This is a genomic window from Bradyrhizobium retamae (assembly GCF_001440415.1).
GTDB classification, from domain to species: domain Bacteria; phylum Pseudomonadota; class Alphaproteobacteria; order Rhizobiales; family Xanthobacteraceae; genus Bradyrhizobium; species Bradyrhizobium retamae.
The window spans coordinates 167,455-224,185 of record NZ_LLYA01000214.1 but is presented as its reverse complement, the minus strand read 5'-3'; the positions used below and the strand labels follow the sequence as shown (position 1 = coordinate 224,185).

Below are 56,731 nucleotides of genomic sequence, written 5' to 3'. Positions count from 1 at the left end.
GCAGGAAATTGAATGAGGCGGCGAAGATGGTGAAACAGAAGATCTTCATCAGGTAGATGGGATAAAGCAGCATCGGCAGTGCCAAGAGCGCGGCGACGGCGGTGAGTACCGGCACCATGCCGGTCAGGCGTTTGGCGGCGGTTTCCTTATCCGCAGGCTCAATCCACGGAAGCCGGGCCGCCAGGAATTCGTGGGATCGGACCACCGAAATGCCGAACAGCCCCTGCGGCCGAAGCAGAAGCACAACGCACATGAAGGCGAAGACGATGAAGCTTGCCGCCTGCGGAACCAGCGCCTGTGTAAGGCTCTCGATCAGCGCGAGGGCATAGCTCGAGACGATGGTTCCCCCGATCGACCCCATGCCGCCGATAACGATGATCGCAAATACAACAAGCAGGATGTCCGAACCCATCAGCGGTGAGACCTGGTAGATCGGCGCGGCCAGCGCGCCCGCCAGTCCCGCCAAGGCGGCGCCCAGAGCGAAAGTGGCGGCGAAGACACGAGGCACGCCGACGCCGAGCGCTTCGGCAGTAGCTGCATTTTCGGACGACGCGCGCAGAATCGAGCCAAGACGCGTGTGCGCAATGGCGATCCAAACGATCACACATATGACAAGCGCCACGGCGACGACCCAAAGTCGGTATGCAGGGAAATACAGAAAACCGAGATCAAGCCCGCCGGATAACCAATCCGGTGCGGCGTAGGGGAGTCCGGTTGAACCGAAATAGGCCTGGAAGCCGCCCTGAACGACCATCGCTGCGCCAAACGTCAGCATGAATCCGTAGAGCGGATCGAGACCGTAGGTTCGACGCAGCAACAAACGTTCGAAGATGGTGCCGAAAACAGCTACGCAGATCGGCGCGAAAACCAGCCCCCCGAAATAGCCCAATCCGAGATATCGAGAACCGGCCCATGCAGCAAAAGCGCCCATCATGTAGAGCACGCCATGCGTCATGTTGAGAATGTTGAGAAGGCCGAAGATAAGCGCCAGCCCGAGACTAAGCAGCGCATAGAACGAGCCGTTGACGAGGCCGATCGTGAGGTAGCCGAGGATGAGGTCCATCATGTTGGAATCACAGCGCAAGACGTTCGAGGAGCCGAGCCTTGACGTGCTCGCCACCTCGGGTTTCGAGGTCGTCCACAACCGCACCGTTTTCGATCGCCACCACCCGATCGGCGAGATGCAGGACGAAGTCGAGGTTCTGTTCTACAAGCAGGATCGTGTAGCCGCGGCGTTTGAGTTCAATCAGCGCATCCTCGATCTGCCTCACGATGAGCGGAGCCAGTCCCTCGGTAGGTTCGTCGAGAAGAAGGGTCTGCGCGCCTGTGCGCAAAATCCGGGCGATGGCGAGCATTTGCTGCTCGCCGCCGCTGAGCTGGTCGCCATAGTGGCGTCCCCTCGTGCGAAGATTCGGAAACAGCACGAAGATATCGGCGTTGGCCATGCCCGCGGCGCAGACCGCTGGAGGAAGGGCAAGATTTTCCTCGACGGTGAGGCTGGAGAAGATCGCCCGCTCCTCGGGGCAATAGCCGATGCCGAACCGAGTACGTTCATATGGGCGCATTCCGCTTGCTTCGCGCCCTGACAAGATAATGCTGCCGGTTTGTCGCGGCAGTAAACCCATGATGGCGCGAAGGATGGTTGTCTTGCCCGCGCCGTTGCGGCCGACCAGACAGGTCACCTCACCTGGCCGAACCGCGAACCCGACGCCGAACAGCGCCTGAGAATCGCCATACCATGCTTGCACATTCGAGAGTCGCATCGAAGCCGCCTCAGGCACGACGCTCGGCCCCGATGTAGGCGTTGATCACGCGAGGGTCGCGAGCGACCTCGTCGTAGCTGCCTTCACAGAGGACCGCGCCCTCCGCGAGCACCGTAACCTTCGCTGCCAGACTTTTCACGACCTGCAGATTGTGCTCGACCAGAAGGACGCCACAGGTGGCGGCGACCGTCTTGATCAGGGCTGCGACTGGCGCGATGTCTTCCCGAGCCAGACCGGCAGTCGGCTCGTCGAGCAGCAGAAATTTCGGCGCAATCGCGATCGTCGTGACGATCTCAAGCAGTCGCCGGCGACCATAGGGCAGATCAGCGGCCCGGCGTTCGCTTTCGTCCGTCAGCCCACCTTGATCGAGAAGATGCCGGATTCTTGCTCCGTTTTCGTCCCGTCTCGAACGGCCGCGCAGGAGCTGCGGGCCCCGCTCGTTCAGCGCGAGTGCCGTGCGGATGTTGTCGGCGACGGAGAGATTTGGAAAAATCGAGCATATCTGAAACGATCGGGCGAGCCCGAGCCGCGCAAGACGGTTCGGCGATACCGCAGTCACATCCGCACCGTTGAGACGAACCTGGCCGGCGGTTGGCTTCGTAAAGCCGCTGATCACGTTGAACAGTGTGGTCTTGCCCGCCCCGTTGGGCCCGATCACCGCATGGATCGACCTTGTGTCGAGATCGATCGAGACACCGCGAAGCGCCTCGAAATCGCCGAAGCGAACCGTCAGGCCGCGGGCGGTCAGCAGCGATGCGGCAGCGCGTTGTCGAACGGCCGAAGCAATCGGCGCCGCTGCCCGCTGCGGATGATCAAGAAGGATGGTTGTCATCGAACGCTCGGAGCGGCGCAGCCCGCGTTATCGATCGAGCGAAAAGCAGTGTCGGCCGGGACCGTGGCGATGCGCTCATAGTAGTCCCACGGAACCTTACTTTCGGTCGCGGTCTTCACACGATAAACGCCGAGATCGTAGATGACGCGACCGTTTTCCTGAATGTGGACCTGCTGGCCGAACTTATCGACGGGCAGCTTTCGCATTTCCGTGTTCACGATAGCGGCGTCGTCAGTCTTTGCCTTGCTGGCGGCCTTGAGATAGTGCAGCACGCTCGTATAGACGCCGGCCTGCTCACGGGTCGGCATCCGTCCATGAGCCTTGAAAAATCGCTCCGAGAAGGCGCGAGTCCCATCGGTGTCATTCCAGTAAAAACCGGTGGTGATGATCAGGCCCTGGGCCGCTTCGAGACCGACACTGTTGATGTCGGTGACGAACGCATGGAGAGCCGCGACACGCTGGCCGCCGCGCATAATGCCAAATTGGCCAGCCTGCTTGATGGCGTTGACGGTGTCGGCGCCGGCGCTCGCCAGAGCTACTACCTGCGCTTGCGAGGATTTCGCGCGCAGCAGAAGCGCGGAGAAATCGGCCGTGCTCAGGGGGTGGCGAGCGCTTCCGTTCACCTTGCCTCCACGTTCCTCAACGACGCGCGCGGCATCCTTTTCGAGATCGTGGCCAAATGCGTAATCCGCGGTGAGAAAGTACCAGGATTTCAGTTCCTGCTGCATCAGGGCTGCGGCGGTGCCGCGCGCCAGCGAGTAGGTGTCGTCAGTCCAGTGCGTGGCAAAGGGAGAGCAACGCCCTCCGGTTATCTCCACGCTGGCGGCGCCAGATATCATGAGGGAACGCTTTTTCTCGGTGGCGATCGCCATCAACCCGAAGACCACGCCGGAATGCGGCAGGTCGACCATGACATCGACACCGCGCCGGTCGAACCATTCACGGGCAATCGCAGACGCGACGTCGGGCTTGTTCTGATGATCGGCAGTAATGATCTCGATGGGGACACCACCGGCGTTTCCGCCCGAGTCCTCGACCGCCATGCGGGCCGCCAGGATCGATCCAGGGCCGCCGACATCAGCGACAACTCCGCTTTGATCACCCATCACACCGATGACGATCTTGTTATCAGAAAATTGCGCGAGGGCGGACGTTGCCCCGCCGCACAACAGTAATGATGCGATGATCAGCCGACGCATGGATTTTCTCCCGTTTCCAAGCCCGGCGAACAGATAGATGGCCCCCGTAACACATTTGTGACGGAGAAGGAACAATTGTGCACAACCACATAAGTTGTGGAGAAGTATGAAGGAGTTGCCTCCCAACCCCGGAAGCAGGCAAACAGCGGGTTCCTGAAGCTGATCGGAGTACGCGTTGATTCGAGGCTCGCAAGTCGCAGCAAACGAAGGCGAAGCCGGCGATGGTCGCGCCGACGCCGCGTTGGTTGCCAAAATCTGCTGGTACTATTTCCGCGAAGGCCAAACCCAGGACGCGATCGCGCAGCGGCTGAAGATGACGCGCAAGCGCGTCAACCGGATCCTCGGCGAGGCACGGGAAAGCGGCTTCGTTCAAATCACGATCGCCGACCCGGCGGGTCAGCGCACCGAATTCGAAGAAGAGCTCATCCGCAAATTCAATCTGCGTCATGCGATCGTGGTCCCCGTCCCCCTGGGCGGCACAGACGTGCGTTCTTTCATCGGAGCCGCCGCCGCGCGATACGTCGCCGCGTGTCTTCCGCCATCGGGTTCGCTGGGAATCACCTGGGGAGGCACCATCAATGCCGCAGCCCAAAACCTGCCGCACCGATCTGGAGACGGCACCCGCGTGGTGCTGATGTCCGGCGGGTTGGCCGAAAGCGCGCCGATCAATCCGTATGACAATGCAACCATGATTGCCCGGGCGCTCGGCGCGCGATGCTATTATCTGACCGCGCCGATGTTCGCCGAGACTGCGGAGCTAAGGGACATCCTCGCCGCGAGTGAGCCTGTTCGCTCAGTGCTCGCCATGGTACCCTCCCTCGATGTGGCCCTGTTAAGTGCGATCGATCTCTCCGAGCAATCAAAGGCGCTCGAATACGAGGTCATTTCTCGCGAAACCTGGGCTTCATTGCTTGAGGCCGGTGCGGTTGGGGACATTTGCGGTCACTACCTCGACTCAGCCGGGAAGCCGCTTCGCCACCCCCTGGTGCAGCGGACTATACGTCCGCCGATCAACCACGTGCTTCAGATCAGACATCGGATTCTCGCCGCCGGAGGCGAGCACAAGGTCCCCATCATTCGCGCCGGCCTGCTGGCTGGCTTCTGCCAGGTCCTGGTCACCGATGAAGCGGCCGCGTCCAAACTCCTGGATTGAGGTTGCCTCACCACGGTAGCGAGTAGGTTTTTATATTCGTGAAGCTCTTCATGGCCTCCAGCACGCCCTCCTTATGGCCGAGGCCGGAATCCTTGACGCCACCGAACGGCGTTAGCTCTGTCCGGTATCCCGGAACTTCCCACACGTTGACGCAGCCCACGTCGAGGGCATCGACAAAGCGGGTGACGTAGTCGAGCCTGTTTGTGCACAACCCAGCCGAAAGACCGAAGGCCGTTGAGTTTGCGATGGAGATGATGTGCTCGACGTCATCCGGGCAGCGAATGATGGGGAGGACAGGACCAAAGGTCTCTTCGCGCACCAACTCGCAATCGTACGGGACATGGTCCAACAGTGTCGGCGGGTAAAGCGCGCTTTTTGGAGTATTGCCGAGCAGCAGGCGGGCGCCGTCCTGAATTGCGGCTTCGACGCGTCCGGCAATAATCGACGCCGCCCTCGCGTTGATGACCGTCCCCACGTCCGTGTTGGGATCCATGGGATCTCCTGCCGCGAGGCGCTTCATCAGAGAGAGGGTCGCTTCGGCAAAGCGATCGGCCGCGCTCTCGACGACCAAGGCCCGCTTGACGGCGGTGCAGCGTTGCCCGGAATTTCTGGTCGCACCCTGCACCGCCAACCGGGCTGCGCGGTCGAGATCGGCGTCACCCATTACGATCAGAGGATCATTCCCGCCGAGCTCGAGCACCAGCCTTCTGTATCCCACCCGTTCGGCGATTTTCTTTCCGGCGCTCACCGATCCCGTAAACGTCACCAGGTCGATATCGGGGTCATTGATCATCGCGTCTCCCAGCGAACGCGGATCGCCGGTGACTATCGACAGCATTTCCGGCGGTAGTCCCGCCTCATAGAGCAGTTCGGCAAGAGCAAGCGCGGTCAAAGGGGTCGCCTCCGCCGGCTTCAGCACGACCCTGTTGTTGGTCGCGATCGCCGGAGCGAGCTTATGGCTCACGAGATTCAGCGGGTGGTTGAAGGGGGTAATCGCTGAGATTACACCAAGGAGCGGTGTCCTGGTCGCGAATATGCGTCTGCTCTGCGCATTCCCTCCGATATCGCCCGCGTAAATCGCTCCATCGTCCTGAAGCACTGCGTGCGCAGCGAATGACCAGACATCCTTGGCGCGCGCGGTTTCATGTAGCGAGTCTCTCAAGCATAGGCCGCTTTCCGATGTAATGAGATGCGCAAGCCGGTCCCGGTTTGCGTCGATCGCTTCCGCCGTGGCCAGGAGGATCCGCGCCCGCTCCTGCCGCGTGAGCCTGGAACGGAATGCCCGCGCAATCGCGAAGGCGCGGCGAGCATGCTCGGGGCGCGCTTGCGGAACTGCAGCTATGACTTGGTTAGTAAAGGGGTTCCGTACGTCGATCGTCGAATCCGCAAGGACATCCTCCCCCGCGATCTTCATTGGATGATAGAGACGTGTCGAATCTAACATCGCTCGACTCCATGTGATGTTCCGTGCCGATCGCAGGCTTCTGAGCGCGTGGGATCGCCCTCACAGGGATCTCCTTTGGCCGCCAGCATGCCAAATCGCGATGGTGACACCGACGATTATGAGGCCACAGGCGAGCACGACGCGTGTCGTGGGAGTCTCCTGTTGCAAGACGGCGGCCGCAACCAGCGCAACGACAGGGATGAGCACGAGGCTTTGGGATGCGATCTGCGTGGAAATGGAGCTGAGCGCGCGATACCAGGCGACGAACGCCAAGCCGGTCGCCATGATGCAGTTGAATGCGATAGGCCAGGCGAGAATCGGCAATTGAGTCCAGTCGAGCCGACGCTCCAGCAGGAGCGACGCAATGATGACCGCTATGCCTGAGGTCGCCAATTGAAAGATGGTACGGCTCCATACGTCGATGTCGCCTGGGGTGCGTTTATGGATCCATGTTCCCAGCGCCCAGCTAAAAGCTGCCATCGAAAGCAACGCGATGCCCAGGATGCCATGAGATGTCGCCACCGGCGTCGCACCCGACGCCAGCAGCCCGAGACCAAGCATGCCGCAGGTCAGTGCGATGACATCAAGGAGAGATTGCTTTTGGCGATCGATCGTCCATTCGATCGCGACAAGCCACAAGGGCATCGTATAGAAAATCAAAGCGCTGGTGCCGACATCGAGATACTGCAAGCCGACCAGGCTCAGCCCGAGGCCTCCAGCCATTTGAAGGAAACCCACCGCGACAAGCCTGCCCTTCCCTTCACATCCGAGCTGGAGTGGGTATCCAAGGCACAGACGGACAGCTCCGATCGCGATTGCCCCGCCGAGCAAACGGATGCCGGTAAAAAGCAGCGGCGGCGAAGACTGCAAGGCATCCTTGATCACGAGCCAATTTGTGCCCCAGATAATGACGACGAACGAGAGGCAAAGGAAACCGATCAGCATATCGACCGCCTGATGTTTTCACCGAACCGCCGCGACCGGCGCGGCTTGCAGATGGAAAGTCGGCGGCTGGTTTAGTGCGATCTGGAACGCTTGTTTGTTCTCCTCCGGGGTGTGGCGGGACGTAACCCGAGGTAGTGAGCGCGAATGTGATTGATTGACCTTGCACAGCAGGAAGTGCGGCCCTTCGGTCGACAAGCTTCGCGCAACCGCGTCGTTCAATTCGGCGCTGGTTACGCACCGTCTGACCGCGCGGTACCGGCAGGCTGCGGCCACGGCTTCCAGCGAGGAAGTCACCGAGGTGGATTCCTGCCCCCCGGTTGAAACGTAGCCTTCGTTATCAAGCACGATGTGCAGGAAATTTCGGGGAGATGCGTATCCGATCGTGGACAAGACTCCCATATGCATCAGCACGGCGCCATCGCCATCCAGCGCGACCACGCGATGCGATGGACGCGCGAGCGCGACCCCGGCAGCTACAGCGCTGCAATGGCCCAACGATCCCTGCATGTAGAAATTCCCTGGACGATCGCTCAAGCGAAATAGCTCCCGGGAGATGAACCCGGTCGTTGAGACAACGAGATCGGACGGTCGCAGGGCTTCGCTGATGATTTCCAGAGCGCATCCGACGCTGAGTGGATAAGCGCTCACTTGTTGCTCGTCGTTGACAACGACGCCGAGGCCCGCCGACAACTGACCTTTCCGGACCAAAACAGCAAACGAGACCGATCGCTGGAATGCCTCTTCGGCCTTCACGAGGCACGCCATGAATCCCTGTGGCGTCCCGTCGAACTCGCTCCATGGGATTGCCAACTGATCGAGCAATGCGTGGGTATTGGCACCCATTACGCGGTGCTGCGGCTCGTCCTCGGGTTCGTCGGTATGTCCCCGCACGGAGATCAGAAGCAACGTCGGGATACAGTTAATCTGGACTAGCGATGTCAGCGGATTGATGATGTTTCCCAGTCCGGAATTCTGGAGGGCAACGACGCTTCGTCGCCCCGCCAGTGCCGCGCCGACGGCAAATGACAACGCGCTGCCTTCGCTCGCCGCCGGGACTGACGTAATATCGTTGTCCAAGGATACCTGCTGGAACAGATCAGCGAAGTTCGAGCAAGGTACCCCGGAAAAAAACCGATACTTCTGCTGCTTCAGCAAAGCCAAGAGTGTCGTTGTCGACAAAGTCATTAGTTTCCTCCCGATAGGCGGCATTTTTTCTCCCGCGCCAGACACGGCGCAGCGTTTGGTGCCGTCAGCATCGACGACACCAGGGGTCAAGCAAAACGCTCAGACAGCGATCTTGTTTAGACAGAGTTCTTGTTCACGCAGACCTGTTCGCGAGCTTCCGCGCCGTGATGAGACTTCGGTTGCAAATCGACTTGCGATAGTCGACATGCTGAAAGCCGACGCCTTCCATGAGGGAACGCATGTCCTCGAAACTGTAGCAGCAGCCCTCATAGCCGGTGGTCAGCAGGACCGAATATTCTGCCTCCGCGACCGGCGCAGGCCCGCCGCGATCGTCCGGGTGGCAACTGTAAACGGCCACCCGACCGCCAGGCAGCAAGCTCTGGTACGATTTATCCAGCAACAGCCGCACCTTCTCCGGCCCCCAATTGTGCAGGACATGCGAATAGAGATGGAGAGAAGCGGTCTCCGGAAATGGATCGACAAACATATCTCCGGCGATGACACGCGCCCTTGCTGCCGTTAGCTTACGCTCGGCAAGACATCGCGTGGCGAGTTGGTCGACTGGGGGACGCTCAAATATCGTCGCCGACAGATTGGGATAGCGGTTGAGCAGGTGCGCCGAGTAGACCCCGGATCCACCTCCCACATCCAGAACGGCCGTGTCCTGTGTACAATCGAGCAGGCGCGCGAGATCGGGAGCAAAAATCCGCCCACGCTCCTCCATTCCGCGCGTATTCAGATCGGCGAAATCGTCCGTTTGCATCAGCGCGTCCCAGTTGGTCGTGTCGCCACGCTCAACATGCCAGGTGTCAGGTGCACCCTGGCGCAATACGTCGTAGATCTCCCGGACGGACGATTTGTACTTCATGGTGGCAATGTAGGAGGAAATGTTCTCGTTTGAGCCGCGGCTCAGGTACCGCCGCGCAGATGCCGTCACGAGAAGTTTGCCATCGATGTTGACGAGCAGCCCCCAGGACTCAAAGAGCCTGATCATCGTTCGCGTCGGCCGCTCCTTGATCTGAAAATGCCTGCGCAACTCTGCTTCAGTCGCGGGGCTTTGGTCGAGATAGGTGAAGAGATCGAGCCACGAGACCGCCGCAATATAGAGGTCAGCCGCATAGGAACTATCGCGCCATCGGATCACCTGCGCGATATCCGGTTCAGAGATCTGGATTGGCAGTGGCGTCGCTAGTGTTGAATGAAGCATGGCACGATCTCCGTGTTAGGAAGGTTTCTATGCTGTGGGATGGAGGGCCGGAGAATCACGCTTTCGCGTGACCGTTTCCGCCGTACATCGGCAAGTATCGCTCCTCGGCGGCAGCGAGTTCGCCGTAGCGCATTAGACCAAAGACCTCGTCGAGCGTGGCGACTTCGCCTTCGATGCCGGCAATGCTCTCCTCGGCGATAATGCGGCCGCAAATGTCTCTCATCCCAGCGATCGCCGCTCGCATCGAGTGGTTGGCCCAGATCACTGTCGAGATGCCGGCTTCGCGATAGGCGGAGACCGGCGTCCGATAGTATTTGGTGGGGACGATCACAACGGGAAGCCGATTCTGCCAGGCGCCCGCGAAAGCGAGGATCTCGTCCGCCACGCTCTTGCGCGAATGAATAAGGATGGCGTCTGCTCCGGCCTCGGCATAGGCATGGGCGCGCGTGAGGGCCTCGTCCATTCCGTGGCCAGCGATCAGTGCCTCGATCCGTGCGACGAGGACCAAATCGTCGCCTACCGTATCCCTCACAGCGCGCAGCCGGCCCGAGAATTCGCTGGTGTCGGCGAGCGGATGCCGATCGCCGACGAACGAATTCATCTTGGGAAAGTTCTTGTCCTCCAGTGCGACGCCGGCAGCGCCACGCTGCTGCAGCTTGCGCGCCAGAAGGCGCGCATTGTTGAAATTGCCAAAACCGCTATCGCCGTCGACAAGCACTGGAAGATCGGTCGAGTCCACCATTCGCTCGACGACATCAACGAGCTGGGTCCAGGAGGCTTCGTTGGCGTCGCGGTAGCCGAGCGAGCACGAAATCGACAGGCCGGACGCCCAGAGTCCCTTGAAACCTGCACGCTCGGCGATGGCGCCTGACAGACCGTCGTGAGCCTCCATCAGGAAGGAGAGGTCGCGATTGCAGCAGATCTGGCTGCGAAGCTTATCCGCTGCTCCCGCTGCAGCGTGGTGGCGACGGCCGTTTGCGACGACGGACTGGTTTTGCGGTTGCATGTCGAACTCCTTGAGCGTCCCATCTGCATCATGACGCCTGACTAACAATAGTTGTGACATGTTTATTCGCGGCGTCAATATCTAATTCTAGTTGATGGACGGAATTTCTAATTCTCGTTGATATGGAGTCAAGCTGGAGCGCACGCAGCCGGATGCCGGTGCCACCTCAATAGTTCATTGCAACCGAGAAGTGGTTCAGCCCTGACTTCGCGCAGTCAGATCAGCACGCCGACTGAGGCGAAGCGGAAGCGGAGGAGAAACGCCGTCACGAAAGCGTGAAGCCAATTACTCATCGAATTTTGATGTCTAGCCAAGCGAGTATCACTAAGATGCCGCAACTGCGCCAAATAACGAGCGCTGGATGGACGACTTTGCTCCTCGGTTGGGTGGGGGTCGCATGCAAACAATCATTCTGGACGACCATGGCCGCGCATGGGACGCTCGATCCCCGGCCTTAAGAAGCTTCCTGCACTGCTCACTTCCTGACTTCGATTTTCTGACCTACCTCATCGAAAATCTGGGATTTGTGGCTGTCACTAAAATCGCTCCCGATGCGGCGCGTATCCGGTTTCGGCCCGAAACCGTGTCCCAGACGAGCATCGCCGCAGCTCTATACTGCCTCGCTGATATGGGGATCGAGCGCACCATCATTTCCCACCCGGGCCAGTTCGTCGAGAAGCTGGTCCCGAGCCTCGCGCAGACGATCGCCTACATTGCCGAGCAGATTGCTGCGAGCCATCAGCAACCTTCTTCCGCATTCACGAGCAGAGAGCTGCCGCTCGAAACACTTGCAAACACGGACGAAGCACTTTCATCCCTTTTCGCGCAATGGATCGATTCGAAGCAGGCTTACGATTCAGCGACGCTGGCCGACGTGTTGCCCGAATCGCTTCGTGCGCGCTTCATGCTTGTCGAGCCCGTGGATGGCCGCCTGACCATCACCGATGTCGGATCTGGCTTTGAGATTTACGGCGAGACCTGGCGGAAGAACGCGCGGGGCCTGCCGATGGAAGAACAACCGGATTACGTTTACGGCCAGTGGGTGCAAGGCATTTACCGCGGTGTCCAGGAGACGCTAATGCCGCGCCTGGACGAGGTGGACGCCACGATCAGACGGCCAGACATGAACGACAGCATTCACTGCCATTATCACCGTCTCATCTTGCCGTTCACCTGCCAGGGGAACGGTCGAACATGCCTTCTCGGCGCATCGGTCTTTGACCTCAGGGAGCAACAATCCGCCCTAGATCGCCGGGCTGTCGAAGAATGTCCGGCGTAGATCAATCCGCCCTTCCCTGATGCGGTAGACATCTGCAAAACGCATGCTGAGATTACGCCCATTCTTGGCAACGCCGGAAAAGCTGCCCCAGCACGCAATGTTTGCGCCGTCGCTCAGCACCCTCTCGACGCAGTGCTGGCCGAGCGAAATAATCCGTTTCGTCAGGTAGAAGTCCAGGATAGCCGGCTTTCCGACGAACGGTTCATAACCCGGTCGTTCGTAGATCGCCTCGTCGTGGAGAAATTCGGAAAGCCCTGCCCAGTCCCGGCCGTCGATGCAACCGAACAGCCTTTTGACAAGCCCTTCTGAATGCTCGGGACGAAAGCTCTGGATATTCATACCGCCTCGCCTTGCGACATCAGTGATTTGCGTCCTCGGCAATGCGAGACCCCATGACAGGGGCACGCACCCGATCCAGGATTGCTGCGAGATCGGCGAGGAGTTCGTCGGACTGCATCCAGCTTAACCCGCAACGCATCTCGCCAAGCGGCGATGCCACAAGTTCGATGCAGTTGCGCTCGACCTTCGTGTATCCGGCACGCTCTGCCAGACCGCCCGCAATGACGGCATCGGCATACATGCCGATCGTGAAATCGCTATTCCAGCGCGTGAAGGCGTATGCCCGCGAAATGCGCGGCAGGATGGTTCCAAGGTCCTTGCCTCTGAAATCACGCCTATACCAGATGCCACCGGAAAAGACGACGCGCCCGGTGATTTTCTCGGCGATCGGCGTGGTGATCTTGCAGCGATTTTCGCGCGCGAAAGCGGCATCAGGATCGGCATAGAACATTCGCAGCGAAGCTGCTTCGTCCTTGAGAGACGTTTCCGGCCAATCATAGAGGCGCGCCGCTTGTGTTGCGACGACCTCCCCATCCTTGTTCCGCCCGATCAGGACAAACGCTGTCTCCGGCGTAACGCCGCCCAAAGCCTCGTCAAAAACCGGCACAAGCGGGCGCCAGCTATCGGAGTTGCCCCTGTTGGCTTCAAGGAGATCCTGCAGGCTGCCAAAGGACAGTGTTACGCCGCGCTCCCTTGCAGCGGTGTCTGCCCAGAGGAAGAACCGCCCGAGCAGGTCCACGGGGCCGTATTTAACCTTGAGTTGAGTGGGTAAGCGCCCAGACGTCGGAAGAGGCTCTTTCATGGACTATACGTTCCCCCATTCTCACATCGTGTGGTTGAGGGTTAATAATCCGTGCATTTGTAACCCGCATGACATAATTCTAGTTGATAGTATCGCCTAGGAGTTGATATGCCATTTCCACCATTCCAGTTGATTGTACCGAGCAAGAATTCAACCGCGGTGCTTGATGCCTTCTGAACCTTTTGAGAAGAAATCGAAATCGCGCACGCCGAACAGGCGCGGCGGCAAAATGCGGGTCTCGTCGAAGAAGCCGACGCATGTCGACGAACACGTCGGGAAACGGTTGCGTCTCAGGCGCAATCTCCTCGGCTTGAGTCAGGACGAACTGGCAAGGCGTATTGGCCTGACATCTCAGCTCATCCAAAAATATGAGGCCGGGGAAACCCGGATCAGCGCGTCAAGACTCTACGGCATTGCCATGCAACTCGCCGTCCCGATCACATGGTTCTTCGACGAGTTGGAAAGCAAGAAACGACAGTCCATCGAGTCGAAGCAAACCACCGAAGCGCAGAATTGGAGTGAACTCGTTACGAAGCGAGAGTCACGTCAGCTCCTCGAGCTCTATTTCGGCATTACTGATGAGCGCCTACGTCGAAAATTGATGGAAGTCGCGCAACTTCTGAAGACAACTGACGCGGAATAGAGGCCAGCGAGAGCAGGAAACGGCTGCAACAGGGATCGCCTGTTGCGATACACGGGCCGGCATAGATCGTCAGGAACAACAAGCTAGGCGCGTTTTCGTGTAGCGGCCGGAGAATAGAGCGCCTCCTGCTCCCGTCGGATACGCACTGCGGGCAGCGTCTCGTCGATCGCTACATCGGCCCAGGTGATGCAGGAGTCTTTGGCCACTGGCCGGATCAGTCGCACATTGTGAGCAAGGCCCAGCGGCAGATATCCCTTCGCCAGCGACGTGCTGGCGGGCGCCAACTTTCCGAAGACGGTGTAACCTCCTTCCCCATCGAGTACATCTCCCGGACGCAAATCCTTCTTTGCGGTAGCGGCAACGTCGGCGTTGAAGGCCGTTGCGACACCTGTTGGTTCGCCGCGAAGCGCGATGGCTGCAACCGATATTCCGAGTTCCAGACCGATCAGGTGCCATTTTTTGTACGAACTCATGTAACGGCCGCTCGGATCCGTGACGACCTTGTACTCCTCGAAACAGTTGCGGATGTACTCGCTATCGCCCTCGAAGCAAACCCAGACGCCCTTTCGAATATCGTTGGGGATCTGAACGCCGTCGGCTGTGAGGCAGGACACGACCTCGACTTGACCCTTGGCCTCCAACACTCCTCCTTCCGAGCGGGGGCGCATCAGCGTAGGAATGTCGTCGACTGATCCCGGAGGGAACGCAAGCCCCTGCGAGGGCGCCTTTAGGCCGGTCGCGTTCGCTATCGCAGCGGATTCGATCGCCGGCTTCGATCCGTCAAGGAAAGCGTTGAACATCTTCGGGTTCATGCCACCGCGTGCAGCTTGCTCGGCGGTTAGCCCCCAGTGATCCCACACCGTTTCAGGCGTCGATTCCCGATATTGCGGCAGCCATTTGTGGCCGCGACCAGCCGCGACCACTGGGAAGCCGCATGCCCTCGCCCAGTCAACGAGATCACAAGCCAAAGCCGGTTGATCGCCATAGGCAAGGCTGTAAATCACACCTGCCTGCCTGGCTTTGTGCGCCAGGATCGGTCCGCAGAACGCATCAGCTTCGACCGTTACGTTGATGATCGGCTTGCCGGCCGAAAATGCCGCTAGACAGTGTTCGACGGCAGCCACCGGATTACCAGTGCATTCGGCAACCACGTCAATGCCGTGGTATTTGACAAGCGCTTCCCAGTTGTCGGTCAGGAAGGTCGTGCCATTCTCAAGGGCATCATCAAGAGAGACTGCGCCATACCGCTCCTCGGTCCACCCGACGCGCTTCAGGTTTTCGATCGCACGAGATGGCGATAGATCGGCGATGCCGACGAGATGCACACCGGGCGTACGCAGAACCTGATGAAGGTACATCGCCCCGAACTTTCCTGCACCGATCAACCCGATCTTGATCGGGCGTCGCTCTGCTTCGCGTTCGAGGAGTTTTGCGTAGAGGTTCACGATGTCTCTCCAGTCATGAAGTAGCGCTGCCTCGTTTCAGATCTTGGGCAGAGGCAGGTTCAACTCCCGCGTCAGCCAGTGCGTGAACATCCGGACCGATCGGCGGGCCTTGGCCACACGTGGAAAGACGAGGTAGTGCCCGACATAGCCCACGTCCTTCGCCCGGCCAGCGAGCGGCGCGACGAGCTGGCCGGTCGCAATCTCCCGCTCAGCCAGCCGTGTCGATTCCAGGGCGACGCCGAGTCCGTCGACGGCTGCGGCGATGGCCATGAAGGACCGGTCGAAGCGCGAGCCACGGGGAGCCGGAGGAGCTATCTCGTTCGCATGGAACCAGCTATTCCACCGCACGCGCTTGTTGTCGCTTTCGATGAGCTTCGCGTCGAGGAGATCCTTCGCTGAGGTGATCTGAGCGGCAAGATCCGGCGCGCAGAGGGGAGTGACGGTCTCCTCGCCGAGCGGGATGACGATCAATCCCTCCTGCCGCGGCGGCCCGTAGCAGATGTCGGCGTCGAACTCGTCGTGCTCAAACCTCGGGTAGTCGACCCCGGCCGCAAGCCGCACCTCGAGCCCGGGTTGCTTGGCCAGAAGATCTCGCAGGCGCGGCATGAGCCATTGCGCGGCTATGGACGGCGCGCAGTGCAGCCGCAGCAGGTTGCCGGAGCGCGAGCCGACGGTCTCGATGCCTTGCCGCATCTCGTCAAAGCCAGACGCGACGTGGCGCATCAGCGCTTCGCCGGCCGTGTTGAGATGGACGGCACGGCCCTGCCTGTCGAACAGCACCGCACCCATCAGGCTTTCGAGTTTGCGAACCGAGTGGCTGACCGCGCTCGGCGAAATGCCGAGTTCCTCCCCGGCTGCCCGAAAGGAGCCCGTCCGGGCTGCGGCCTCGAAGGCCTGGAGCGCGGAAAGCGGCAAGCGCCTCATCTCTTCCTCAGGAGCCCGACTCCGCGATGTTTAATGATTGCGGACACCGGCCGACCATCGCGTGGAGGCCGGCAGGATGAATTCAGTTCATCAAATAGCGCAATTTTTGCGTTTCTCCCATGGAAAAAGGCGAGTCAGTATCACGCAACAAAAATCACACCAGTTCGAGGGATGAAATGCTGCTTCAGAACAAGACCGCCGCGATTTCCGGCGCCGCCAGCGCTCGCGGCATCGGCTTGGCCACGGCGAAGCTTTTCGCCAGTCATGGCGCGCGCATTGCCATCCTCGATATCGACGAGGCGGCCGCGCAAAAGGCTGCCGCCGAGCTCGGCCCGCAGCATATCGGCCTTGGCTGCGATGTCGCGAACAAGGCGTCCTGTCAGGCCGCCGCGGACAAGGTCATCAAGGCCTTCGGTCAGCTCGATGTCCTGATCAACAATGCGGGCGTCACCCAGCCGGTGAAGACACTGGAGATCGACGAGGCGAGCTGGGATCGGATCCAGGACATCAACTGCAAGGGTGTCCTGTTCCTGAGCCAGGTCTTCATCCCGCATATGCAGGCGCGCAAGCAGGGTTCGATCGCCTGCATGTCCTCCGTCTCGGCGCAACGCGGCGGCGGCATCTTCGGCGGGCCGCACTATTCCTCGGCGAAGGCGGGCGTGCTCGGACTCGCCAAGGCGATGGCGCGCGAATTCGGGCCGGACGGCATCCGCGTGAACTGCGTGACGCCAGGCCTGATCCAGACCGACATCACCGGCGGCAAACTAGCCGACGAGATGCGCAGGGAGATCATCAAGGGGATCCCGCTCAACCGGCTCGGCGACGCGAGCGACGTGGCGGGCATCTACCTGTTCCTCGCCTCCGACCTCTCGGCCTACGTCACGGGCGCCGTGATCGACGTCAATGGGGGCATGCTGATCCACGGCTGAGCGCCAGCCACCCGCTCCAGCCAACAATCCTCGTCACTGTCGCTAGTGCTTAAGAAGGCTCAGTACTCATGAGAACCGCTCCACTCGGCCACAACGTTTCGCTTGAACGCCGTGCCTGGAATATCCGGCGCCATGCCATCCTGATGGGCGAGGTCCAGGGGCAAGGGTACATCGCGCAGGCGCTGGATGTCGCCGACATCCTGGCTACCGCCTACTTCCACGCCATGCGCTACCGGCCCGACGATCCCGCCTGGGAAGGACGCGACCGCTTCCTGCTGTCGAACGGCCACTATGCGATCGCGCTCTACGCGGCGCTGATCGAGGCCGGGATCATTCCGGAGGAAGAGCTGGAGACTTACGGCTCGGACGAAAGCCGCCTGCCGATGTCCGGCATGGCGAGCTACACGCCCGGCATGGAGATGTCGGGCGGCTCGCTCGGACTCGGGCTGTCCATCGCGGTCGGCAAATGCCTCGGCCTCAAGCGGAAGGGTTCCGACAGCCGGGTTTACACGCTGTTCTCGGATGGCGAACTGGACGAAGGCTCCGTCTGGGAGGCGATCATGTCCGCCGCGCACTACAAGCTCGACAATCTCATTGCCATCGTCGACGTCAATAACCAGCAGGCCGACGGTCCCTCGACCACGGTGATGGGCTTCGAGCCGCTGACGGAGAAGCTCGAGTCCTTCGGCTGGTTCGTCCAGCGCATCGACGGCAACGATCTCGCGGCGGTGCGCGCCGCCTTCGATGCGGCCAAGGCGCAGCACGGCCAGGGCAAGCCCAGCATGATCATCGCCGACACGCTGATGGGCAAGGGCGTCCCCTTCCTGGAGGCGCGCGAGAAGAACCATTTCATCCGCGTGGAAGCCCATGAATGGCGGCTTGCGCTCGATGCACTCGACGAGAGGAAGCCTTCATGAAGCCCGCAGCTCCGAGGACCGACACCCGCAAGCCGCGCCTCACCACCTCCGCGATGATCGCCTCGATCGCAGGCGAAGGGCAGCGAACGAAGCCAGCTCCATTCGGCCACACGCTCGTCGAGTTGGCGAAAGAGGACGGCTCGATCCTCGGCATGACCGCGGATCTCGGCAAGTACACCGACTTGCACATCTTCGCGCAGGCCTTTCCTGATCGCTACTACCAGATGGGGATGGCGGAGCAGTTACTGTTCGGTGCCGCGTCCGGACTGGCCGCGGAAGGCTTCACGCCCATCGCGACGACCTATGCCGTGTTCGCCTCGCGCCGCGCCTACGACTTCATCCACCAGACGATCGCAGAGGAAGACCGCAATGTGAAGATCGCCTGCGCACTGCCGGGACTCACCTCAGGTTACGGTCCTTCCCATCAGGCGACCGAAGACCTCGCCCTGTTCCGCGCCATGCCGAATATGGTGGTGATCGATCCTTGCGATGCACACGAGATCGAGCAGGTCGTGCCGGCAATGGTGCGCCACAAGGGGCCGGTCTACATGCGCCTCCTGCGTGGGCAGGTTCCGCTCGTGCTCGACGAATACGGCTACAGCTTCGAGCTCGGCAAGGCCAAGCTGCTGCGGGACGGGTACGAGGTCCTCTTCATCTCCTCGGGCATCATGACGATGCGTGCGCTGGAAGCCGCGAAGGCGCTGGTGAGCGACCGGATCGATGCCGGTGTCCTGCACGTGCCGACAATCAAGCCGCTCGATGCCGCAACGATCCTGGCCTGCTGCGCAAAGCCAGGCCGACTCGTCGTGGTTGCCGAGAACCACACGGTCATTGGCGGCCTGGGCGAGGCCGTCGCCGGCCTGCTGATGCGCGAGGGCGTGCATCCGGCCTTTCACATGGTCGGTCTGCCGGACGAGTTCCTCGCGGCCGGCGCGCTGCCAACGCTGCACGACCGCTACGGCATATCGACGGAAGCGCTCCGCGCCAGGGTCAAAGGGTGGCTGACATAGCCTCAGAACGCTGCAGTCCCTCGGCCAGTGGAGTGCAGGATCGGGAGGGGCGGCCCGCTTTCGACGACCGTCGTACTCGCTCAACTTGGAAGCCAAACAGCAGTACGCTGTCACTGACTATTATGCACGTTGGCCCGCGCGCCAGCCCATTTCCCAGAAGTCCGATTCGAGTCGCGTAGCTTCCTTGAAGATCGTGATCAGCTCGGTCTCGCGGGCGGGCGTGGCGTAGAGATCAGCGAGATTCTCCAAATGAGCCCGCGCCTTCGCTGCGACGTCCTGGTATGGCGCACCGGCATACTCGGCGATCCAAACGCGATATGGATTCGTTGCAGCGAGCGCATCGGGGCGCGACGCAAGCCGGGTCGCAATCTCCGCGTAGCCGATCACGCAGGGAGCAAGCGCCACCTTGAGTGCCAACAGATCGCCGCGCATTCCGGCGTCAAGTACGTAGCGTGTATAGGCCAGCATCTCGACGGCAGGCGGGGCCTGTTCGAGATCGCCGGGCGACAGGCCCCAGCCGGCGCAGAGCTTCACATGCAGGTTCATCTCGACGTCGAGAATGGCCGAGAGGCCGGCGGCCGCCTCACGCATATCGGCAAGCTTGGGCGACTTGTAGACGGCGAGCGCGTAGGCGCGGGCAAACTCGATAAGGAAAAGGTAGTCCTGGACGAGGTAGTGACGAAACGCCGTCTCAGTGAGCGAACCGTCCGCCAACCCGTTCGTGAAGGGATGCTCGGTGTAGGCCTGCCACTCGGCGGATGCTGCCGTCTTTAGGCGCTCGAAGAAACTCATGATCGTTCGCTGGTTTTGCTTTTCATGAAATATGTTTGGCTCGCTACCACCTGGCACGTGGCGAACCAGGCGGAGTTGAGCTTGATCCCTGCCAATCCAAGCTTCGGTTGCGAACACACTGCACCAGTTTCGCACTAGAAGCGACCCGGCGCGATCTCATCTTCGGCCCTTTGCGCCCAAAACCCTCGCGGTGGCCGACGACGTCCGGCAATCGAGCCTGCTGCTGGGCCGAGAAGGTTCCCTTACCAAGCCTCCCCAAGGCGGGTCCGAGATACTAGGTTATGGTCATGAAGAATCACGGCCGTCCCCAAGCCATCGGGCCAATAGCCACACCAGACCCCTTCGTGCGGCAAAGCTTCGACGACGCGCGCAAGGCGGTCGCGGCTTTGCGATCACTTTATGCCCGAAATACCGAGTTCCTGCGCGATTCCTTCGCCGCGCTCGCGGCTGGCAGCGACAGTAACCGGCGATACCGGGCGTTCTACCCGGAAATCAGCGTCACCACGAGTTCATACACCCAGGTCGATTCTCGTCAGTCCTATGGCCACATGCCGACGCCCGGACACTACTCGACCACGATCACCCAGCCCGACCTGTTCGCTACCTATCTCATCGAGCAGCTCGATTTGATCATGCGCAACCATGGCGTTCCGGTCGTCGTATCGGAATCGGAAACCCCCATCCCGCTGCATTTTGCTTTTCAGGAAGGCACCTATGTTGACGGCGCCGCTGCCGGGAACATCAAGCGACCGATCCGAGACCTGTTCGACGTTCCAGATCTTGATGGAACCGACGATCAGATCGCCAATGGCACATACGAAGCACCGGTCGGCCGGCCGAGGCCGCTGGCGCAATTCACCGCGCAGCGCGTCGACTATTCACTGCATCGCCTGCAGCACTACACGGCCACCAGCCCAAATCACTTTCAGAACTTCGTGTTGTTCACCAACTACCAATTCTATATCGATGAATTCTGTGCTCGCGCCAGGGACCTGATAGCGAATGGCGATACCGGCTATGCCGAATTCGTCGAGCCCGGCAACATCATCATCAGGCGCGGCGAACAGCGACCGGCCGCCGGCGTCACAACGGCGCGTCTGCCGCAGATGCCGGCATATCATCTGAAGAGGCCGGACTACGCAGGCATCACCATGGTCAATATCGGTGTCGGACCTGCGAACGCCAAGACGATCACCGACCATATCGCCGTGCTCAGACCACACGCGTGGCTCATGCTCGGGCACTGTGCCGGATTGCGCGACACCCAGGCGCTAGGCGACTACGTGCTGGCGCATGCGTACATGCGGGAGGATCATGTTCTCGACGACGACCTCCCGCTATGGGTGCCCCTTCCCGCGCTGGCCGAAATCCAGGTCGCGCTCGAGGAGGCCGTGGCGGAAGTGACCGGGCTATCCGGATATGACTTGAAGCGCGTCATGCGCACCGGCACCGTTGCTTCCATCGACAATCGCAATTGGGAATTGCGGGACCGCCGTGGTCCGATCCAGCGGCTCTCGCAGTCGCGCGCCATTGCGCTCGACATGGAATCGGCGACGATCGCCGCCAACGGATTCCGCTTCCGCGTACCCTACGGCACCTTGCTGTGCGTGTCCGACAAGCCGTTGCACGGAGAACTGAAGCTGCCGGGCATGGCCACCGAATTCTACAAGCGGCAGGTTGCCCAGCATCTGACCATCGGCATTCGCACGATGGAGAAGTTGGCGGACATGCCGTTGGAACGGCTGCACTCGCGCAAGCTCAGAACCTTCTCGGAAACGGCGTTCCAGTAAGGCGCGCGGAGAACTGCCGGAGCCATTGAACGGTTCGCAAATTGGCAGCTATCGCGTCCCGTAGGCGCGATCCCCGGCATCACCGAGACCAGGCAGGATAAAGGCGTTTGCATCCAGCCCCTCGTCGATACCGGCCGTCCACAATCGCACGTCGGGATGCAGGCCGCGGAAGCGCTCCACACCTTCCGGCGCGGCGAGCAGGCATACCAGCCGAATATCCTTCGCGCCGCGTTCCTTCAGCCGGTCCACCGCCGCCACCGCCGTGTTCGCCGTCGCAAGAACCGGCGACACCACGATTGCAAGCCGCTCGTAAAGATCGGACGGCGATTTGAAAAAATATTCGACCGCCACAAATGTCTGCGGTTCGCGGTAGAGCCCGATATGCGCGACGCGGGCGGTCGGAACGAGGTCCAGCATTCCGTCGACAAAGGTCACCCCTGCCCGCAGCACCGGCACGAAAACCAGTTTCTTACCCGCGATCTTGGCGGAGTGCATTCGCGCAAGCGGGGTCTCGACCTCTACATCGGTTAGCGGCAGGTCGCGCGTCACCTCGTAACAAAGCAGCATTCCGATCTCCTTGAGGAGCTCGCGAAAGGACTTGGTCGAGATCGTCTTGTCGCGGATCAGCGTAAGCTTGTGCTGGACCAACGGGTGATCCACGATCGTAACGCCTTCCATGCTTTTGCTCCCTGCGAGTAATCGAACCGCGTTCCACAGCATTTTTTGAGCGAACCGCATACCCTGTTCGCATGAAGAAAACGCGTCAAACGGATACTAGAAAACCGTACCGTCGCTACTGACCTTGACGGGCGGCGAACCATCGGGCCGGCGCGCGAACGCCAGCGCCCTGCCCGCCGCCCAGGTGCCGCCTTCCAGAATCTTCGCCAGTGGAAGAGAGACCGCGTCAAGACCAACGCGTTGCCGCAGCAGATCCGCCAGCCGGTCCAGCAGCGCGACGGTCAGCGCCCTCCACTCGACCACGAGCAGAGACGCGACATCATGTTCGCGTTGCGCGTCCACGCGGTCGCGCAGCACCAGTACCCCGGCGTCGACGAACAATCCGCCGTTGCGGTATTCCGCGAGGCCCGTCAGGCCGTCGATATCCGTCACCTGTAGCCCCGCCCGCTGTATCGGCTCGATCAGCGAATACGATAGCCACTGCGACAATTTGTGCAGCGGCACCAGCTCGCTGGTCGCATCCTCGGTCTTGAGCGCCGGATGACGCCAACAGTCCCCCAAGGAAATTCCGCCGAGCGTTATGCGCGACGGCCAGATCGGCCCCAGTTGGCGCAAAAGTTCTGACAAAATCGTCGAGGCGGCGATCGCCCCCGCGTCGGCCGCCCCTGCGAGATGATCGAACAATCCACCGGGCCGAGCCGTGTCGTGACGAGCAAAAATCTGCGGTGACGCCGACGCTACTTGACCGAGCCGGCGAAGAAGGCTGATGCGGCCCTCGAGGCCAACCAGCGGATTGTCGTCCGCAATCTGAAAACCAGTCTGCAGATCGGCAACTGTCAGTCGTTCAAGCCTGGCGGCATCGACCCGCAGCGGCTCGTCAGCCTTCGCTGAGAACACGCCGCGCGCAAACATATCCAGACTGGCAAGCGCCAGCCCCTCCGAACGGCCGATACTTGCGCCCGTCAAGGGATCGCGATAGCGCCACGACGGACCTGCTCCGGCGTCGAGCAGCACGCTGATCATGGCAAGGTCAAATTCCGCGCGGGCGCGCTCTTTCCTGTCGCGCCAATTCTTGGCGTCGGCAAGCGCTGCCCAGCGATCGATGCCGCCGACGACAAAATGGCGCCAGCGCGAATGAAAGGGAACATTGAACGTCGGATAGGCCTTGCGCGTTGTCGCAAGCACGAGATCAACCGCCTCGTCGAGCCGGTCAAGATCGACTTGGAAATGCTGAAGTTGGTCGCTCAAGCCGATTTCCAGCATCCGGTGCGCGCGACTGCGCACCGCTTCCGCACTTAAGAGAGATAAGCCGTCTGCCGTCGCGTCTGCTGTCACGATCAATGGCCCTGGCTCGCCCTAGTATTTTTCGAGCGGCCGACCGGAGGCGATCAGGTCCTCAGGCTTCGTGTCAGGTGAAAAATATCCCGCAGCTTTCTTGGCGGCGATTTCCACATGGGCGTCGGCGGGAATCATGTAATCGGGAATGGCGATGCGCTCGACAATCTCGATACCCTGCCCCGTCAGCGCATCATACTTCATGTCGCTCATCGAGATGAAGCGATCGATGCGCTTCAATCCCAGCCAGTGAATCACATCCGGCATCAGTTGCTGGAAACGCGCATCCTGTACCCCGGCAACGCATTCCGTTCGTTCGAAATAGGCGGATGCATCGTCGCCATCTTCCTGGCGCTTGCGCGCATTGTAGACCAGAAACTTCGTGACCTCGCCGAGCGCCCGGCCTTCCTTGCGGTTGTAGACGATAACGCCCAGGCCACCCGATTGTCCGGCGCGCGCGCATTCCTCGATGCCCTGAATGAGATATGGACGGCAGGTGCAAATGTCCGAGCCGAAAACATCCGAACCGTTGCACTCATCATGGACGCGACAGGTGATTTTGGTCCGATGGTCCGGAAGCTTCGTGACATCGCCGAACAGATAGACGGTCGTTCCGCCGATCGGCGGAAGAAAGACTTGCAGATCGGGGCGCGTGACAAGCTCGGGAAACATGCCCGCGGTCTGTTCGAACAGCGCACGCCGCAGATTGGTCACGCTCGTGCCGAAGCGCTGCGCGATCCCGGGCAAGTGCCAGACCGGATCAATCGCTATCTTGACAACGGAGACGGAGCCGCTGGCGTGAACGAACTCGCCGTCGGGCACCAACCGCTTGGCAGCCAGAGCCGCCTGAATTTCCGGCAGGTCGAGCCGGGCCCGCGTGATCGCGATGCTCGGCCGGATATCGATGCCTTCCATGATTTCGGCACGAAAGTTTTCCGCGACGAGATGTCCCCACGGATCGAGCGCAACAATACGTTCCGGATCTATCCATTGCGAGAACGGCCCAACGGTCGCGGCCGGGTGTGTGTTGGTCAGGTCGGGCCGACGGATCGGATCCAGCGCACCCGAAGAAACGGCAAGCGCGCGGTAGACCGCATAGGAGCCCCCGTGAGTGCCAATCACGTTGCGATCCTGCGGACGCGATACCGTCCCGATGATCGGGCCACGTTCACGCGCGGTGGGCGCTCCCCACAGGATCGGGAATTCATGCGTCGCACCAGGCACCGGATGCGATGTCAGGCGAATATGGTCGATACGATTGGAATGGCTCATCGTTCGGTAGTCCCAAAACGGCAACGGCCCGCCTGAATGACGGGCCTGACCGGAGAACCAAATGAATTATGCGGGTCAGCGACCCTTGTAGTACTATATAGGTAAACTGTCTGTATTTACAACAAGGAAGGAAATCCTCCCCTCTGGAAATACCGGGCGCAAGAAAGTCCGGAGCGCTACAACGTCAGACCGGGCAGATCGAGCCCGTTGGCGCGGGCACATGCAATCGCGTTTTCATAGCCGGCGTCGGCATGACGCATGACGCCCGATGCCGGATCATTCCACAACACGCGTTCAAGTCGACGCGCCGCCTCGGGCGTTCCGTCGGCGACAATAACCATGCCGGCGTGTTGCGAATAGCCGATCCCGACGCCGCCGCCATGATGTATCGAGACCCAGGTGGCCCCGCTGGCACAATTGAGCAGCGCATTGAGCAGCGGCCAGTCCGACACTGCATCCGAGCCATCGCGCATCGCTTCGGTTTCGCGGTTCGGGCTCGCAACCGAGCCGCTGTCGAGATGATCGCGGCCGATGACGATCGGCGCCTTCAGTTCGCCGCGCGCTACCATGTCATTGAACGCCATGCCGAGCCGGTGGCGATCGCCCAGACCGACCCAGCAGATTCGTGCCGGCAGCCCCTGGAACTTGATCCGTGCTTTCGCCATGTCGAGCCAGTTGTGCAGATGCTTGTCATCAGGCATCAGCTCCTTGACCTTGGCGTCGGTCCGGAAAATGTCTTCGGGATCGCCCGAGAGCGCCGCCCACCGGAACGGGCCGACGCCGCGGCAGAACAGCGGACGGATGTAGGCCGGTACGAAGCCGGGGAAATCGAACGCGTTCTTCAATCCCATGTCCTTCGCCATCTGGCGGATGTTGTTGCCATAGTCGAGCGTGGGAATGCTTTGTGCGTGGAAATCCAGCATGGCCTGGACATGGCCGACCATGGAGGTCTTGGCCGCGACTTCAACCGCTTTCGGATCGGCCTCGCGTTTCGATTCCCACTCGGCAAGCGTCCATCCTTTCGGCAAATAGCCGTTGATCGGATCGTGCGCGCTGGTCTGGTCGGTAACGATGTCCGGCCTGACGCCGCGGCGCACCAGCTCGGGAAAGAGTTCGGCGGCATTGCCAAGCAGGCCGACGGAGACCGGCTTCTTGTTCTGCTTCGCCTCCGTCATGATCGCGAGCGCCTCGTCAAGCGAGCTTGCCTGCCGGTCGAGGTAACCCGTGCGCAACCGCATCTCGATGCGGCTCGGCTGGCATTCGATCGCAAGCATCGACGCCTCGGCCATGGTCGCGGCCAGCGGCTGCGCGCCGCCCATCCCGCCTAGACCCGCCGTCAAGATCCACTTGCCCGCGAGGTCGCCGCCGTAATGACGTCGCCCCACTTCGACAAACGTTTCGTACGTCCCCTGCACGATGCCCTGGCTGCCGATGTAGATCCACGATCCGGCTGTCATCTGGCCGAACATCATCAGCCCCTGCTTGTCGAGTTCATTGAAGTGATCGAGCGTCGCCCAGTGAGGCACCAGATTCGAGTTCGCGATCAGCACGCGCGGTGCATCGGCATGGGTGCGGAAAATTCCGACCGGCTTGCCCGACTGCACCACCAGCGTCTGGTCGCCTTCGAGCTTGCGCAGCGATGCGACGATCCGGTCAAAGCTGTCCCAGTCACGGGCGGCACGGCCGATTCCGCCATAGACAACGAGTTCGCTCGGCCGTTCGGCAACGTCGGGATCAAGATTGTTCATCAGCATTCGGAGCGGCGCTTCCGTCAGCCAGCTCTTGGCGCTGATCTCTGACCCGTGGGGCGCCCGGATTATGCGATCGTTGTCCAGTCGGCGGTTCATGACAAAGAGCCTCTCTCGGCAAGGATTGGAAACGGGTTACTCTCAAGTACCGACATAGCGGCCGTCGGCAGCGCGCCGGCTTCAACCAGCGCCGTTGCCTTCGCGAGGTCATCGGCCATGTAGCGATCGCTGCCCAGCGCCGGCACCTGCTCGCGCAGGGCTACAATGACGGCCGCAAGCGCGGGACTGGTCGAATGCGGAGCTCGCAGCCCGATACCTTGCGCCGCAACCAATAGCTCAATGCCGAGGATGATGGCGAGATTGTCCGCCATGTCAGACAAGCGGCGCGCCGCGTGTGCGGCCATCGACACGTGATCTTCCTGGTTGGCGCTGGTCGGCGTCGAGTCGATCGAGCAGGCCGTGGCGCGCTGTTTATTCTCCGCATAGAGCGCGGCTGCCGTCACTTCGGCGATCATGAAGCCGGAGTTGAGGCCGGGATCGGGAGTCAGGAACGGCGGCAGGCCGAAGTTGAGCGTGGGATCGACGAGAGTCGCGATGCGTCGTTCGCTGATCGCCCCGATCTCGGACAGCGCCAGCGCAATCTGGTCGGCAGCAAAAGCGACCGGCTCCGCGTGGAAATTGCCACCCGAGACGATCTCTCCCGTCTCGACCAGGACCAGCGGGTTATCGGTGACGGCGTTCGCTTCGATCGTCAGCGTGCGGGCGGCTTGCGTCAGCAAATCGAGCGCGGCGCCGGCGACCTGGGGCTGGCAGCGCAGGCAATAAGGATCCTGCACGCGCTCATCGCCTTCGAGATGCGACATGCGGATATCGCTACCATCGAGCAACGCCGTCAGTGTCGCGCCGGAGGCGATTTGCCCGGCATGTCCGCGCAATTGCTGGATCTCAGGACGAAACGGCGCCGTCGACGCCATCGCCGCATCGACCGACAAGGCGCCGGTCACCAACGCCGCGTTGACGAGGCTATGGGCACGCAACAAACCGGAAACGGCATAGGCCGTCGAAAACTGCGTGCCATTGATCAGAGCAAGGCCTTCCTTTGGACCGAGCGCCACCGGCGCAAGACCGGCGGCGGCCAGTGCATCGCGGGCCGGCACAGCGCTTCCGCCGACCAGCGCCTGCCCCTCGCCGATCATGACCGCCGTCATATGCGCGAGCGGCGCCAGATCGCCGGAGGCTCCGACCGATCCCTGCTGTGGCACCAGCGGACAGATGCCCTTCGCCAGCATGGCCTGGAGCTGCTCGATGATTTCGCGGCGCACGCCCGATGCGCCTCGCCCGAGCGAGACGATTTTCAGCGCCATCATCAGACGAACGATCGGCTCCGGCGTCGGCGGCCCTACCCCGCAGCAATGCGACACAATGAGATTGTGCTGCAGCAGCGCCGTCTGGTCGGCAGCAATCCGTTTCGACGCAAGTTTTCCAAATCCGGTATTGATGCCGTACGCTGGGGCTTCCGCACGCGCGGCCGCCGCAACAATCGCCGATGCAGCCTCAACGCGCGGCCAGAACGATGGGTCGAGCACGACCGGAGCGCCGGCCAGGACTTGCGCCAGATCGTCGAGGCTGACCCTCCCAGGCGAAACCACAATGCAGGCGTCGGGGCGGCTCACTGTCCCCTCCACACCCGGCTATGCAACGGATTAAAGCCGATCCGGTACACGAGCTCGGCCGGTCGCTCGATCTCCCAGATCGCAAGATCACACCATTTGCCCGCCTGGAGCGTTCCTGTCTCGCCGAGAATTCCGAGTGCGCGCGCACCTTCCCGCGTTACGCCAGCGAGGCATTCGGCAACGGTCAGCCGGAACAGCGTTGCGCCCATATTCATTGCCAGGAGAAGCGACGTCAGCGGCGAACTGCCGGGATTGCAGTCGGTCGCAAGTGCCATGTTGACGCCGTGGGCGCGGAATAGTTCGATCGGCGGCTTCATCGTCTCGCGAATAAAGTAGAACGCGCCCGGCAGCAGCACGGCGACCGTCCCTGCCCGCGCCATCGCCGCGGCGCCGGCATCATCGGTGTGCTCCAGATGATCGGCCGACAACGCCGCGAATTCCGCAGCTAGCGCGGCGCCGCCGAGATTCGAGAGCTGATCCGCATGCAGCTTGACTGGCAATCCAAGCGCCGTTGCCGCGCGGAACACCCGTGCCGTCTGCTCTCCCGAAAACGCAATGCCTTCCATGAAGGCATCGACGGCGTCGGCCAATCCGGCCTGCGCCACCGCCGGCAACATCTCGCGGCAGACAAGATCGATATACCGATCCTTGTCACCGTCAGCTTCCGGAGGCGTCGCATGCGCACCAAGAAACGTCGTCTTGATGGCGACCGGCCTCTTGTCACCCAGCGCGCGCGCCGCTGAGAGCTGACGCATTTCGGTTTCGGTATCGAGCCCGTAGCCGGATTTGATCTCCAGCGTCGTCACGCCCTCGCCGATCAGGGCATCGAGCCTTGGCAGCGCGTCGGCAACAAGCTCGGCCTCACTGGACGCCCGCGTCGCCGCAACGGTGGAGACAATGCCGCCGCCTGCACGCGCGATCTCTTCGTAGCTCGCTCCCTGCAGCCGCAGTTCGAACTCATGGGCGCGGTTTCCGCCAAAAACCAGATGGGTGTGACAATCCACCAGTCCCGGCGTGATCCAGCGCCCCGCGCAATCGATCCACTCGATCGCATCGGCGTCCGATGGAAAATCGGAACGGCTACCGGCGAACGCGATGCGGCCGTCGTGCGCGGCGATTAGGCCGTCCTCGATCACACCCAGTTCGGGCAGATCCTCCCGGACCGTGGCGAGCCGGGCGTTGAGCCAGACTCGATCGAAGCGCTCGGCCATTCAGCTCTCCTCAAAGGCAGGAGCTTGACGTCTCTATATGTCTATACATAAAATCGCGTGGGTGTTCTGTCCAGCCGGTTTCGAAACATGTCGACACTGCATTTCGCATCAGCGCTGCTCCCCTCGGGGTGGGCTGATGACGTGCAGGTGGTGGTGGCGGACCAGACCATCACCAAGGTTACGACCGGCGTGGCGCCGGGACCGCATGACGAGCGCTACAAGCTGGCGATTCCGGGCATAGCGAGCCTGCATAGCCATGCGTTCCAGCGTGGCATGGCGGGGCTCGCCGAAACGCGCGGCAATTCCGCGGATACGTTCTGGACATGGCGCGAGACGATGTATCGCTTCGCGCTCGAAATGACACCGGAAGACATCGAAGCCGTCGCCGCGCTGCTGTATGTCGAGATGCTCGAGCAAGGCTATACGCGCGTCGGCGAATTCCACTATCTCCATCACGACCACGACGGCGCGCCCTACACCAACCCTGCGGAGATGGCGACGCGAATTGCGCGGGCCGCCGAAATCTCCGGCATCGGGCTGACGCTGCTGCCGAGTTTCTATGCACACGGCTCGTTCGGCGGAGCGGCACCACATGCCGGCCAGCGCCGGTTCATCTGCTCGGTCGATCAGTTTGCCAAGCTGACTGACGCCACACGGACAGCCGTCCGCACGCTGCCGGGAGCCAATATCGGCATCGCCCCGCACAGCCTGCGCGCCGTGACGCCTGACGAATTAGCGGCCATCGCGCCATTGGCCGAAGCCGGGCCGATACATATCCATGCCGCCGAACAGACCAGGGAAGTCGAGGAATGCATCGCCTGGTCGGGCCGGCGGCCGGTTGAGTGGCTGCTCGAACATGCGTCCGTCGATCAGCGCTGGTGCCTGATCCATGCGACCCATATGACCGAAGCGGAAACCACCGCGCTTGCAAGAAGCGGTGCGGTCGCCGGGCTCTGCCCGGTCACCGAAGCGAGCCTTGGCGACGGCATTTTTCGGGCCCGCGAATTCCTCGATGCCAGTGGGCGGTTCGGCATCGGGACCGACTCCAACGTACTGGTGGGCGCCACCGACGAACTGCGTCAGCTCGAATATGGCCAGCGCTTGAAACACCGTGAGCGCAATGTGCTGTCCGGCGGTCCCGGCCTGTCGACCGGCCGCGCGCTGTTCGACGCCGCGCTTACCGGCGGGACCCAGGCCCTTGCACAGCCAAGTGCTGGCCTCCAGGCCGGTGCACGCGCCGACATCGTAATTCTCGACAACACCCATCCCTCGCTTGCCGGGCGTCGGGGGGATGCCGTCCTCGACGGCTGGATTTTTGCAGCAGGCGCAGGTGCCGTCGACACGGTCTGGGCCGGCGGCACCAAGGTCGTCGAGCATGGGCGTCATCGGCTCCGCGAGAGCGCGCGCGACACGTTCAACGCAGCGGTGCGGAGGCTCGTGGCATGAGTCTCGCAACCGATCGCGGCAAACTCCAATCGGCCGACAAGCCGACGCTGTACAAGCAGATCCGGATCGACATCGAGCGCCGCATCCTGACCGGAGAATGGCCGCCCGGTCACCGCATCCCGTTCGAGCACGAGCTGATGTCGCGCTACGGCTGCTCGCGCATGACGGTGAGCAAGGCGCTGTCGGAACTTGCGCAAGCCGATCTCATCGAGCGGCGGCGCAAGGCCGGCAGCTTTGTCCGGCGTCCTACATTTCTGTCAGCGGTGCTCAAGATCGCCGATATCCGCGCGGAGATAAACGCACTCGGCCGCAGTTACGGCTACGAGTTGATCCAGTGCTCGCGGCGCACTGCAAACGCCACCGACCGTGCCCGCCTTGGCGCGGGGAAAACCGGAAAGGTGATCGCGATTGCATGCCGTCACAGCGCCGACGGCGTGCCGTTCGCCATCGAGGACAGGCTGATCGATCTTGACGCCGTGCCCGAAGCGGCTGCGGCGGATTTTGCGGCCGAGCCGCCCGGCTCGTGGCTGCTGCACCATGTGCCATGGACGGAAGCCGAGCATTCGATCAGCGCCATCGTGGCTGACGAACAGGCCGCGGCGGCGCTGGATATCGCGATCGGAGCCCCCTGCCTAGTGATCGACCGGCACACCTGGCGCAGCGCCCGGCCGCTCACGGCCGTGCGCCTGCTCTATCCGGGCGAGTCCCATAAACTGATTGCTCGCTTCAAGGGAGGCTTGGAGGGATAGCAATGCACGCAAGACCTGGCACAAGCTATGCAGCAGTTTTGGCTACAGCTTCGCCGCAACCAGCATGAAGACCATGAACCAGCAAAAGGGATACAGCCATGCGTAATTTTGGAATTTTCGCGGCAACGGCCGCTCTCCTGGTGGCCGCACCGGCCGCCGCCCAGGACGTTAAGGTCGGCATCGGCATTTCCGGATGGACCGGTTTCGCGCCGCTCACGCTCGCAAATCAGGCCGGCATCTTCAAAAAGAACGGGCTCGATGTGACGATCAAGAAGATCCCGCAGAAAGACCGCCATCTCGCCATCGCGTCGGGCGACATCCAATGCGCGGCGACCACTGTCGAGACCTGGATATCCTGGAATGCCAATGGCGTCGCCACCAAGCAGATCTTCCAGCTCGACAAGAGCTACGGCGCCGACGGCATGGCAACGCGAAACAATATCGCCTCGATCAAGGACCTCAAGGGCAAGACGGTTGCCGCGTCCGCGCCCGGCACCTCGCCCTATTTTGCTTTGGCCTGGATGCTCAAGAAGAACGGGCTTTCGGTCAAGGATGTCACGATCGTGAACCTGGAGCCGGCGGCGGCAGCACAGGCATTCGTTTCCGGCCAGAACGATGCGGCCATGACCTATGAGCCTTACCTCTCGACGGTGCGCGCGGCGCCGGACAAGGGCAAGATCATCGCCACCACGCTCGACTATCCGATGGTCATGGACACGTTCGGCTGCACGCCGAAATTCCTGACTGAAAACCCGAAAGCCGCCAAGGCGCTGGCCGACAGCTATTTCGAGGCGATCGCCTTGATCGAGAAGGATCAGGCCAAATCGTACGAGATCATGGGTGCCGACGTAAAACAGTCCGGCGAGCAATTCGGCAACTCGGCCAAATTCCTGCGCTGGCAGGACAAAGCCGCGAACCAGAAATTCTTCGCGGGCGAATTTCTGACCTTCAACAAGGAAGCTGCAGACCTGTTGCTCGAGATCGGCATCATCAAATCGGTTCCGAAGATCGACGACCTCTACGACGCGAGCTTCATCAAGTAGTTTTGTGTGCGTGCCGCGCCAGTCCCGCTTTCGGTCATGAGAGCGGGACGACGGCGATAAACCGCACAGCCTTTTAGGATATGCCTGTGATACGTCCCCTGGATCCCGTGACATCGAGGCAGCGCGCGGCCTATGGCCTGGCGTTCTTCGTGCTTTTCGTTGCCGTGTGGGGTTGGGCGACCTTCGGCGGTTATGTCTCCAAGACGTTCCTCGCCAACCCGCTGACGATGCTGCAGGAAGGTTGGGAGCTGCTGACAAAGCACGGCTTCCTGTTCGACATCGGCATGACGATCTGGCGTGTAGTCGGCGGCTTTGTGCTGGCGGCCATCATCGCTGTGCCGCTCGGCGTTCTGATGGGAGCCTACAAGCCGATCGAAGCTTTACTGGAGCCGTTCGTCTCGTTTGCCCGCTACCTGCCCGCCTCGGCCTTTATCCCGCTGTTGATCCTGTGGGCCGGCATTGGCGAGCTGCAGAAGCTCCTGGTCATTTTCATCGGTTCGGTCTTCCAGATCATTCTGATGGTCACAGTGACAGTCGGAAACACCAGGCGCGACCTCGTTGAAGCCGCGTACACGCTTGGCGCCAGCGACCGCGGCATCATCAACCGGGTGCTGCTGCCCTCCTCCGCGCCCGAGGTCGCGGAGATCCTTCGGCTCGTACTCGGCTGGGCGTGGACCTACGTCATCGTAGCCGAGCTGATCGGCTCATCGTCGGGCATCGGCCATATGATCACGGACAGCCAGGCCCTGCTCAACACCGGCCAGATTATCTTCGGCATCATCGTCATCGGTCTGATCGGGCTGGTGTCGGACTTCCTGTTCAAGGCCTTCAACGCCTGGCTGTTTCCGTGGAAACTGGCATGACCGAGCTGAAAATCGATCAGGTCGCCCGCACCTTCCCCGCACGCCAGGGGCATGCGCCGACACGGGCGCTGGAGCCGATCGACCTCAACGTCCGCAATAATGACTTCGTCACCATTCTCGGCCCGTCGGGCTGCGGAAAATCGACGTTGCTGCGCATCGTTGCCGGGCTCGACCGGCCGACCAGCGGCCGGGCCATTCTTGACGGGCAAGAGGTGACTGGCCCCGGCGCCGATCGTGGCATGGTGTTTCAGTCCTACACGCTGTTTCCATGGCTGACCGTGCGCGAGAACATCGCGTTCGGCCTGCGCGAGCGCAGGATTTCCGAAGCGGATCGCAGCAAGATCGCCGACGGCTTCATCCAACGTGTCGGCCTGTCGGGCTTTGAGAATCATTGGCCGAAGCAACTCTCCGGCGGCATGCAGCAACGGACGGCGATCGCGCGGGCGCTGGCCAACGATCCAAAAATCCTGTTGCTCGACGAGCCGTTCGGCGCGCTCGATAATCAAACCCGCGTGCTGATGCAGGAAATGCTGCTTGGCATCTGGGAGCGCGAGCAGAAAACCGTGCTGTTCGTCACCCATGATATCGAGGAGGCGATCTTCCTTGGCAGCCGCGTGATCGTCATGAGCGCCCGTCCGGGCCGTATCAAGGCCGAGATCGCGGTCGATCTACCCCATCCGCGATCCTACAAGATCAAGACCACGCCCGAATTCGTCAGCCTGAAGGAACGGCTTGTCGAAGAGATCCGCGCCGAGGCGTTGAAGGTTGCGGTCCATGCCTGACGATCGAGTACTGCGAAATCCGCTCCGGATGCGGTGAAATCAGTCCCGAATTTTGCTACGTTGATCCCTGCTTAACTACGTCAACTGGAGCCGCTGGATGCGATCGCATCCATCACTCCTGATCGCCTCGCGATTGCGTCCCACGAACGCAGTGCGAAGTTCCGCATCCCGACAGGGAGACAGCCTATGGTGAAACCGTTTCCGTCGAAAACCCACATCGGCAACCACATGCTGCATCCGGAAACGCTGATGCTGAACTACGGCTACGATCCGCAATTGTCGGAAGGAGCCGTCAAACCACCGGTCTTCCTGACCTCGACCTTCGTCTTCAGGACCGCCGAAGACGGACAGGACTTCTTCGATTACGTTGCGGGCCGCCGCGAGCCGCCCGAGGGGATGGGCGCTGGTCTGGTTTACTCGCGGTTCAATCACCCTAACAGCGAGATCGTTGAGGACAGGTTGTCAGTGTACGAGCGCGCCGAGAATTGCGCGCTGTTCTCTTCGGGCATGGCCGCGATTTCGACCACAATCCTGGCCTTCGTCCGCCCTGGCGACGTCATTCTGCACTCTCAGCCACTGTATGGCGGGACGGAGACCCTGTTTGCGAAGACGCTTGCGAACCTCTCCATCGGCGCGGTGGGCTTCTCCGACGGCATTGACGAAGCGGCGGTCAGAGCGGCAGCGGGCGACGCCATGCGCAAAGGCCGGCTTGCGATGATTTTCATTGAGACTCCGGCCAATCCAACCAATGGCCTGGTCGACATAGCGATGGTCCGCCGGATCGCCGAGATGATCGGCCAAACCCAGGGGAGTACGCCGATCATCGCGTGTGATAACACGTTGCTCGGACCGGTGTTTCAAAGACCGATCGAACACGGTGCGGATCTTTCGCTGTACTCGCTGACCAAATATATCGGCGGTCATTCCGACTTGATTGCAGGCGCTGCGCTCGGCTCAAAGGCGCTGATGAAAGACGTTAAAGCCTTGCGAGGCGCGATTGGCACCCAACTGGACCCCCATTCTTGCTGGATGATCAGCCGGTCGCTTGAAACATTGGGCATGCGCATGGAGAAGGCTGACGCAAACGCGCGCCTCGTCGCAGATTACCTGCGCGACCACCCAAAAGTGGCCAAGGTCCATTACCTCGGTCACCACGATGAGGCGTCCCCCGCCGGCCGCTTATTTGCGAGGCAATGCACCGGTGCGGGCTCCACATTCTCCTTCGACATCGTCGGCGGCCAAGCCGCCGCATTCAAATTCCTGAACGCGCTGCAGATCTTCAAGCTGGCCGTGAGCCTGGGCGGCACCGAGTCGCTCGCCAGCCTGCCTGCAAGCATGACCCACTCCGGCGTTCCGGCTGCCATCCGCCAAAAAATAGGCGTTCTCGATTGCACGATCCGGCTGTCGATCGGCATCGAGCACCCATCCGATCTGATCGCTGATATCGCGCAGGCCCTGAACGCGACTTAGCCGCACGTGGGAGGTGGTTCCCGCCTCAGCGCGCAGCAAGCAATTGCTCTGCCGACAAGATCGATTTAGCGTGCAATGAAAAACCGGGTGGAAACACAATGGCGCGTATCAAGACAACCGAGGCCGGACTCTACCGGATCCCCCTGCCCGTCACTCTCTCCGACAGCACGCACGGCGAACTCAAAGCCTTCGAACTGGTGACATGCCGTGTCCGCGATTCCGACGGGGCCGAAGGTGTCGGCTATACATACACCGTCGGCCGCAATGGCGGCGCGATTGCCGACATCCTCAAGCGGGAGATCCCCGAACTGATCGAGGGCCGCGAGGCCGATGACACCGAAGCCATCTGGCATCACGTCTGGTGGAGCCTGCATTACGGCGGGCGTGGCGGACCGCCGGTACTTGCGCTCTCGGCGCTCGACATCGCCCTGTGGGACCTGAAGTCGCGTCGCGCCAACCTGCCGCTGTTTCGCATGTTAGGCGGCTTCGACGCCCGCGTACCCTGCTACGCCGGCGGCATCGACCTCGATCTGTCCATCGAGCAGCTTTTGAAGCAAACCGACGACAATCTCGCCAAGGGCTTTCGCGCCATCAAGATGAAGGTGGGCCGCCCCGATCTCGCATCCGACGTCGCACGCGTACAGGCGATGCGCCAACATCTTGGCAACGGCTTTCCCCTGATGGCGGATGCCAACATGAAATGGACGGTCGAGGAAGCCATCCGCGCGGCGCGCGCGCTGCAACCCTACGATCTCACGTGGCTCGAAGAGCCGATCATTCCCGACGATATTGCCGGTCACGCCCGCATCATGGCTGCCGGCGGCGTCCCGATCGCGGCCGGCGAAAACCTGCGCTCGCTCTGGGAGTTCAAGAACTATATCGTGGCCGGCGCGGTGTCCTATCCGGAGCCCGACGTCACCAATTGCGGCGGAGTTACAGCCTTTATGAAGATCGCCCGGCTGGCGGAAGCGTTCAATCTACCGGTGACCAGCCACGGCGCACATGACGTTACCGTGCATTTGCTCGCGGCGTGTCCGAACCGCTCCTATCTCGAAGCGCACGGATTTGGGCTCGATAGTTGCATCGAGCACCCGCTTGTCCTCCAGGAAGGCATGGCATTGGCGCCGACGCGGCCCGGCCATGGAATCACATTCGACTGGAAAGGGTTGGCGCAGCTCGCAAGCTAGCGGGAGAGCCTGGCGGGCGGCGTAGTGCTGATCGCACCGGTCTGCCGCGAACATTTGCAAAGCGGGTTTGCATGACGGCCGCCGGGAAAGGTTGGCAGTCAGTGAGCGGCAGCCCAGCTTTCGTCCCAATAGAGTGCAAAGACAACACGTTGTGAATTCGATCCGGCGTGCTTTCTGATAGCGTCCTCACGGCGCCCGTCTCGCCGCGCTGTCCTGTAACACGACGAATGTTTAGGCAGGAGGATGCCCCACCAAAATTCAAAGCAAATCGTACAATTCAGCCAGCGGTTGCCAAGCAAGGCCGGCTCTCCGGCCACGCGATCAAACTCGTAAAGCAACGGCGTTGAGCGGTTAGGAAATATGTTCTCGCTCACGCCGAAGAAAACTCAGCAGCTTATGAAGAGCGAGGAACGATCATGATCAAGATGAAGATCAATAGCCAGGAGCATAGCTGGGACGGCGACCCGGACCTTCCATTACTCTGGTTTCTCCGCGATGAGGCCGGCTTGACGGGCACGAAATATGGCTGCGGCCAGGCGCTTTGCGGCGCCTGCACCGTCATTGTCGACAAGCAGGCCGTTCGCGCCTGCATCACCTCGGTGTCCGACGTGGTCGGCCGGGAAGTCACCACCATCGAAGGCCTTCATCCGACCGGGGATCACGCGGTCCAGAAGGCCTGGCGTCAGCTTAATGTTCCGCAATGCGGCTTTTGCCAGGTCGGCCAGATCATGCAGGCGGCCGCACTGCTGATGGAAAATCCGAAACCCACGCACGATCAGATACGCGAGGCGATGGCGGGCAATATCTGCCGTTGCGGCACGTACCAGCGCATTGAAAACGCCGTGCATCTGGCATCGACGGGGGTGTGATCATGAATATCCTCACCAATCCCAAAAAGCTTCGTGGTTTTGAGCGCCATATCAAGATCGACAACGTCTCCCGTCGCAGTATCCTCAAGGGCCTCGGGCTGGCCGGCGGCTTTGTACTCGCGGCGCCGGTGATGTCACGCCCAGGCTTTGCCGCGTACCAGACCGGCGCGGACAAGATGCCGCACGGTACCGTGGTGGACCCGCGCGTATTCGTTTCTATCGCCTCCGACGGAACAGTGACAATCGTCGCGCACCGCGCCGAGATGGGAACGGGTGTCCGCACCAGCCTGCCAATGATCGTCGCCGAAGAGATGGAAGCCGACTGGTCGCGTGTTCGCGTCCAGCAGGCGCCTGGCGACGAGGTCAAGTTCGGCAACCAGGATACCGACGGATCGCGCAGCACGCGGCATTACCTGATGCCAATGCGCCAGATCGGCGCCTCGGCCCGCACAATGCTCGAAACAGCCGCGGCGAAACGCTGGGGCGTGCCGGCAACCGAAGTGAAGGCCGTCAATCACGAGGTCGTCCATAATGCAAGCGGACGCCGAATTGGCTTCGGAGACTTGGCGGCCGATGCCGCCAAGGGGTCGGTGCCGAGTGTCGAAGGCCTGAAGCTGAAAGATCCGAAGGACTTCCGCTATCTCGGCAAGGGCGCGATCGGCATCGTCGATCTTCGCGACATCACGGTGGGCACTGCGCGTTACGGCGCCGATGTCCGCCTGCCCGGCATGAAGTATGCCGTCATTGCCCGGCCGCCGGTGACCGGCGGCAAGGTCGTGTCGTTCGAGGGGTCGGAAGCGATGAAGGTTTCCGGCGTCGAGAAGGTTATGGAGGTCAAGGGCTGGCCGTGGCCCTCAAAATTCCAGCCACTCGGCGGGGTCGCCGTAATCGCGCGCAACACCGGCGCGGCCATCAAGGGACGTGACGCGTTGAAGATCGTCTGGGATGACGGGGCAAACGGCAAATACGATTCGGTCGCCTACCGGGCTCAGCTCGAGGGAGCAGCGCGCAAGCCCGGCCTGGTCGTGCGCAAGGAAGGCGACGTGGACGCCGCCTTGAAGAGCGCCGACAAGGTGATCGTGGGTGAGTACTACCTGCCGCATCATGCCCACGTCGCCATGGAGCCGCCGGTCGCGGTTGCGGACGTCAAGGGCGACAGGGCCGAGATCTGGGCACCGGTGCAAAGCGCGGGCGGAACGCGCGAAGACGTCGCCAAAACGCTTGGCATTCCCCAGGAGAACGTCACCGTCAACGTTACCCTGCTCGGCGGCGGATTTGGGCGCAAGTCGAAATGCGATTTCGCCCTCGAAGCCGCCCTGCTTTCCAAGGAGCTCGGCGCGCCGGTCAAGGTGCAATGGACGCGGGAAGACGACATTCGCAATGGCTTCCTGCACACCGTCTCGGTCGAACGTATCGAGGCCGGCCTCGACAAGAGCGGCAAGGTGACCGCCTGGCGGCATCGCAGCGTCGCGCCGAGCATCGCCTCGACATTTGCCGCCGGTGCGCTGCATCAGGCGCCGTTCGAACTCGGCATGGGACTGGTCGACATGCCCTTCGAGATCGCCAACGTCCAGTGCGAAAATCCGGAAGCGGCCGCGTATACCCGCATCGGCTGGTTCCGCTCGGTATCGAACATTCCCCGCGCGTTTGCGGTGCAGTCCATGGTCGCTGAAATCGCCCATGCCACCAACCGCGATCAAAAGGACATGCTGCTGGAGCTGATCGGCTCTCCGCGGATCGTTAAGCTCGATTCCGTGAAAGACCTCTGGAACTATGGCGAGCCCTACGACAGTTATCCGATCGATAGAGCTCGTCTTCGGAAAGTGGTCGAGCTCGTCGCGGACAAGGGCGGCTGGGGGCGGTCCGTGCCCAAGGGCCACGGGCTCGGCATTGCCGTGCACCGCAGCTTCGTCAGCTATATCGCGACCATTGTCGAGGTAGCCATCGACGATAAGGGCAAGCTCACCGTGCCCCGCGTGGACACCGCGATCGATTGCGGAACCTACGTCAATCCGGAGCGGATCCAGGCGCAGATGGAAGGCGCTGTGATCATGGGCATGAGCTTCGCCAAAACTGGCGAGATCACTTTCAAGGACGGCAAGGTACAACAGGGCAATTTCGACGATTTCCCGGTGCTGCGGATCGACGAATCCCCTGCCGTGACCAACGTCTATATCGTGCCTCCCGGACCCGACACCCCGCCCAGCGGCGTCGGTGAGCCGGGCGTGCCGCCCGTTGCGCCGGCGCTGATCAACGCGATCTTTGCCGCGACCGGCAAGCGTATCCGCGCACTGCCGATCGGCAAGCAATTGGAGGCGTAATAAGGAACGTTAGACCGAACGAACCGTTTCCCCCTGGTCTGAGAGGAGTTCAGACCGATGAAACCCAACTCAACGGTGCTCGCAGTTTCGCTATTGTCGAGCATGCTTCTATTGAATGCCCAGGCGGCGACCGCTCAAACGGCATCGCCGCCGAGCACCACCGCAACGCGGCCGGCGACGACACCGCCGGGGCAAACCTCCGTTCCAAGCGAGAGCCCGCCGGCCACGACGACGCAGACCACCGGCGAAGCCAGTCGCGATCCGATGATCAAGCAAATGAACGAAGACGAAAAGCGGAAGGTCGAAACCAAGGGCAAGTAAGCCAAATTGAAAGCGGCGGACCCTCGTCCGCCGCTTTTTTCTTGCCGCTCCGTTGCCGTCTCTCTCTGGCAGTTACTTCTTGAGGGCAAATACCCAGACGACGCCGCCCTGCGGCACGTTGTTCTCGATACCGATGTTATTGGTCGTCAGGGCGTCCTGGATGCGCTGGGCGTCTACGCCCCAGCCGGACTGGATGGCGATGTACTGTGTCCCGTCCACTTCGTACGCGACCGGCATGCCCATGATGCCGGAATTGGTCTTCTGCTCCCAAAGCAGTTCGCCTGTCTTGGCATGAAAGGCGCGGAACATCCGGTCGTTTGTACCTCCGACAAAGATCAGGTCGCCCGCGGTCGCCGTCACCGAACCAAACAGGTGCGATCTGGGGAAAAGATGCGACCAGACCTTCTTTCCCGTGGCCGGATCCCACGCCTGCAGTTCACCAAAATGAGTAGCCCCGGCGCGAACCTTCAGACCGATATCTTCGGGCTTGGTCCCGAGCCAAAGCTGACCGGGAACCAACGGCACCTTCTCGCCGGTAAAGCCGCCACAGAAATTCTCGTTGGCGGGAATGTAGACAAGGCGGGTCTTCGGACTATAGGCCGCTGATGGCCAATCCTTGCCCCCCCATAACGACGGACAGAACTCAACCCGCTTGCCAATAACCGGTTTGTGAGCCGGATCGACGATCGGCTTGCCAGTCTCGGGCTCAATGCCCTTCCAGACGTCGGTATAGACATAAGGCCAGCCGGCTACATACTTGATGCTATCCGGCTTGCGCTCGAGCACCCAGAAGATCGCGTTGCGTCCCGGATGGATGAGGCTCTTGAAGATGCGACCATCCCTGTGCAGGTCGATCAGCATTGGCGCATCCACCTCGTCCCAATCCCAGGAATCGTTCTGATGGTACTGGAAATAGGTCTTGATCTTGCCGCTATCCGGGTCGAGCGCTAGCACCGAGGTTGTGTAAAGATTGTCGCCGGGGTGAGTATCTCCCGGCCAAGGTGCGGCGTTGCCGGTGCCCCAGTAAATGGTCCTGGTGTCGGGATCGTAGTTTCCCGTCATCCACGCAGAGCCACCACCCGTTTTCCAGTCGTCGCCGCTCCACGTCTCGTGGCCGGGTTCACCTGGGCCGGGAATTGTGAAGGTCCGCCACAATTCTTTGCCGTTATTGGCGTCATACGCGACGATATAGCCCCGCACGCCGAATTCACCGCCGGCGGCACCGACGATAACCTTTCCGTCGACAATCAATGGCATCAGGGTCAGGTACTGACCCTTCTTGTAGTCCTGGACTTTGGTATCCCACAGGACTTTGCCGGTTTTGGCATCGAGCGCGACCACATGGTCATCCGTTGTAGCCAGGTACAGCTTGTCTTGCCACAATCCCACCCCGCGGTTGGTCGGGTGCAATTGGAAGAGATCGTCGGGGAGCTGGCGTTTGTAACGCCAGTACTCATCGCCTGTCTTGGCGTTGAGGGCGATCACCTGGCCCTGTGGGGTCGCAACGAACATCACGCCATTGTTTACGATCGGCGGAGCCTCGTGCCCCTCAATCACGCCGGTCGAGAAGGTCCACACCGGTACCAGATCTTTCACGTTCGAGGTGTTGATCTGGTCGAGCGGGCTGTATCCCTGTCCGTCATAGGTTCGGCGATAGAGCATCCAATTGCCGGGTTCCGGGTTCTTCAAGCGGTCGGCTGTCACTGGAGTGTATTTCTCAATCGGGCCGGCGATGGCAGTGATTGAAAACAGGCACGTGGACGCGACAAAGCTCGACAATAGCCATTGCTTCATGGTCATAGATGCTACCTCCCTGTTTGTTCTCTTCATCTTTTTTAGTTGTGCGGCATCTGATGCGGGCGGCCGTTACCCTCCTTGCTGTGCTCCTACCTTTCCAATGAATGTTCCAATGACGGTGAGCGAACCGTCGGCCGCCGCCAGGGGAAGTGCCGCAAGGCGCCGCGGCGCCGGACCGAACACCACTTGCGCGCTTTGCCGGGGGTCGAACTCGGAATTATGGCAAACGCACTTCAGGACGTCCTTGTCGCCCTGCGCTGCCTTCCCCCACGCCGTGATGGGGCACCCGGCGTGGGAACAAATTACCGAATAGGCAACGATTCCGTCAGCCGACCGCGCGCGCGTGTCGTCATCAAGTTCCGCCGGATCAAGCTTTACGACCACCACCTCATTCAACCTCGAGCCCTTTCGGATCACCGAGGTCTTGGGATCCTTTGGCCAAGCGCGCACGAACGGTCCGCCGGGTGTTAGATCCTGCGGCTTGATCACTTCACCCGCGTGATCCCCTTCGGCGAACACCAGGACGTCGGCTTTTTGAGGTCGCAGGTCGCTGCCAGGGGCGTCCTCCTCGGCAGCGGCCGATCGGGCCGCCGATGCGTGCACCGCAGTGGCGAGAGCGGTCAGGATGATTGTGCGCCGAGTCTGATCTGAAGGCGATGACATTTTCGTCTCGCTTTCTGCACTGATGCCATCGGGCGATGGTGTAGTGCGTGAGTGGATTCAGATATCACAAACTGAAAGGCCGAACCCGGCCAAAAAGAGGCAGCGGACAAATTGTCACGTGCGGCCTCCACCTTTTCTATGAAGGTCTATCTGACGCAATTGCAGCAAATTGCATCACGCTCGTTTCAGGCACTGCGCGAGGTCCGCCCGAGAGCCGCGTCCTGGGACGCCTCGCTGGCACGTTGCCGCTGCGGGTGCGGGACCTTGGTCTCGTCCCACCCGGTCAGATTCCGAGGCAGCCTACAAGATCGACCTGCCCCACGCGCAGCGCCGTCTGCGCAATTGAAGGGTCGCTCCTCGCCAGCAGTAGCGTTGCCATTGCTACGTGACGCCCATGAATGAACTTCCCGCGGCGTCGCCCGGTCGTTGCCCTGAACGCGCGGTGGAAGTGGCCTTCGGAGAGCTGTGCGAGATCGGCAAGTTCGGCAATCCGTATCGTCGAGCTCAAACGCGTGTCGATGAAGTCGGTGACGCCCCGCAACCGCTATGCCGGCAGGTTCAATCGACGTATCCTTCACTTTCGCGCCACCGTAGCGGCGTGCAAGGTACAGAATGAGCGCGAGGCTCTTGCCGACCGTCAGGGCGCTTTCCTTGCGCAGCTTGAGGCGGCGCTTCAGCGAGATGTTCACAATTCTCCCGGGAAACCATCGCTGTCTCGCGCGTTGTGCGGAGGGAAACTATAGGAGGATAGCTCATGCGAACCTCAATTTTCGCCATGACGGTCGCTTTTGGAACCGCCATCGCCGTGCCGGCACTAGCTCAGCAGTCGACGGCGCCTGGCCAGCAGCAGATGCAATCTGACAAACAGATGCAGGAGGAAGCGGATAAAGGCGTCAAGACCCGCGACTCCGGAGAATCCGGATTTGTGGGGCAACAGGAAAGGCCGGGTGCTTCCGCGCATCCGCCCGGGCAACCTAGCACTCAGACAACGACGGGCCCTGGAGCTGGGACGAGTGGCGACCGGAGTTCGGAGCCTAGCGGCACTCCGCGCTAGCTCTGAGTTTCAGCACGCGACGGTGCACACGACGGCCGGCTTCGCCGTTTCCGTTGCAGGCGCGAGCGTAGCTGGCCTCGAAGGGTACACGGCTCTCACACTGGGCCATCGTCCTTCGAGAGGCTCCTTGCGGTCTTCCCAGGGATGACGGAAGGAGATTTGGGGTGACCGCCTTTATTGCCTCTGCTCCTACGACTCCGCGGCACGCGAAATGCACGATGATCGGCGCAATTGCTTAAGGAGCAGAGCAAGTTGAAGCGAACCGAACCGGTCACGGCTCAGCCGGCCCGTGGCAGGTCTGCAAGAGCCGACGACGCATGTCGGCGGGGCGACCACATCCTCATCGAACCGTAGTCGAGTTTCGCAATTTACTTAGCGTTTGCCGCTTCCGCCTTCGGTTGCTCGGCTCTTCCTACCCGCCATGTGACTCAAATACGCCAAGATCAGCCCGAGTTCCTCATCGCTCAGGTCCTCTTTGGCAAAGCTGGGCATCCGCTGCTCGGGCCAAACCCGAACCGAGCGAGGATCTCGGATCAGCGCGCGCAAACCGGCATCAGTGAAGTACTCCGTCGGGTTCATCGGCAAATTCAGATCGGGGCCAGCCGACGCCGATCCTGCCTGGTTCATCTTATGACAAATGAAGCATTTGTTCACAAAGACGGTTTGCCCCACTCGCGCCGGATGAAGCGCAGGGAGCATGGGATCAACCGTGAGCAAGGGCCACCGCGTGGCTGGCGCTTCTTGCACCGACAAACTCACAACTTGGTAGGGCCACTTCATGCTTGGGACGGATGACGCTTGATCGCCGAGCCATACGATATAGAAGGGGCCGGCGCTCTTCTCCTTACCTGGAATAGGCGGCCACGGCGCGTCGGCGATTTCGATTGCCAAATACGCGATTGCGCCGTGGTTGGCGTAGATCAGATCGCGGGGAAGTTGCGTCAGGAAGCCGTCTTGCGATGCCGCTTCCACCACGGCATCGGGCGGAATGGCAACTCCTTCAAGTAATTTCGCGAGCGCCACGGCGCGATACGTCCGAGGACTACCGTATGCGACATCACGCGACGTGGTTATCTCAACGACGTCCGTGCGGGCAAGCAGCGCGTCCCGATCGAAGATACGGACGGCGCCATCGGCTGACACCGTCAACGTCGGACCGGCTGCCCAAACCGATGTTGGCGTTGTGAAGGCAACCAGCGAGAAAGCTAACGCGACAGCGAGCGCGGTTATCGTTGTAGGCATATCCGAAGCGTCCCTCGACGCGCTGCCATGGTAGGGACCTATATTCCCAACTCCTCACGCTTGGTTCAAATTTATAAGCTGCCGCCGAGCACCACCGCAACGCGGCCGGCGACGGCATCGCCGGGGCAAACCTCCGTTCCAAGCGACAGCCCGCCGGCCACGACAACTATGAACGACGACGAAAAGCGGAAGGTCGAGACCAAAGGCAAATAAGCCAACCATGCTGAGCTCCGCTGGACCGGCCCTGGATCGAGGCCGGAGGCTCACACCAGCATCGTGTTAGTGAGCAGCGGACCTTCGCGGATGCAACTTTATCTCTGCGGTCCGGCTGCACACCTGCCCCTCAGACTTTAGTCGGTGAGCCCTGCCCTCGCGCCCGCCCGACCACACGTTTGCGCTGCGATAGCGCCCCATGACGAGCATGCGCGCAGGTTGACTTCTCGCCGCATTCTCCAAATACTTGAATGAAAATCGGAAGAACCAGTCCCGGCGATAATAATAATTCAGTGGGAGGAGACGATGCCGACTTCACGCAGAACACTGCTGAAGACTTCTGCGGCGGCCGCCGCTGCCTTCACTTTCGATTGGACCCGCGCGCAGGCACAAGCCGAAACGGTACGCATCGGCCTGATCTACGACTTGACCGGTCCCTTTGCCGCGGGCGGGTCGGTCGCCTCCTCGATCGGCGCGCAGATTGCCATCGATCTCGTCAACGAGAAGGGCGGCATCGGCGGCAAGTACAAGGTTGTCCCTGTCGCTGCCGATTCCCAGAGCAAGCCGGATGTGGCGATCAATGAGGCCAATCGCCTGATCGACCAGGAGAAGATCGACATCATCAACGGTGTCTACGCGAGTTCGCACGCGGTTCCGCTCTCGGCCAAGGTCGAACAGCAGAAGAAGATTCTCTGGATCACGACTGCGGTTTCGACCGCCGTGTTCAAGGACAAGAACCTGCAATACGTCTTCCGCGCACAGATTCATTCCGACCAGTATGGCCAGGCCTTTGCTAGCTTCATCAGCGAGCACGCCAAAGCCAAGCTCGGCATGGAGCCCAAAGACGTCAAGGTCGCGCTGATTCACGAGGATGGCCCTTACGGGGTCGGGGTCGCCGTGGCCGACGAAGCCTATGCGAAGGAAGCCGGCCTGCAAGTCGTGCTCAAGGAAGGCTATTCTGCGTCCGCCCCCGACCTCTCGGTGCTGGTGACCAAGATCAAGCGCGCCCGGGCTGATGTGATTTCCCATGCCGGATACAATCCGGACATCACTCTGTTCCTGCGGCAAGCGCGCGAGAACGGCCTCAAGTTCAAGATGCTGTTTGGCGCCGGCGCAGGCTACAGCCAGCTCGACAAGTTGCGCGCGACCTTCGGCGCGGACATTGACAATTTCTGCAACATCGATCCGGTGCCGGCGCAATTGCTCGATCCCTCGAAACTCGCGCCCGGGATCGGCGATCTCACCAAGGTCATGGTCGCCCGCTACAAGGAAAAAACCAGCGCGACCGACATTCCGCCGCATTGCTCGATGGGTTTCAACCAGACCTGGATCCTGCTCAACAACGTGCTGCCGGTGGCAAAGGAGAAATATGGCGGCTTCGATCCAGAAGCGGTTCGCAAGGCGGCGCTCGACGTGGACATCCCGCCGGGCGGCACAATCCAGGGCTACGGCGTGAAATTCTATCGGCCCGGCACACCGCTTTCCGGCCAGAACGAGCGCTCGACGCCGGTCGTGATGCAAAATGCCGGCGAGCATATCTCGGTGGTCTGGCCCACCAATATCAGGACGCGGGATCCAGTGTTCCCGCTGCCGAAGTCATCGGTCTACGCGGCGTAGAGCGTTCGGGGCTTCATCCTTCGAGACGCGCGCGTTGCGCGCTCCTCAGGGTGAGGTCTCGCATCGCGCAAGCTCCCAGACCCCAATGGTGAGGAGCCGCGAAACGGCGTCTCGAACCACGTGGCCAGACACGCCACGATCGGATCATTCGCCAGCGGCTCACAGCGTGACACGCCGTCCTTCCTCGGCCGCCCAATAGCCGGCGTAGTTGACTTTGATAGTCTCGAAGGCCAGCGCCAGATCGGAGAGCGGTTGCCGGCCGCTGACGACGCACTCCATGAAGTCCTGGATTTCCTGCGTATAGCCGCGCGTCCATTCCTCCTCGAGGCAGACATATTGCCAGCCGGTCTTGCGGTCGACCTTTTCAGTGATGTAGATGCCGGCGAGCTTCTCCTCGCTGGTCTGGTAGCTCATCATGTGGGTGTTCGGTGTGATGTTGGCGAACAGCGAGCCGCCGCTGGTATAGGTCTCGATCAGGTTGCGGACGCCACCCATGATCATGTCGGCGGAAAACACCGTCGCCTTGGTGCCGTCGGAGAAGGTTACCGTGAGCATGCCCCAATCCTCGACGTCGACCGGATTGGCCTTGATGTAGGTGCGCTCCTCCGGTTTGAGGATAGCCGTGACGTTGCCGACGTCACACGTCACGCTCGCAACGTCGATCGTCTCGCCGCGAGCGTTCGCCTCAACCTGCTTGAGATAAAGCACCGCTGAGAGCGGATGGCATCCCATCCGGATCAGCGAGCCACCGCCGGTCATCGCCCATTGCGCGGCGTGCGCCGCGTGCGAGCCGGAGTGGCTCTCCTCCCCCTTCATGAACAGGATTTTGTCTTTCGTGGCCTTGAGGATCTCGGCGGTCTTGGTCACCGCCGGCGCGTAAATCCAGTCCTCCGCATACATGAAGAGCTTGCCGGTCCTGTTGATCGCCGCACGGGTCTTCGCCATTTCGTCCAGCACGCGCTCATACATTAGTGCCTTCGGCACGTGCTTGCCGATCGGCGCCTCGTCACCATCTCGACCGAAATAGCCGGAGAACGGCTTTTCGCAGATAACGTGTTTGCCGGCCTGCATCGCATCGACAATCATTGAAGTGTGCAAGTTGGGCGGCGTGCAGATGTCGATCACATCGAGCTCGCCGTCGGCGATCAGATCGCCAAAGCTGCGGTACACCGCCGGGATCTGGTGACGATTGGCAAACTCGAGGACATAACTGCCCCTCGCCGCAACAGCCCTGACTTCGACATCCACGCCGTAAACGCGCCGATAGGCGTGCATGTGCAACTCGGACACGAAGCCGCAGCCGGCCAGACCGATCCTGATTTTCGCCATTGCGGATACATCCCGGTTGTCGTCGATCAGGATCGTACAACAGGGAATCAGGGCGAGTCACTCTCGTCGGGAGCGATGCCGCCTCACATGAATCGGCCCGCGTCTGAGCCGATACGCTCAGCGATACTATATCGGTACGCGAGCTCGACATACGCTAAAACGTGCGATCGCTCGACGGCGGGCTCAGCTATGTCGGCGCTCCAGCATCCGTACAAAGCGGGCGTCCGTATGACGCCCTTCATACTCGTCGTCGATATCCTTCAGCAGGCTGTCGCCTTTCTTCGGCTCCACAGCAAGCAATATAGCGTCGATCTTGGCCTCGATCCGGTCGTCGCCCTCCTTGGATTGCGGCGAGCCGACGTGCAACAGAATGGCCAGGCCCGCGACCTGCCAAAGCAACTGCAAGAACTCAGATTGCCAATTCTCCAGCGTGTCGCGCATCATCTGCACGGTGTAGTCGCCGATTTCCGCTGGCTGCTGCAGAGCAAGCTGCTCGTTCGCGTAGGAATACCAACCGAATATCCAGTGACCGGTCAGCGTGATCAGAAATAGGGCCAAAGTGACCCAGGCGAAGCCGTACCGCGTCCAGATCGATTTCCGCGTCATGCACATGCTCCTGTTTCGCGTCTGCGAACCATGAACGGCGCATCTTTCAATGCCGTTTTGTTCTGTAGGTTCCTTCAGGCGCCGTCCAGCGCCAACAGCGCCGAGGGGGAACATCTTTGGGAACCCGGACTTGATGTTTGGTGCCCGTTGAGGGCGATAAGCCAGGCCGTTGAACGTCCGGATGACCAGTCCCGCCATCGCGAGCGCTACTGCCGTTCTCTTGACTGGGGCGGCGGTGCTTTTGGTTTACGATCTTGGTCATTTCTCGACCCATATGGTGCTGCATGTCGCATCGATGAATCATCGCGCCCTCGGTCGCCGCGCTGATCGTTACTCGCCGGCACATCGGCGGCACCCGACCGATCTGGCTTTGGGCCGCGACTTTCCTCCAGATTGTTCTGCTCTGGACGTGGCATTCCCCCGCGGTCCATCACCTTCTCCTCCAGTCTCCGGCGGCTGGTTTGACGTTCCACGCAACTCTATTGCTAGCTGCGCTCTTCTTCTGGTTGTCCCTGCTGACAACTTCCGCCGCATCGCGGTGGCAGACAATTCCGGCGCTCCTGATTACTGGAAAACTGACATGTCTGCTTGCGGCGCTGCTCATCTTCGCGCCGAGAACACTCTATAGGTTCTCAGGCCATCTTGCTGACGCTCCTGGACATGTCTCATTGCATCACGCGCTGGAGGATCAACATCTAGCCGGCCTGCTCATGATCACAGCCTGTCCACTCAGCTATCTGGTCGCGGCCGTGATCATCACCGTGCAGTTAATAACACGCGCGGAAATGTCCGCGGCTCCCATGCCGGACGGCAGGCTCCCCATCGGCCGCTAGCGATGCCCCTTGTTTCACGCCCACGCCTGATACGAACCATCCGTTTCATTCTCTATGGCCTGATCGCAATCGCGCTCGGCGGCTTGCTCTTCGCATGGTCCGGTCTTTACAGCGTTGCGGCAAGTCGGGGCCACTTCGCGCTGACCAACGCCATTCTTACATTCGGAATGCGTAATTCCGTAAAGACTCATGCGCTTGGCATCGAGGCGCCGCAAACCTACAGCGACGATCTCTCGGCACTCGGCGCCGCTCATTTTCACAATGGGTGCGCTTATTGCCACGGCGCACCAGGCGTTCCGATCGATCCGATCGCGCAAAGCATGTTGCCTCCTCCACCTGACCTTTCGAAGGCGGTGCCGGATTGGCGCGATCGGGAGCTGTTCTGGATTGTCAAACATGGGATCAAGTACACCGGCATGCCGGCCTGGGTTGCGGCGCAGCGCGACGACGAGGTATGGGCGATAGTCGCATTTCTCAGGCGACTGCCCACGCTTGATGCGGCGGGCTATCGCGAACTAGCGCTTGGCGGCTTATCAATCCGACCGCAGATTGGGAGAGAGATCGCCACCACTGAGGATACGTCCGGGGCGATGAGCGCCTGCGCGCGTTGTCATGGTGCGGACGGCCGCGGACCCAAGAGCCACCTGGTACCGGTGCTGCACGGCCAGCCCGCCGAGTTTCTGATTGCGGCGCTGGAAGACTTCGCCGCGGGCCGCCGTGCGAGCGGCATCATGCAGCCGGCGGCGAGCGGACTCTCCCCCGCCGAACGCGAGCGGGTAGCACGCTATTACGCGGGACTTGCTCGGCCGGGCGCGCCGAACCGATTGGAGAACGCTGCGGCCGTCGAGCGTGGGCGCGAACTCGCGACGCGGGGGGGATCCGAATGCAAAAATTCCTGCATGTATGGATTGCCACAACGCGTCGGCGCTCAACGTCTATCCGCGTCTCTCGGAACAGCATGCCGTCTACATCGTCAATAGGCTGCGGAATTGGAGGAAGGGAGTCACATCCTCCTCAGCAACCGATCCGATCATGGCGCCTATCGCGCGGTCTCTAAACGAGCAGCAGATCGACGATGTCGCGGCCTATTTTGCGTCGACAAGCGCGTCAGCTTCGAAAGAGAATAAATGATACGGGCCCGACCATTCTGGTACCTGCTCGGCGTCTCTATGCTTCTCGGCGGCTGTACCAGCGATGTCCAATCGGTGATGAATCCGAGCAGTCTCCAGGCAGTGCAGATCGCGGAAGTAGCCTGGTTTCTGTTCGGGCTCGGAACATTCGTGCTCGTCCTCGTGATCGTGACGTTGTTGCTAGCCATCCGCGGGCCATTGCGAATACGCCAAGCGGTGGCGCGAGAGAGCACCGTGATCTGGCTCGGCATCACATTTCCTGCCGTGACGCTGACGGTGCTTCTGGTCTATGGGGTTTGGGTGACGCGTTCGCACCTCAACCTGCCCCACGGTGGCAGCACCGTCAGCATCGAGGTGGTCGGAGAGCAATGGTGGTGGCGCGTCATGTACCACGCTCCTGCTGGTCCACAGATTGCCAGCGCCAATGAAATTCGTGTTCCGGTTGGATCTCCGGTCACCTTGAAGCTCAAGGCCGCTGACGTCATTCACAGTTTCTGGGTGCCGAGCCTTGGTGGAAAGGTTGACATGATCCCGGGGCGCACAACCCAATTGCAGCTCACTGTCGATCGCCCGGGGGTCTATCGCGGACAATGTGCCGAATATTGCGGCGGGCCTCACGCCCTCATGGCCATGGACGTTATCGCGATGTCTTCATCCGATTATGCGGCCTGGCTCCAGCGCGCGGCAGGGGTGCCCGCGACGCCTGAGACCGACATCGGCTTGCACGGAAGATCGATCTTCCTCGCGGCCGGCTGCGGCGCATGTCACACGGTGCGCGGCACCGCCGCCGCAGGCTTGGTCGGTCCGGATCTGACGCACATCGGCGCGAGACGCTCAGTCGGCATCGATACCCTGCCGCTGACCCGCGAAAACCTGATGCGCTTCATTGTCGATGGCCAGCACGTCAAACCCGGAAATTTGATGCCTGAGTTTCGCGTCCTGCAGCCACAGCAACTGGAGGCGCTTGCCCTCTACCTTCTGAGCCTCAAGGCAGCAGACTAGATGGTTGACGCAACCTCCCACCCAAACACATTACCCCGGCCAAGCGAGGAACTGGCTGAGCTCGAAGCAATATGGGCTTCGCCTAGAGGCTGGCGTATTGTCACTGACGTCAACAATACGGTGATCGGCCTTTTTTATACCGCTACTGCGGTTCTGTTCTTCCTGCTGGCGGGCATTCTCGCACTGCTAATGCGGCTTCAGCTCGCGGTGCCCAGCAATACTTTTCTCAGCCAGGAAGCCTACAATCAGATCTTCACGATGCATGGCACCGTGATGATGTTTCTGTTCGCCGTTCCCGTCGTCGAGGCAATGGGCATACTTTTGCTTCCCCAGATGCTCGGTGCGCGCGACCTGCCTTTTCCGCGACTCGGCGCTTATGCGTTCTGGGCCTATCTGGTCGGCGGACTGATCTTCTTCAGCACGTTATTCTTCGACCTCGCGCCATCGGGCGGCTGGTTCATGTATCCGCCGCTGACCAGTTCGCAGTTCTCGCCCGGACCGGGGGCGGACTTCTGGCTCCTGGGTATTGGATTTATCGAGATCTCAGCGATCGCCGGTGCGATAGAAATTATCGTCGGAGTGCTGCGCACCCGGGCACCCGGCATGACCCTCGACCAGATGCCGATGTTTGCGTGGACGATGCTGATCTTCGCCGGCATGATCGTCTTCGCATTCCCGGCCGTGATCCTGGCCACGCTGCTGCTCGAACTGGAACGCGCGTTCGACTGGCCTTTCTTCATCGCCGCGAGGGGCGGCGATGCGTTGCTATGGCAGCATCTTTTCTGGTTCTTCGGACATCCGGAAGTATACATCATTTTTCTGCCGGCTGCCGGCATGGTGTCGATGATCGTGCCGACCATGTGCGGTACACCACTTGTGGGCTATCGGCTTATCGTCGTGGCGCTGATCGCAACCGGCTTTTTCAGCTTCGGCCTGTGGGTCCACCACATGTTCACCACCGGAATTCCGGCGCTGTCGCTTAGTTTCTTTTCGGCCGCCAGTATGGCGGTGGCGCTACCCAGTGGAATTCAGGTTTTTGCGTGGATCGCGACAATCGCGTCAGGCCGCTTACGGTGGACAACGCCGTCCCTGTTCGTGTTGGGGTTCCTCTTGATTTTCAGCCTCGGCGGCCTCACTGGCGTAATGGTAGCGATGGTCCCGTTCGACTGGCAGGCGCACGACACCTACTTCGTTGTCGCGCATCTCCATTACGTACTGGTCGGCGGAATGGTGTTTCCGCTGTTCGCCGCATTTTACTACTGGGCGCCTGCATTCAGCCGTCTGGCACTGTCCGAGCGACTTGGAAAGTGGATCTTCTGGCTGATGTTCGCGGGCTTCAACGTCGCGTTCTTTCCGATGCACCTCACTGGCCTGATGGGGATGCCGCGGCGCGTCTATACCTATCCGGCAGTTATGCAATGGGACGTGTTGAACATGATCTCCACGATCGGCGCCTTTCTGCTCGCCGCCGGCATTGCCATGTTTCTGTTCGACACGATTCGAAGCCTGCGTCCCGCCATGTCGAAAACAGCTGGCAATATTTGGGGAGCAGCAACCCTCGAGTGGCTGCCTAATAATGTCTATGGGCTGCGCAGCATTCCGGCCGTAACCAGTGCATACCCGTTGTGGCATCATCCGCAGCTAGCCAGGGAGATCGAAGACGGACGGCATTTCTTGCCCGGCTCGATCACCGGTCTGCGCGAAACCATCGTCACCTCGCCCTTCGATGCGACGCCGCAATACCTGCTCCGCCTTCCCGGCCCAGGCTGGACGCCGTTATTCGCGGCGGTACTCACGGCTGCCTTCTTCATGCTGCTCACCGTCAAGGCGGTGGTACTTGCGCTGATCTGCGGGCTGCTCGGAATTGCGATGACTGTCGTGTGGATGTGGGGTACCGACTTGAAGCCGCTGCCATCTGTCGATATCGGAGCAAACCTCAAGCTCCCAACCTACGCAAACGGTTCATTGTCGCATGCCTGGTGGGCCATGATCGTCCTGTTATTGGTCGCCGGTTCGCTCTACCTCTCCTATGTGTTTTCCTACCTCTATTTGTGGACTGTCTCACCGCAGGTTTGGCCGAGGCTTTCAGCGCTTGTGCCGATCGCATACCCCATCGTATCGGCTTTGCTGCTTGTTTTTGGCAGCGCAACTCTCGAAATCGCCCGACGTGTTTTGCCCGGAAGGTCTCGCGGCAGTGGCGCTTTCGTAGGACTTGCGGGTCTTGCCGCGGCCGCGCTCACCGGCGCGCTGGTGATCGACGTGTTCGCGCAATGGCGGGCCGGGCTACGCCCGGAATCCGATGCCCATGGTGCGATGGTCTATATGGCCGCCTTCCTGCAGGGGCAGCTAGCCCTTGCGGTTCTGGCCATGACGGGATTTGCGATCGCGCGGAGCTTCGCTGGCCGCCTTGATCGGAAACGACGCGTGGTCTTCGACAATCTTGGCCTGCTATATCACTACACGGTCGGCCAAGGCCTGCTGGGGCTTCTCCTCGTGCACGGATTTCCGAGGCTTGCAGGATGAGTGACACTTTCAAGCCAGCACTTGGCGATCTTCTGCAGGTGCTTGCTCCGCCCCTTATCTGGTTTCTGCATCTGACCACCGTCTACGGCGCCGAAGCGCTGATCTGCATTGGACCAGCGGCCGCAGCGGCGACCATGATGACCTGGACGATTACTCTTGCCACTGCCGTAGCTTTAACCGCCCTGCTCCTGACGGCATGGACGCTCCATCGTGGTAATGCGCCGCACACCCAGAGCCTCGGCAGCTCTCGGTTCCTGCATGGCGTATCACACCTCCTGATCCTGCTTTCGCTTCTTGGGATCGCGTGGACGGTCCTGCCGACTATCTTCCTGCCCACTTGCGCATAGATTCCCAACGCGTTTCTATCTGCTATTGCTGCTTCGGCCGCCCTTACGGCGCATCAATGCGGCGAAGAGATCGGCCAAGCCGAACTGCCAGGGCTCGCAATCGCCGCTGTGACGCATCCGGTTGGTCAGCCGGCCAAGTTTCGGCGTGGCGACCGTTACCAAATCGCCTTCGACATGGGTGAATCCCTGCCCTTTCGCGGCACGATCCTGGATCGGCGCGAACATCGTGCCGAGGAACAGCGCGAAGCCATCGGGATATTGATGATTCTCGTTAATCGTCTGCCCGACGATGTCGGCCGGGTCGCGGCTGATCTGGGTCAACGAGGATGCGCCGTGCAGGACGAAGCCTTCCGGCCCCTTCACCTCCAGCGATATCTCCATACTCCGCACGTCGTCGAGCGTGAAGCTCGCGTCGAAGAACCGCACGAACGGCCCGATCGCACAGGAGGCGTTGTTGTCCTTTGCCTTGGACAGGAGCAGCGCCGAACGCCCCTCGAAGTCCCGCAAATTGACATCGTTGCCGAGCGTGGCGCCAACGATGCGCCCATCGCTCGCCACCACCAGCACGACCTCCGGCTCCGGATTATTCCAGGTCGATTTCGGATGCAGGCCCGCATCCACGCATGTACCTACCGCGGACAGCACGGGCGCCTTGGTAAACACCTCGGCGTCCGGCCCGATGCCGACCTCGAGATACTGGCTCCAGGCGTTCTGGGAAACCAGCACGTCCTTCACATGCTGCGCTTCGGCCGAACCCGGCTTCAGTTGTGACAGGTCGGTGCCGACGATCCGCGTCACCTCGGCCCGGATCGCTTCGGCCGAATCCGGATTGCCGCGCGCCCGCTCCTCGATCACCCGCTCCAGCATCGACACGGCGAACGTGACGCCGGCAGCCTTGATCACCTGCAAATCGATCGGGGCGAGCAGCCATGGCCTGGTCAGATCGCGGGTGTCGGGCGGCGTGTTGTCTAGGAGATCCTGCAGTGTGCCGACGCGCTCGCCACGCGCGGCGCGCAGCGCTCCGGCCGGATCGGCCGCGGCGGCAAGCTGGCTGGCGGTGGGGAAGTCCTCGGTGATGTCGAACACGCCGTCCTGGCGGATCGCGACCACCGACGGGCCGGCAAGATCGGGACGCCAGACGCGCCCCATCAGCGCGGCATCGGCGAAATCGTCGGGCAGAATGAAGGCGGCGTCTGTGACGATCGGCATCGTGGAAATCCTCGCGAGCATCTATGCTGTCAGCACCGTCCATAGAAGGGAACCGCTCAATGGGTCAACACCTCCCGGGGAATGTCCGTCTCCAGCATCGCCCGCCGCCATGACACGCCACCGCACCGCAGCATGCAAAATCAGACGATCGGTCAAGTGCAGCCGATTGCACGCGCCTGCACCAACCATGGCGGTACGGCGACTGCGCGAAGACTTCGAAGGCCTTCCATGTCTGGGAATTAGGCGCGGGACAGCCCGATCGCTGAAGACTGGAGGCCGGCGGGCGTGCTCACCTCTCGGCCCAACGGAAAGGCATGGGACCGCCTCGCCGTACTCTTAGAGCGGGGTTGCGCTGACGGGGACCGCCATCAGCGCAACTTTGGTATCGCGCGAACTCACGGCTGGCGCCTGCTCCAAGCCGCCTTGTTCAAGCCGCCTTGTTCACGCCGCCTTGGCCTTGGACTTGGCCACGTGGCTTGAGATCGCATCCATCAAGGGCGGCGACAGGCAATCATACGGCTCCAGTCCGAGTTCCTTCAGCCGGGTCCTGATGCCATCCATCTCATTCGGCTGAACACCGGACTCCAGCACGGA

At 61.2% G+C, this 56,731-nt stretch carries 53 protein-coding genes and 1 pseudogene (2 of these 54 running past the window's edge); 25 read left to right on the top strand and 29 right to left on the bottom strand.

Going from position 1 to position 56,731, the window contains the following annotated elements; all coding sequences use genetic code 11:
* From CQ13_RS46920 to CQ13_RS37780, 5 genes and pseudogenes are all read right to left on the bottom strand, one after another.
* Positions 1–49, bottom strand: partial view of a branched-chain amino acid ABC transporter permease gene (locus CQ13_RS46920; protein ID WP_347337091.1) — the beginning only. Its footprint begins 851 nt before the window's first position; 49 of the gene's 900 nt are visible here — the first part of the coding sequence; its start codon is at positions 47–49; its stop codon lies beyond the left edge, outside the window.
* Positions 50–211: 162 nt separating this feature from the next.
* Positions 212–1,063: pseudogene (locus CQ13_RS46915) on the bottom strand (branched-chain amino acid ABC transporter permease); the annotation flags it as partial.
* A 10-nt stretch (positions 1,064–1,073) separates the two neighbouring features.
* The gene (locus tag CQ13_RS37790) at positions 1,074–1,763 is read right to left on the bottom strand and encodes an ABC transporter ATP-binding protein (protein WP_057847822.1); all 690 of its coding nucleotides are present in this window, start codon (positions 1,761–1,763) and stop codon (positions 1,074–1,076) included.
* A gap of 10 nt (positions 1,764–1,773) precedes the next feature.
* Entirely contained in the window at positions 1,774–2,595 is an 822-nt protein-coding gene (locus CQ13_RS37785) for an ABC transporter ATP-binding protein (RefSeq protein WP_156434148.1), read from the bottom strand.
* Positions 2,592–3,794, bottom strand: coding sequence for an ABC transporter substrate-binding protein (locus CQ13_RS37780; RefSeq protein WP_057847821.1), 1,203 nt, complete (start codon positions 3,792–3,794; stop codon positions 2,592–2,594). The genes CQ13_RS37785 and CQ13_RS37780 overlap by 4 nt, the downstream gene beginning before the upstream one ends.
* Before the next feature lie 313 nt (positions 3,795–4,107).
* On the opposite strand from CQ13_RS37780, the gene CQ13_RS37775 reads away from it, so the two are divergent.
* Positions 4,108–4,947 (top strand): sugar-binding transcriptional regulator, encoded by an 840-nt coding sequence (locus tag CQ13_RS37775; RefSeq protein ID WP_245309593.1) that lies wholly within the window; start codon positions 4,108–4,110, stop codon positions 4,945–4,947.
* Between the two features lie 7 nt (positions 4,948–4,954).
* On the opposite strand, the gene phnY is transcribed toward CQ13_RS37775, so the two are convergent.
* From phnY to aepX, 5 genes are all read right to left on the bottom strand, one after another.
* The gene (gene phnY / locus CQ13_RS37770) at positions 4,955–6,361 is read right to left on the bottom strand and encodes a phosphonoacetaldehyde dehydrogenase (RefSeq protein WP_245309592.1); all 1,407 of its coding nucleotides are present in this window, start codon (positions 6,359–6,361) and stop codon (positions 4,955–4,957) included.
* Between the two features lie 90 nt (positions 6,362–6,451).
* The gene (locus tag CQ13_RS37765; protein WP_057847818.1) at positions 6,452–7,336 is read right to left on the bottom strand and encodes a DMT family transporter; all 885 of its coding nucleotides are present in this window, start codon (positions 7,334–7,336) and stop codon (positions 6,452–6,454) included.
* Between the two features lie 18 nt (positions 7,337–7,354).
* Positions 7,355–8,521 (bottom strand): phosphonopyruvate decarboxylase, encoded by a 1,167-nt coding sequence (gene aepY, locus CQ13_RS37760; protein ID WP_057847817.1) that lies wholly within the window; start codon positions 8,519–8,521, stop codon positions 7,355–7,357.
* 133 nt (positions 8,522–8,654) lie between these two features.
* Entirely contained in the window at positions 8,655–9,728 is a 1,074-nt protein-coding gene (locus CQ13_RS37755) for a methyltransferase (protein ID WP_057847816.1), read from the bottom strand.
* Positions 9,729–9,783: 55 nt separating this feature from the next.
* On the bottom strand, positions 9,784–10,734 hold the full coding sequence (gene aepX / locus CQ13_RS37750; RefSeq protein ID WP_057847815.1) for a phosphoenolpyruvate mutase: 951 nt from the start codon (positions 10,732–10,734) through the stop codon (positions 9,784–9,786).
* 397 nt (positions 10,735–11,131) lie between these two features.
* On the opposite strand from aepX, the gene CQ13_RS37745 reads away from it, so the two are divergent.
* Positions 11,132–12,013: a hypothetical protein gene (locus tag CQ13_RS37745; RefSeq protein ID WP_057847814.1), complete on the top strand. Its 882-nt coding sequence runs from the start codon at positions 11,132–11,134 to the stop codon at positions 12,011–12,013.
* Here the strand turns inward: CQ13_RS37745 and CQ13_RS37740 are convergent.
* Together CQ13_RS37740 and CQ13_RS37735 are read right to left on the bottom strand one after the other, a co-directional pair.
* Positions 11,978–12,352, bottom strand: coding sequence for a nuclear transport factor 2 family protein (locus CQ13_RS37740; RefSeq protein ID WP_057847813.1), 375 nt, complete (start codon positions 12,350–12,352; stop codon positions 11,978–11,980). The two genes, CQ13_RS37745 and CQ13_RS37740, sit on opposite strands and share 36 nt — an antisense overlap.
* A gap of 19 nt (positions 12,353–12,371) precedes the next feature.
* Positions 12,372–13,154, bottom strand: coding sequence for a hypothetical protein (locus CQ13_RS37735; protein WP_057847812.1), 783 nt, complete (start codon positions 13,152–13,154; stop codon positions 12,372–12,374).
* Between the two features lie 166 nt (positions 13,155–13,320).
* Here CQ13_RS37735 and CQ13_RS37730 point away from each other — a divergent pair, with 166 nt between their 5' ends.
* Complete coding sequence (locus CQ13_RS37730; protein ID WP_245309591.1) at positions 13,321–13,797, top strand: helix-turn-helix domain-containing protein; 477 nt, start codon at positions 13,321–13,323, stop codon at positions 13,795–13,797.
* 83 nt (positions 13,798–13,880) lie between these two features.
* Here CQ13_RS37730 and CQ13_RS37725 read toward each other — a convergent pair whose 3' ends face one another.
* Together CQ13_RS37725 and CQ13_RS37720 are read right to left on the bottom strand one after the other, a co-directional pair.
* A complete protein-coding gene (locus CQ13_RS37725) occupies positions 13,881–15,242 on the bottom strand; it encodes an NAD(P)H-dependent oxidoreductase (protein WP_057847811.1) in 1,362 nt (453 codons plus the stop codon).
* Between the two features lie 36 nt (positions 15,243–15,278).
* On the bottom strand, positions 15,279–16,166 hold the full coding sequence (locus CQ13_RS37720) for a LysR substrate-binding domain-containing protein (protein ID WP_057847810.1): 888 nt from the start codon (positions 16,164–16,166) through the stop codon (positions 15,279–15,281).
* A gap of 176 nt (positions 16,167–16,342) precedes the next feature.
* Here CQ13_RS37720 and CQ13_RS37715 point away from each other — a divergent pair, with 176 nt between their 5' ends.
* The 3 genes from CQ13_RS37715 to CQ13_RS37705 all read left to right on the top strand — a co-directional run bounded on the left by CQ13_RS37715 (position 16,343) and on the right by CQ13_RS37705 (position 19,022).
* Positions 16,343–17,095, top strand: coding sequence for an SDR family NAD(P)-dependent oxidoreductase (locus CQ13_RS37715; protein ID WP_057847858.1), 753 nt, complete (start codon positions 16,343–16,345; stop codon positions 17,093–17,095).
* A gap of 68 nt (positions 17,096–17,163) precedes the next feature.
* Positions 17,164–18,012, top strand: coding sequence for a transketolase (locus tag CQ13_RS37710; protein WP_057847809.1), 849 nt, complete (start codon positions 17,164–17,166; stop codon positions 18,010–18,012).
* Entirely contained in the window at positions 18,009–19,022 is a 1,014-nt protein-coding gene (locus CQ13_RS37705) for a transketolase family protein (protein ID WP_057847808.1), read from the top strand. The genes CQ13_RS37710 and CQ13_RS37705 overlap by 4 nt, the downstream gene beginning before the upstream one ends.
* Before the next feature lie 120 nt (positions 19,023–19,142).
* Here CQ13_RS37705 and tenA read toward each other — a convergent pair whose 3' ends face one another.
* Entirely contained in the window at positions 19,143–19,814 is a 672-nt protein-coding gene (gene tenA / locus CQ13_RS37700; protein WP_057847807.1) for a thiaminase II, read from the bottom strand.
* 287 nt (positions 19,815–20,101) lie between these two features.
* On the opposite strand from tenA, the gene CQ13_RS37695 reads away from it, so the two are divergent.
* A complete protein-coding gene (locus tag CQ13_RS37695) occupies positions 20,102–21,604 on the top strand; it encodes an AMP nucleosidase (protein ID WP_057847857.1) in 1,503 nt (500 codons plus the stop codon).
* A gap of 48 nt (positions 21,605–21,652) precedes the next feature.
* On the opposite strand, the gene upp is transcribed toward CQ13_RS37695, so the two are convergent.
* The 6 genes from upp to hutI all read right to left on the bottom strand — a co-directional run bounded on the left by upp (position 21,653) and on the right by hutI (position 29,521).
* A complete protein-coding gene (gene upp / locus CQ13_RS37690; protein ID WP_057847806.1) occupies positions 21,653–22,282 on the bottom strand; it encodes a uracil phosphoribosyltransferase in 630 nt (209 codons plus the stop codon).
* Positions 22,283–22,378: 96 nt separating this feature from the next.
* Entirely contained in the window at positions 22,379–23,617 is a 1,239-nt protein-coding gene (locus CQ13_RS37685; RefSeq protein ID WP_057847856.1) for a URC4/urg3 family protein, read from the bottom strand.
* Positions 23,618–23,638: 21 nt separating this feature from the next.
* Positions 23,639–24,889 carry a GTP cyclohydrolase II gene (locus tag CQ13_RS37680; RefSeq protein ID WP_057847805.1) on the bottom strand — a complete coding sequence of 417 codons (1,251 nt, stop codon included), beginning with the start codon at positions 24,887–24,889 and terminating at the stop codon, positions 23,639–23,641.
* 176 nt (positions 24,890–25,065) lie between these two features.
* A complete protein-coding gene (hutU, locus tag CQ13_RS37675; RefSeq protein ID WP_057847804.1) occupies positions 25,066–26,736 on the bottom strand; it encodes a urocanate hydratase in 1,671 nt (556 codons plus the stop codon).
* A complete protein-coding gene (hutH, locus tag CQ13_RS37670; RefSeq protein WP_057847803.1) occupies positions 26,733–28,310 on the bottom strand; it encodes a histidine ammonia-lyase in 1,578 nt (525 codons plus the stop codon). The genes hutU and hutH overlap by 4 nt, the downstream gene beginning before the upstream one ends.
* Positions 28,307–29,521, bottom strand: coding sequence for an imidazolonepropionase (gene hutI, locus CQ13_RS37665; RefSeq protein ID WP_057847802.1), 1,215 nt, complete (start codon positions 29,519–29,521; stop codon positions 28,307–28,309). The genes hutH and hutI overlap by 4 nt, the downstream gene beginning before the upstream one ends.
* 87 nt (positions 29,522–29,608) lie before the next feature.
* On the opposite strand from hutI, the gene CQ13_RS37660 reads away from it, so the two are divergent.
* The 10 genes from CQ13_RS37660 to CQ13_RS37615 all read left to right on the top strand — a co-directional run bounded on the left by CQ13_RS37660 (position 29,609) and on the right by CQ13_RS37615 (position 40,572).
* A complete protein-coding gene (locus CQ13_RS37660; RefSeq protein ID WP_057847801.1) occupies positions 29,609–30,967 on the top strand; it encodes a formimidoylglutamate deiminase in 1,359 nt (452 codons plus the stop codon).
* Positions 30,964–31,716 (top strand): histidine utilization transcriptional repressor HutC, encoded by a 753-nt coding sequence (gene hutC, locus CQ13_RS37655; RefSeq protein WP_057847800.1) that lies wholly within the window; start codon positions 30,964–30,966, stop codon positions 31,714–31,716. The genes CQ13_RS37660 and hutC overlap by 4 nt, the downstream gene beginning before the upstream one ends.
* Positions 31,717–31,814: 98 nt before the next feature.
* On the top strand, positions 31,815–32,759 hold the full coding sequence (locus CQ13_RS37650) for an ABC transporter substrate-binding protein (RefSeq protein WP_057847799.1): 945 nt from the start codon (positions 31,815–31,817) through the stop codon (positions 32,757–32,759).
* 89 nt (positions 32,760–32,848) lie between these two features.
* Positions 32,849–33,622, top strand: coding sequence for an ABC transporter permease (locus tag CQ13_RS37645; protein ID WP_156434152.1), 774 nt, complete (start codon positions 32,849–32,851; stop codon positions 33,620–33,622).
* Positions 33,619–34,404, top strand: coding sequence for an ABC transporter ATP-binding protein (locus tag CQ13_RS37640; RefSeq protein WP_057847798.1), 786 nt, complete (start codon positions 33,619–33,621; stop codon positions 34,402–34,404). The genes CQ13_RS37645 and CQ13_RS37640 overlap by 4 nt, the downstream gene beginning before the upstream one ends.
* A gap of 186 nt (positions 34,405–34,590) precedes the next feature.
* Entirely contained in the window at positions 34,591–35,874 is a 1,284-nt protein-coding gene (locus CQ13_RS37635; RefSeq protein WP_057847797.1) for a cystathionine gamma-synthase family protein, read from the top strand.
* Between the two features lie 98 nt (positions 35,875–35,972).
* Entirely contained in the window at positions 35,973–37,061 is a 1,089-nt protein-coding gene (locus CQ13_RS37630; protein WP_057847796.1) for a mandelate racemase/muconate lactonizing enzyme family protein, read from the top strand.
* 416 nt (positions 37,062–37,477) lie between these two features.
* Positions 37,478–37,930 carry a (2Fe-2S)-binding protein gene (locus CQ13_RS37625; protein WP_057847795.1) on the top strand — a complete coding sequence of 151 codons (453 nt, stop codon included), beginning with the start codon at positions 37,478–37,480 and terminating at the stop codon, positions 37,928–37,930.
* A gap of 2 nt (positions 37,931–37,932) precedes the next feature.
* Positions 37,933–40,251, top strand: coding sequence for a xanthine dehydrogenase family protein molybdopterin-binding subunit (locus tag CQ13_RS37620; protein ID WP_057847854.1), 2,319 nt, complete (start codon positions 37,933–37,935; stop codon positions 40,249–40,251).
* Positions 40,252–40,308: 57 nt separating this feature from the next.
* Positions 40,309–40,572 (top strand): hypothetical protein, encoded by a 264-nt coding sequence (locus CQ13_RS37615; protein WP_057847794.1) that lies wholly within the window; start codon positions 40,309–40,311, stop codon positions 40,570–40,572.
* Between the two features lie 72 nt (positions 40,573–40,644).
* Here CQ13_RS37615 and CQ13_RS37610 read toward each other — a convergent pair whose 3' ends face one another.
* Together CQ13_RS37610 and CQ13_RS37605 are read right to left on the bottom strand one after the other, a co-directional pair.
* Complete coding sequence (locus tag CQ13_RS37610; protein ID WP_057847793.1) at positions 40,645–42,372, bottom strand: methanol/ethanol family PQQ-dependent dehydrogenase; 1,728 nt, start codon at positions 42,370–42,372, stop codon at positions 40,645–40,647.
* A gap of 66 nt (positions 42,373–42,438) precedes the next feature.
* A complete protein-coding gene (locus CQ13_RS37605) occupies positions 42,439–43,032 on the bottom strand; it encodes a QcrA and Rieske domain-containing protein (protein ID WP_082637884.1) in 594 nt (197 codons plus the stop codon).
* A 394-nt stretch (positions 43,033–43,426) separates the two neighbouring features.
* Between CQ13_RS37605 and CQ13_RS44015 the strand changes: the two genes are divergently transcribed.
* Positions 43,427–43,648: a hypothetical protein gene (locus CQ13_RS44015; protein WP_156434146.1), complete on the top strand. Its 222-nt coding sequence runs from the start codon at positions 43,427–43,429 to the stop codon at positions 43,646–43,648.
* A gap of 810 nt (positions 43,649–44,458) precedes the next feature.
* Here the strand turns inward: CQ13_RS44015 and CQ13_RS37590 are convergent.
* Together CQ13_RS37590 and CQ13_RS44010 are read right to left on the bottom strand one after the other, a co-directional pair.
* Positions 44,459–45,328, bottom strand: a complete 870-nt coding sequence (locus CQ13_RS37590) for a c-type cytochrome (protein WP_057847789.1) — start codon at positions 45,326–45,328, stop codon at positions 44,459–44,461.
* A 71-nt stretch (positions 45,329–45,399) separates the two neighbouring features.
* The gene (locus CQ13_RS44010) at positions 45,400–45,546 is read right to left on the bottom strand and encodes a hypothetical protein (protein ID WP_156434145.1); all 147 of its coding nucleotides are present in this window, start codon (positions 45,544–45,546) and stop codon (positions 45,400–45,402) included.
* Between the two features lie 301 nt (positions 45,547–45,847).
* On the opposite strand from CQ13_RS44010, the gene CQ13_RS37585 reads away from it, so the two are divergent.
* Complete coding sequence (locus tag CQ13_RS37585) at positions 45,848–47,158, top strand: ABC transporter substrate-binding protein (protein WP_057847788.1); 1,311 nt, start codon at positions 45,848–45,850, stop codon at positions 47,156–47,158.
* A 159-nt stretch (positions 47,159–47,317) separates the two neighbouring features.
* Here CQ13_RS37585 and CQ13_RS37580 read toward each other — a convergent pair whose 3' ends face one another.
* Together CQ13_RS37580 and CQ13_RS37575 are read right to left on the bottom strand one after the other, a co-directional pair.
* Entirely contained in the window at positions 47,318–48,487 is a 1,170-nt protein-coding gene (locus tag CQ13_RS37580; RefSeq protein ID WP_057847787.1) for a Gfo/Idh/MocA family protein, read from the bottom strand.
* A 183-nt stretch (positions 48,488–48,670) separates the two neighbouring features.
* Complete coding sequence (locus CQ13_RS37575; RefSeq protein WP_245309590.1) at positions 48,671–49,291, bottom strand: DUF6766 family protein; 621 nt, start codon at positions 49,289–49,291, stop codon at positions 48,671–48,673.
* Between the two features lie 101 nt (positions 49,292–49,392).
* Here CQ13_RS37575 and CQ13_RS47480 point away from each other — a divergent pair, with 101 nt between their 5' ends.
* From CQ13_RS47480 to CQ13_RS37550, 6 genes are read left to right on the top strand one after another with little or no spacing between them, the layout of a single operon-like run.
* Positions 49,393–49,926 carry a cytochrome c oxidase assembly protein gene (locus CQ13_RS47480; protein WP_082637883.1) on the top strand — a complete coding sequence of 178 codons (534 nt, stop codon included), beginning with the start codon at positions 49,393–49,395 and terminating at the stop codon, positions 49,924–49,926.
* A gap of 2 nt (positions 49,927–49,928) precedes the next feature.
* Positions 49,929–50,906 carry a c-type cytochrome gene (locus tag CQ13_RS37565; protein WP_057847784.1) on the top strand — a complete coding sequence of 326 codons (978 nt, stop codon included), beginning with the start codon at positions 49,929–49,931 and terminating at the stop codon, positions 50,904–50,906.
* Complete coding sequence (locus CQ13_RS47475) at positions 50,830–51,057, top strand: c-type cytochrome (protein WP_082637882.1); 228 nt, start codon at positions 50,830–50,832, stop codon at positions 51,055–51,057. The genes CQ13_RS37565 and CQ13_RS47475 overlap by 77 nt, the downstream gene beginning before the upstream one ends.
* A gap of 38 nt (positions 51,058–51,095) precedes the next feature.
* Complete coding sequence (gene coxB, locus CQ13_RS37560; protein ID WP_057847783.1) at positions 51,096–52,058, top strand: cytochrome c oxidase subunit II; 963 nt, start codon at positions 51,096–51,098, stop codon at positions 52,056–52,058.
* Complete coding sequence (gene ctaD, locus CQ13_RS37555) at positions 52,059–54,581, top strand: cytochrome c oxidase subunit I (protein WP_057847782.1); 2,523 nt, start codon at positions 52,059–52,061, stop codon at positions 54,579–54,581. It begins immediately after the preceding gene.
* Positions 54,578–54,928, top strand: a complete 351-nt coding sequence (locus CQ13_RS37550) for a hypothetical protein (protein ID WP_057847781.1) — start codon at positions 54,578–54,580, stop codon at positions 54,926–54,928. The genes ctaD and CQ13_RS37550 overlap by 4 nt, the downstream gene beginning before the upstream one ends.
* Positions 54,929–54,943: 15 nt before the next feature.
* Here CQ13_RS37550 and CQ13_RS37545 read toward each other — a convergent pair whose 3' ends face one another.
* Positions 54,944–56,137, bottom strand: coding sequence for a fumarylacetoacetate hydrolase family protein (locus CQ13_RS37545; RefSeq protein WP_057847780.1), 1,194 nt, complete (start codon positions 56,135–56,137; stop codon positions 54,944–54,946).
* Between the two features lie 441 nt (positions 56,138–56,578).
* Positions 56,579–56,731, bottom strand: the final stretch of a protein-coding gene (gene gfa, locus CQ13_RS37540; RefSeq protein WP_057847779.1) for an S-(hydroxymethyl)glutathione synthase. The gene runs 417 nt beyond the window's last position; the window shows 153 of its 570 coding nt (coding positions 418–570); the start codon falls outside the window, past its right edge — the gene reads right to left on this strand; the stop codon is at positions 56,579–56,581.

Bases quoted from the DNA above. Each gene is read 5' to 3' on its own strand.
- CQ13_RS37785 (WP_156434148.1), bottom strand. From the start codon at position 2,595: ATGACAACCATCCTTCTTGATCATCCGCAGCGGGCAGCGGCGCCGATT.
- CQ13_RS44015 (WP_156434146.1), top strand. From the start codon at position 43,427: ATGAATGAACTTCCCGCGGCGTCGCCCGGTCGTTGCCCTGAACGCGCG.
- CQ13_RS37615 (WP_057847794.1), top strand. From the start codon at position 40,309: ATGAAACCCAACTCAACGGTGCTCGCAGTTTCGCTATTGTCGAGCATG.
- CQ13_RS37630 (WP_057847796.1), top strand. From the start codon at position 35,973: ATGGCGCGTATCAAGACAACCGAGGCCGGACTCTACCGGATCCCCCTG.
- CQ13_RS37620 (WP_057847854.1), top strand. From the start codon at position 37,933: ATGAATATCCTCACCAATCCCAAAAAGCTTCGTGGTTTTGAGCGCCAT.
- CQ13_RS37710 (WP_057847809.1), top strand. From the start codon at position 17,164: ATGAGAACCGCTCCACTCGGCCACAACGTTTCGCTTGAACGCCGTGCC.
- CQ13_RS37550 (WP_057847781.1), top strand. From the start codon at position 54,578: ATGAGTGACACTTTCAAGCCAGCACTTGGCGATCTTCTGCAGGTGCTT.
- hutC (WP_057847800.1), top strand. From the start codon at position 30,964: ATGAGTCTCGCAACCGATCGCGGCAAACTCCAATCGGCCGACAAGCCG.
- CQ13_RS37610 (WP_057847793.1), bottom strand. From the start codon at position 42,372: ATGACCATGAAGCAATGGCTATTGTCGAGCTTTGTCGCGTCCACGTGC.
- CQ13_RS37565 (WP_057847784.1), top strand. From the start codon at position 49,929: ATGCCCCTTGTTTCACGCCCACGCCTGATACGAACCATCCGTTTCATT.
- hutI (WP_057847802.1), bottom strand. From the start codon at position 29,521: ATGGCCGAGCGCTTCGATCGAGTCTGGCTCAACGCCCGGCTCGCCACG.
- ctaD (WP_057847782.1), top strand. From the start codon at position 52,059: ATGGTTGACGCAACCTCCCACCCAAACACATTACCCCGGCCAAGCGAG.
- CQ13_RS37545 (WP_057847780.1), bottom strand. From the start codon at position 56,137: ATGCCGATCGTCACAGACGCCGCCTTCATTCTGCCCGACGATTTCGCC.
- CQ13_RS37625 (WP_057847795.1), top strand. From the start codon at position 37,478: ATGATCAAGATGAAGATCAATAGCCAGGAGCATAGCTGGGACGGCGAC.
- CQ13_RS37720 (WP_057847810.1), bottom strand. From the start codon at position 16,166: ATGAGGCGCTTGCCGCTTTCCGCGCTCCAGGCCTTCGAGGCCGCAGCC.
- hutU (WP_057847804.1), bottom strand. From the start codon at position 26,736: ATGAACCGCCGACTGGACAACGATCGCATAATCCGGGCGCCCCACGGG.
- CQ13_RS37590 (WP_057847789.1), bottom strand. From the start codon at position 45,328: ATGCCTACAACGATAACCGCGCTCGCTGTCGCGTTAGCTTTCTCGCTG.
- aepY (WP_057847817.1), bottom strand. From the start codon at position 8,521: ATGACTTTGTCGACAACGACACTCTTGGCTTTGCTGAAGCAGCAGAAG.
- phnY (WP_245309592.1), bottom strand. From the start codon at position 6,361: ATGAAGATCGCGGGGGAGGATGTCCTTGCGGATTCGACGATCGACGTA.
- CQ13_RS37755 (WP_057847816.1), bottom strand. From the start codon at position 9,728: ATGCTTCATTCAACACTAGCGACGCCACTGCCAATCCAGATCTCTGAA.
- CQ13_RS37680 (WP_057847805.1), bottom strand. From the start codon at position 24,889: ATGAGCCATTCCAATCGTATCGACCATATTCGCCTGACATCGCATCCG.
- CQ13_RS37705 (WP_057847808.1), top strand. From the start codon at position 18,009: ATGAAGCCCGCAGCTCCGAGGACCGACACCCGCAAGCCGCGCCTCACC.
- CQ13_RS37585 (WP_057847788.1), top strand. From the start codon at position 45,848: ATGCCGACTTCACGCAGAACACTGCTGAAGACTTCTGCGGCGGCCGCC.
- CQ13_RS37745 (WP_057847814.1), top strand. From the start codon at position 11,132: ATGCAAACAATCATTCTGGACGACCATGGCCGCGCATGGGACGCTCGA.
- CQ13_RS37735 (WP_057847812.1), bottom strand. From the start codon at position 13,154: ATGAAAGAGCCTCTTCCGACGTCTGGGCGCTTACCCACTCAACTCAAG.
- CQ13_RS37695 (WP_057847857.1), top strand. From the start codon at position 20,102: ATGAAGAATCACGGCCGTCCCCAAGCCATCGGGCCAATAGCCACACCA.
- CQ13_RS37605 (WP_082637884.1), bottom strand. From the start codon at position 43,032: ATGTCATCGCCTTCAGATCAGACTCGGCGCACAATCATCCTGACCGCT.
- upp (WP_057847806.1), bottom strand. From the start codon at position 22,282: ATGGAAGGCGTTACGATCGTGGATCACCCGTTGGTCCAGCACAAGCTT.
- CQ13_RS37765 (WP_057847818.1), bottom strand. From the start codon at position 7,336: ATGCTGATCGGTTTCCTTTGCCTCTCGTTCGTCGTCATTATCTGGGGC.
- CQ13_RS37730 (WP_245309591.1), top strand. From the start codon at position 13,321: ATGCCTTCTGAACCTTTTGAGAAGAAATCGAAATCGCGCACGCCGAAC.
- CQ13_RS37660 (WP_057847801.1), top strand. From the start codon at position 29,609: ATGTCGACACTGCATTTCGCATCAGCGCTGCTCCCCTCGGGGTGGGCT.
- CQ13_RS37715 (WP_057847858.1), top strand. From the start codon at position 16,343: ATGCTGCTTCAGAACAAGACCGCCGCGATTTCCGGCGCCGCCAGCGCT.
- CQ13_RS37650 (WP_057847799.1), top strand. From the start codon at position 31,815: ATGCGTAATTTTGGAATTTTCGCGGCAACGGCCGCTCTCCTGGTGGCC.
- tenA (WP_057847807.1), bottom strand. From the start codon at position 19,814: ATGAGTTTCTTCGAGCGCCTAAAGACGGCAGCATCCGCCGAGTGGCAG.
- CQ13_RS37775 (WP_245309593.1), top strand. From the start codon at position 4,108: ATGACGCGCAAGCGCGTCAACCGGATCCTCGGCGAGGCACGGGAAAGC.
- CQ13_RS37740 (WP_057847813.1), bottom strand. From the start codon at position 12,352: ATGAATATCCAGAGCTTTCGTCCCGAGCATTCAGAAGGGCTTGTCAAA.
- CQ13_RS47475 (WP_082637882.1), top strand. From the start codon at position 50,830: ATGGATTGCCACAACGCGTCGGCGCTCAACGTCTATCCGCGTCTCTCG.
- CQ13_RS37780 (WP_057847821.1), bottom strand. From the start codon at position 3,794: ATGCGTCGGCTGATCATCGCATCATTACTGTTGTGCGGCGGGGCAACG.
- aepX (WP_057847815.1), bottom strand. From the start codon at position 10,734: ATGCAACCGCAAAACCAGTCCGTCGTCGCAAACGGCCGTCGCCACCAC.
- CQ13_RS37575 (WP_245309590.1), bottom strand. From the start codon at position 49,291: ATGGCGGGACTGGTCATCCGGACGTTCAACGGCCTGGCTTATCGCCCT.
- CQ13_RS37635 (WP_057847797.1), top strand. From the start codon at position 34,591: ATGGTGAAACCGTTTCCGTCGAAAACCCACATCGGCAACCACATGCTG.
- CQ13_RS37640 (WP_057847798.1), top strand. From the start codon at position 33,619: ATGACCGAGCTGAAAATCGATCAGGTCGCCCGCACCTTCCCCGCACGC.
- CQ13_RS37580 (WP_057847787.1), bottom strand. From the start codon at position 48,487: ATGGCGAAAATCAGGATCGGTCTGGCCGGCTGCGGCTTCGTGTCCGAG.
- coxB (WP_057847783.1), top strand. From the start codon at position 51,096: ATGCTTCTCGGCGGCTGTACCAGCGATGTCCAATCGGTGATGAATCCG.
- CQ13_RS37790 (WP_057847822.1), bottom strand. From the start codon at position 1,763: ATGCGACTCTCGAATGTGCAAGCATGGTATGGCGATTCTCAGGCGCTG.